This window comes from Segeticoccus rhizosphaerae (assembly GCF_005222685.1).
Taxonomy (GTDB): Bacteria; Actinomycetota; Actinomycetes; order Actinomycetales; family Dermatophilaceae; genus Segeticoccus; species Segeticoccus rhizosphaerae.
On sequence record NZ_SWMA01000037.1, the window covers coordinates 1 to 40,779 of the forward strand.

35 protein-coding genes and 2 pseudogenes are annotated in these 40,779 nt (G+C 68.8%); 7 read left to right on the top strand and 30 right to left on the bottom strand.

Features of this window, described 5'->3' with window-relative positions; translation table 11 throughout:
• Positions 1 to 169 precede the first annotated feature (169 nt).
• From FCN22_RS18015 to FCN22_RS18075, 13 genes are all read right to left on the bottom strand, one after another.
• Entirely contained in the window at positions 170 to 3,481 is a 3,312-nt protein-coding gene (locus tag FCN22_RS18015) for a type ISP restriction/modification enzyme (protein ID WP_137122953.1), read from the bottom strand.
• Positions 3,482 to 3,767: 286 nt separating this feature from the next.
• Positions 3,768 to 4,412: a hypothetical protein gene (locus tag FCN22_RS18020; RefSeq protein WP_202911665.1), complete on the bottom strand. Its 645-nt coding sequence runs from the start codon at positions 4,410 to 4,412 to the stop codon at positions 3,768 to 3,770.
• Complete coding sequence (locus tag FCN22_RS18025; protein WP_137122954.1) at positions 4,409 to 5,866, bottom strand: type IV secretory system conjugative DNA transfer family protein; 1,458 nt, start codon at positions 5,864 to 5,866, stop codon at positions 4,409 to 4,411. Before FCN22_RS18025 ends, FCN22_RS18020 begins: the two co-directional genes overlap by 4 nt.
• Positions 5,863 to 6,330 (bottom strand): hypothetical protein, encoded by a 468-nt coding sequence (locus FCN22_RS18030; RefSeq protein WP_137122955.1) that lies wholly within the window; start codon positions 6,328 to 6,330, stop codon positions 5,863 to 5,865. The genes FCN22_RS18025 and FCN22_RS18030 overlap by 4 nt, the downstream gene beginning before the upstream one ends.
• Before the next feature lie 171 nt (positions 6,331 to 6,501).
• Positions 6,502 to 8,082: a peptidoglycan DD-metalloendopeptidase family protein gene (locus FCN22_RS18035; protein ID WP_137122956.1), complete on the bottom strand. Its 1,581-nt coding sequence runs from the start codon at positions 8,080 to 8,082 to the stop codon at positions 6,502 to 6,504.
• A gap of 10 nt (positions 8,083 to 8,092) precedes the next feature.
• Entirely contained in the window at positions 8,093 to 9,601 is a 1,509-nt protein-coding gene (locus tag FCN22_RS18040; RefSeq protein WP_137122957.1) for a putative type IV secretion/conjugal transfer ATPase, read from the bottom strand.
• A gap of 44 nt (positions 9,602 to 9,645) precedes the next feature.
• Positions 9,646 to 11,151, bottom strand: a complete 1,506-nt coding sequence (locus FCN22_RS18045) for an SCO6880 family protein (protein ID WP_137122958.1) — start codon at positions 11,149 to 11,151, stop codon at positions 9,646 to 9,648.
• Between the two features lie 16 nt (positions 11,152 to 11,167).
• Positions 11,168 to 12,733, bottom strand: coding sequence for an ICP22 family protein (locus tag FCN22_RS18050; RefSeq protein WP_202911666.1), 1,566 nt, complete (start codon positions 12,731 to 12,733; stop codon positions 11,168 to 11,170).
• On the bottom strand, positions 12,730 to 13,545 hold the full coding sequence (locus tag FCN22_RS18055) for a hypothetical protein (protein ID WP_137122959.1): 816 nt from the start codon (positions 13,543 to 13,545) through the stop codon (positions 12,730 to 12,732). Before FCN22_RS18055 ends, FCN22_RS18050 begins: the two co-directional genes overlap by 4 nt.
• Positions 13,545 to 13,856: a hypothetical protein gene (locus FCN22_RS18060; protein ID WP_238384824.1), complete on the bottom strand. Its 312-nt coding sequence runs from the start codon at positions 13,854 to 13,856 to the stop codon at positions 13,545 to 13,547. The genes FCN22_RS18055 and FCN22_RS18060 overlap by 1 nt, the downstream gene beginning before the upstream one ends.
• Positions 13,853 to 14,689, bottom strand: coding sequence for a hypothetical protein (locus FCN22_RS18065; protein WP_137122960.1), 837 nt, complete (start codon positions 14,687 to 14,689; stop codon positions 13,853 to 13,855). Before FCN22_RS18065 ends, FCN22_RS18060 begins: the two co-directional genes overlap by 4 nt.
• Positions 14,686 to 14,973 (bottom strand): hypothetical protein, encoded by a 288-nt coding sequence (locus tag FCN22_RS18070; RefSeq protein WP_137122961.1) that lies wholly within the window; start codon positions 14,971 to 14,973, stop codon positions 14,686 to 14,688. Before FCN22_RS18070 ends, FCN22_RS18065 begins: the two co-directional genes overlap by 4 nt.
• Entirely contained in the window at positions 14,970 to 15,782 is an 813-nt protein-coding gene (locus tag FCN22_RS18075) for a hypothetical protein (protein ID WP_137122962.1), read from the bottom strand. The genes FCN22_RS18070 and FCN22_RS18075 overlap by 4 nt, the downstream gene beginning before the upstream one ends.
• 961 nt (positions 15,783 to 16,743) lie before the next feature.
• On the opposite strand from FCN22_RS18075, the gene FCN22_RS18080 reads away from it, so the two are divergent.
• Positions 16,744 to 18,222 carry a hypothetical protein gene (locus FCN22_RS18080; protein ID WP_137122963.1) on the top strand — a complete coding sequence of 493 codons (1,479 nt, stop codon included), beginning with the start codon at positions 16,744 to 16,746 and terminating at the stop codon, positions 18,220 to 18,222.
• A gap of 440 nt (positions 18,223 to 18,662) precedes the next feature.
• Here FCN22_RS18080 and FCN22_RS22585 read toward each other — a convergent pair whose 3' ends face one another.
• The 17 genes from FCN22_RS22585 to FCN22_RS18160 all read right to left on the bottom strand — a co-directional run bounded on the left by FCN22_RS22585 (position 18,663) and on the right by FCN22_RS18160 (position 35,597).
• Complete coding sequence (locus FCN22_RS22585) at positions 18,663 to 18,785, bottom strand: hypothetical protein (protein WP_274381630.1); 123 nt, start codon at positions 18,783 to 18,785, stop codon at positions 18,663 to 18,665.
• A gap of 200 nt (positions 18,786 to 18,985) precedes the next feature.
• Complete coding sequence (locus FCN22_RS18085) at positions 18,986 to 22,396, bottom strand: LysM peptidoglycan-binding domain-containing protein (RefSeq protein ID WP_137122964.1); 3,411 nt, start codon at positions 22,394 to 22,396, stop codon at positions 18,986 to 18,988.
• On the bottom strand, positions 22,393 to 22,824 hold the full coding sequence (locus tag FCN22_RS18090) for a pilus assembly protein TadG-related protein (protein WP_137122965.1): 432 nt from the start codon (positions 22,822 to 22,824) through the stop codon (positions 22,393 to 22,395). The genes FCN22_RS18085 and FCN22_RS18090 overlap by 4 nt, the downstream gene beginning before the upstream one ends.
• Positions 22,824 to 23,246: a TadE family protein gene (locus FCN22_RS18095; RefSeq protein ID WP_137122966.1), complete on the bottom strand. Its 423-nt coding sequence runs from the start codon at positions 23,244 to 23,246 to the stop codon at positions 22,824 to 22,826. The genes FCN22_RS18090 and FCN22_RS18095 overlap by 1 nt, the downstream gene beginning before the upstream one ends.
• Positions 23,243 to 23,656, bottom strand: a complete 414-nt coding sequence (locus FCN22_RS18100; protein ID WP_137122967.1) for a TadE/TadG family type IV pilus assembly protein — start codon at positions 23,654 to 23,656, stop codon at positions 23,243 to 23,245. Before FCN22_RS18100 ends, FCN22_RS18095 begins: the two co-directional genes overlap by 4 nt.
• Positions 23,657 to 23,678: 22 nt before the next feature.
• A complete protein-coding gene (locus FCN22_RS18105) occupies positions 23,679 to 23,906 on the bottom strand; it encodes a hypothetical protein (protein WP_137122968.1) in 228 nt (75 codons plus the stop codon).
• Between the two features lie 75 nt (positions 23,907 to 23,981).
• Positions 23,982 to 24,890, bottom strand: a complete 909-nt coding sequence (locus tag FCN22_RS18110; protein ID WP_137122969.1) for a type II secretion system F family protein — start codon at positions 24,888 to 24,890, stop codon at positions 23,982 to 23,984.
• Positions 24,887 to 25,753 (bottom strand): type II secretion system F family protein, encoded by an 867-nt coding sequence (locus tag FCN22_RS18115; protein ID WP_137122970.1) that lies wholly within the window; start codon positions 25,751 to 25,753, stop codon positions 24,887 to 24,889. The genes FCN22_RS18110 and FCN22_RS18115 overlap by 4 nt, the downstream gene beginning before the upstream one ends.
• 13 nt (positions 25,754 to 25,766) lie before the next feature.
• Positions 25,767 to 27,371: a TadA family conjugal transfer-associated ATPase gene (locus tag FCN22_RS18120; protein WP_238384825.1), complete on the bottom strand. Its 1,605-nt coding sequence runs from the start codon at positions 27,369 to 27,371 to the stop codon at positions 25,767 to 25,769.
• Positions 27,371 to 28,171: a hypothetical protein gene (locus tag FCN22_RS18125; protein ID WP_137122971.1), complete on the bottom strand. Its 801-nt coding sequence runs from the start codon at positions 28,169 to 28,171 to the stop codon at positions 27,371 to 27,373. Before FCN22_RS18125 ends, FCN22_RS18120 begins: the two co-directional genes overlap by 1 nt.
• 3 nt (positions 28,172 to 28,174) lie before the next feature.
• Entirely contained in the window at positions 28,175 to 28,891 is a 717-nt protein-coding gene (locus FCN22_RS18130) for an SAF domain-containing protein (protein ID WP_238384826.1), read from the bottom strand.
• A 31-nt stretch (positions 28,892 to 28,922) separates the two neighbouring features.
• Positions 28,923 to 29,897 carry a PKD domain-containing protein gene (locus tag FCN22_RS18135; protein ID WP_137122972.1) on the bottom strand — a complete coding sequence of 325 codons (975 nt, stop codon included), beginning with the start codon at positions 29,895 to 29,897 and terminating at the stop codon, positions 28,923 to 28,925.
• Positions 29,891 to 30,529, bottom strand: coding sequence for a hypothetical protein (locus tag FCN22_RS18140; protein ID WP_137122973.1), 639 nt, complete (start codon positions 30,527 to 30,529; stop codon positions 29,891 to 29,893). Before FCN22_RS18140 ends, FCN22_RS18135 begins: the two co-directional genes overlap by 7 nt.
• 508 nt (positions 30,530 to 31,037) lie before the next feature.
• Positions 31,038 to 31,487, bottom strand: coding sequence for a helix-turn-helix domain-containing protein (locus tag FCN22_RS22875; protein WP_137122974.1), 450 nt, complete (start codon positions 31,485 to 31,487; stop codon positions 31,038 to 31,040).
• 209 nt (positions 31,488 to 31,696) lie between these two features.
• Positions 31,697 to 33,457 carry an ADP-ribosylglycohydrolase family protein gene (locus tag FCN22_RS18150; protein WP_137122975.1) on the bottom strand — a complete coding sequence of 587 codons (1,761 nt, stop codon included), beginning with the start codon at positions 33,455 to 33,457 and terminating at the stop codon, positions 31,697 to 31,699.
• Positions 33,457 to 34,161 (bottom strand): DarT ssDNA thymidine ADP-ribosyltransferase family protein, encoded by a 705-nt coding sequence (locus tag FCN22_RS18155; RefSeq protein WP_137122976.1) that lies wholly within the window; start codon positions 34,159 to 34,161, stop codon positions 33,457 to 33,459. Before FCN22_RS18155 ends, FCN22_RS18150 begins: the two co-directional genes overlap by 1 nt.
• Positions 34,162 to 34,169: 8 nt before the next feature.
• Positions 34,170 to 35,597, bottom strand: coding sequence for a 3'-5' exonuclease (locus tag FCN22_RS18160; protein ID WP_137122977.1), 1,428 nt, complete (start codon positions 35,595 to 35,597; stop codon positions 34,170 to 34,172).
• 465 nt (positions 35,598 to 36,062) lie between these two features.
• Between FCN22_RS18160 and FCN22_RS18165 the strand changes: the two genes are divergently transcribed.
• The 6 genes and pseudogenes from FCN22_RS18165 to FCN22_RS22360 form a co-directional block, all read left to right on the top strand.
• Positions 36,063 to 36,974: a tyrosine-type recombinase/integrase gene (locus tag FCN22_RS18165; protein ID WP_162308255.1), complete on the top strand. Its 912-nt coding sequence runs from the start codon at positions 36,063 to 36,065 to the stop codon at positions 36,972 to 36,974.
• A gap of 191 nt (positions 36,975 to 37,165) precedes the next feature.
• Positions 37,166 to 37,834, top strand: coding sequence for a hypothetical protein (locus FCN22_RS18170; RefSeq protein ID WP_137122979.1), 669 nt, complete (start codon positions 37,166 to 37,168; stop codon positions 37,832 to 37,834).
• 43 nt (positions 37,835 to 37,877) lie between these two features.
• Positions 37,878 to 38,963, top strand: coding sequence for a helix-turn-helix domain-containing protein (locus FCN22_RS18175; RefSeq protein ID WP_137122980.1), 1,086 nt, complete (start codon positions 37,878 to 37,880; stop codon positions 38,961 to 38,963).
• An 85-nt stretch (positions 38,964 to 39,048) separates the two neighbouring features.
• A pseudogene (locus FCN22_RS22590) lies at positions 39,049 to 39,153 on the top strand (ATP-binding protein); the annotation flags it as partial.
• A 615-nt stretch (positions 39,154 to 39,768) separates the two neighbouring features.
• Entirely contained in the window at positions 39,769 to 39,960 is a 192-nt protein-coding gene (locus tag FCN22_RS18185; RefSeq protein WP_137122982.1) for an excisionase family DNA-binding protein, read from the top strand.
• A gap of 625 nt (positions 39,961 to 40,585) precedes the next feature.
• Positions 40,586 to 40,779 (top strand): annotated as a pseudogene (locus tag FCN22_RS22360) (IS30 family transposase); the annotation flags it as partial.

Below are 40,779 nucleotides of genomic sequence, written 5' to 3' on the forward strand. Positions count from 1 at the left end.
GCTACAAGGTGGAAGCCAGCACTGAACGCCTTCGCTGTCACCTTCGCCGACCGCATGCCGGTCGCGGAGAACCTATAAAGAAATGCCGGTTACACCGATTTCCGTACAGACCCGAACGTCCTAGCCAGTTCACCGGTGAGTTCGCGTGCTAGCAAATCTGCGGGGGCTGTCAATCGCCGGCGCCACTGAGGAGCCCGCCGCTAGCGGAATGGTGCGGCTTTCGGTCGTGGCTGTTGACGGGCCAGGAAACGCCTGTCGCGGCCAAGTCGTCTCGCGTTAGCACGGGTGCTGTAACCACGTCGGCGAGGAGGTCTGCGGCGTGTGCGTCCAGCTCGGACAGCTGGTTGAGGATCGATAGCAGCCTCAGCAACTCAGTGGACCACGCGGGGTCCCACCTTTGGGCGTTGATTCTGTCGAGCGCGGAGGTGGTCTTCTTCTTTGGCTGTGCGAGGCGGTACCCTAGCCACGAATCAAGGACTGCGGTCCCGCCGGCGACGTACCGGACCGCGCCGGGGGTTACGTTGCCCCATCGGCCAGCGCCGACATGCAGTTCATTGGCATCGGCGTCGTACGACCAACTGGTGGGCATCGTCTGTCCGACGGCGACGGCGTACGTCGGTTGGGTGGTGTTGATGTTGGGGTCGAGGACGTCCGTGAAGCCATCCGGGTGGTTGCCAGCTTCGCCATAAGTGTGTAGCCACTGAGTTAGGTTGCCAAGCGTCACGGCTCTATCCCAGAGATGCATGTCAGCGGTGATGGGGATGCGTATTCCTGGGGTGGCTAGGTCATCGCCGAACTGCTCCACGAACGCGGGGTGACCGGCGATGCCTGCAATGTAGGCGAATACATCGTCCTCGGTAATGGATGAAACGAGTCGCTGTTGAAGAGCTCTCACGAGCCCGGTCGCCAGGTTCGCGGTTCTGTCAGGGTGCAGCTTTGGCAGTGCTCGCCCGCCGCCGGATCCTCGGAAGTGGTGGACGTCGGGAATGAGGGCGGTGTAGACGAGACCAGGACCCGAGCGAGGGAACTCCGAGTGAAGCTCAATGGCGAAGACCTGCCCGGGGACTCGACCGTCCCAGAGCGTTGGCGAGGGCTGAGACATCAATCGCTTGTCGGCAATGACGAACTGACGGTCGAGGAAGCGGAACCCGCATGGAATGATCGCTGCCTTCGTGAACACTGGCACATCCCCGAAAGGGGTCGTCGTCCCTTGTTCTGTGTCGCGACCGGTGAGAGGACTCTTCGCCTTCGACAGTGACGCGTCGCGGCCTTCGCCGAACATTTTGGACTTACGCTTCGGATCGTCTTCGTTGATGAGGGTACGTAGTCGTTCTTCAAGGACGGCCTCATCCGGTGCGTAGATCCATCCTCTGCCGGCCATGATTCCGTTGGCCCGCCAAGGAATCAGGTCGTCGGCGGCCGGATAGGTGTCCCATTGACTCGACGAAGCTGGGGTGAAGGGAGCGGTCCAGTCCGAACGGGTCTCGCGCCAATCGGGGTCATCGAGGCGCAGGTCGTTTAGGCGCAAAAACTTCTGCTGCTTGGTGCCGCAAATATCGATATAGCGGATGTCTGCAGGCGTGTCAAGGCGAGTGCCCTCCGCCCTAGCGAAGATGCCGATAGCGACCGGTGTCTCGATGTTGAAGACGGCGTTCGGTGCCGGCGGCAGCTTCCCCTCGGGGGTGACGTTGATAATCCACCCATGCGAGCAGGTCTCGCGGAGGTACTTTCGCATGCCTTTGAATCCGGGCCCCGCGATGTAGCCGGTTGCGGTAATGAAGGTGACTACCCCGTTGCCGCCGTCCTTGATGTCCGGTGAGTTGGTGGACTCAAACACTTTCCACGTTGCCCAGCGCCAGAAGTACACGTACAGGTTGCTGAGGTGACGTTCGTGCTTGCCGTTGCCGGCGAGCCGAAATGCGTCGAGGGGTGCCTCACCGGTTGCCGGGTCCACACCGGACTCAATCCAGCCCCCGCGCCCGCCCGAGTGGTCCTTGTACGGAGGATTCGAGATGCACACTTGGATGTTGCGCTCACGCTTCATCTTGTTCGCCTGCTGACGTTGCCAAGCGATGAGGCTGGCGGTGTAGGAGAGCTGGCTGTCGCTGGCGCTTGCTGGATCCTCCAACGTGTCCGCGACGAAAAGATGTAGTCCCGGATCGGGGATGCCTGCGCCTGAGTCTTTGATTGCCGCGGTGATTCGTAGTTCAGCGACAGAGAAGGGGCCAGATTGGAGCTCGATTCCGTAGAGGCGTGCGACCGCGTTGCTGGTCGCCTCTGGACGTGCGCCGGAGCCGTACTGCGCAGCGGCGTCTCCACCAGCTCGTCGCAGAATGGATAGGGGGAAGGTTCCGGTCCCCATGGCAGGGTCAACGATGGACACGTGGGGGTTCCGGAAGCCTTCTGGCTTCCCAAGGTGGCATCTCAGCACCAAGTCAGTCAGGCGGACCATGCCATCTACGATCTCGACGGGTGTGTAGTACGACCCAGACAGGCGTCTCTTTTCGGGGTCATAGCTCGCTAGGAAGTCTTCGTACAAGTGCAAGTACAGGCTGTCGCCGCTGCGCCCCAGCCGTTCCCAGTCCGTTGCGGACAGGACTCGGACAATGATTTCGATGGCAGACCAGGTTGGCGTGCCACCTACGTGTTCTGTGAGGAGCCTGAGGGCGCGGCCCATCAACGTGTGGTGTGCTTCGAGTTGGTGAGCGACTTTGTCGATGGGTTCGGACTCGAGGTCGATGCCTTCGCTCAGTGCGAGCAGGAGCGCAAATACGACGGTCTGTGCGAATCCGTCTGAGAACTCAGCGTCGGTAGCCCGAGGGAAGAGCAGTCTCTTCCAGTCACGGGCGATCCCTGTGAAGGGCTGCAAGTGTGGGTCGGCCCCCGAGACGATCTTTCGACGTTCGTCGCGTACCGCATCAATGACTTCTTCCCGAAGTAGCCGCGACAGCGGGGCCAGCGTCTCGACGAGGCGGCCGACTGTCGTGATGGGGTTGGGACGCCACTCCAGAAACGCGTTAACCATGAGTTCGAGCCTGCCGGGCGCAAGAAGTGCCCCCGCATGAGTGGACAGGTCGGCAGAGTGGACATGGACTGGCTCCATGACCAGGTCTCCGTACCGCCATAGCCGAAACTCGGTTCCGTTCGTATGTAGGAGATTCGGTAGCTCTTTGAGACGTTGCCACTGCTTGTAGTTGTGCGTCGATATCCCGTATGTCGAGGGGTCGAGACTGGAGCCGGGAGCCTTGAGCTCGATGTGTCCAATGAGTACCCCGTTTACTCGCACACCGAAGTCCGGCCTGACTGCTCCGCCCTGCTCCGCTACTTCGTCGTGCGCCACCGCTGTGATCCCGAGGAGCTCACCAGCGTGCTCGATAAGTTGCGATACCGGGGTGACCAGCAGCGCCTCTCGCTCGCCCGGCCCAGAGAGTCGTTCCTTGGCGCTCTTCCCGTACGCTTTGACGACTTGGGCGAAGGTCACGCCGCGTCTCCTTACGGTAGGGCCACGATGTTGGTCTGGCATCGCACGCAATCTGTGGTGAACGGTAGTGCCTCACAGTAAGGCCCGCCATCGGCTGCACTCGGGCCAGCCCTAGGTCGCTGGCCGCTGCAGGTTGGCCATGCCGAGACACCGGAACGACGAGTCCCATAGCCGCAACGGTCGTGCACCCTGCCGTCCCGACCCACCCACGCCACCGCTGGCCTCGCGCTCCATTTACCTGACACGGCTTGACGCCGAGGGTACCGCCAACGCACTCGGTCTGGGCTCAGGGGGTCGAGACCTCTCCGGTATCCAGATTCACGGATGCCAACCGTGGCTGTACTGATCCATCACCTAGCGGAGCGGCGTGCAGAGTGACGGTCGTCTGCACATCCGCTCGGTAGGCGCGGCCACGGTCGGAGGCCGAGCGCTCGCTGGTGTGCCGGGTGTAGCGGCTCTTGCCCGGCCAGCCTTGGTGGCCTTCTTCGCAGTGGTCTTTGGTGCGGTTGCGCATCCGTTCGGTGAAGGCGGGCAGGGCGTAGCGGTGCCATTCCTCCATGAGGTCGCTGTTGAGAGCGAGGCCGGCTCGGCGGCGTTGGTCGGCGAGGACGGCGATCTCGTGGACCAGGTGTGGGTGTTGTGGCCAGCAGGCGGGGATGGTGCCGTTGATGTCCCAGGTGTATTCGTGGTTGAGCCATCTGACGACGTCTTCCAGCCATGCCCACAGCTGTTCTCGCAGCTCGGGCTGGGTGCAGGTGGGTGGGTCCCAGGGCCGTGGGAGCTGGGTGATGTCTCCGAGGGCGCGGACTTGGTTCTGGTCGCCGTTGGCGGCGATGGCCAGTTCGCGGTAGGCGAGCCTGATCAGGTTGCCGCCCACAGGGAACGGCAAAGTCATGGGCTCGGCTTGTCCGGCCTCGACGCTGGTGGTCACTGGTGGCTCCGGTCATGGACGAGGCCACGCCGTCTGGCTTCCACGAGCGCAGCGGTGGTGCGGGCTTCTGGGGTGACAGCCTGGCGTCGGGCTTCGGAAAGTCGTTCCCGGACCTCGTCCTGGTCGGCCTTGAGTCGCGCTCCGGGTTTGCCGTCGATGCAGCGGTTGAGGCGGGCGATGAGGGGTTTGCCGTTCTCGGCGACGATCAGGGCGTGGCGTTCCTTGAGCTGGCGGATCTCTTCGGGCCTGAGGACCGGGATGTCCTCGCCGGAGGTGGTCCGGCCGGCGGACTGGCCGGTCTGCCAGCTGGTGCGGAAGACCCGGGCGGTGCCGGCGAGGTCGGAGATCTCCTGGTTGAAGGCGACGTCTTTGGAGCCGCCGAACATGACCATCACGTTGGTGAGCCCGAACAGGGCGCGGGCTTCTTGTTCGCCGTAGAGCGCGGCGAGCTGTCGCCAGGTCTGGGTGGCGTAGATGAAGGAGATCCCGAGGGCGCGTTCGTTGGCCATCCTGGTTCGCAGGGTGGGCAGTGGCGCGGTGGAGGGCAGCTCGTCGAGGCAGGCGAGGAATGGCGGGCAGAGCCGGCCGTGGGTCGAGGACTGCCCGGCGGCAAGGGCGGTGTCCAGGACGAACTCGGCGGCCGCGGTCATCAGCGGGGAGGCGGAGGCGTAGGGGTCGTCGCGCCCGAGCATGTAGATGGTGCCGCCGCGACGGATGACGTCGGCGACGTCGGTGGCCGGACGTCCTCGGCCTGGGATGCAGCGGCGGCGGATGTCGGCTTGGAAGAACAGCGACAGGGCCTGCTGCACGGTGGTGATGGTGTTGCCGGCGGTGCGGTCGTCTCCGTGGAGGGCGCCGTGGAGCAGTCCGTGCCAGAACGGTGCGGCGTGGGGGTGTTCGCGCAGGATCTCGGTGGGGTCGGTGGTGGCCATCGGGCTGGCGACCCACCGCAGCACGTCCTCGAGGCTGCGGCCGGTGAGCGCGGCGGCGTGGAAGTAGCTCTGGATGACCTTGGCGGCTTCGGCGGCGTAGAACCGGGCGGCGTCGTCGCCGTGGCCGCCGTGGACGGCTCCCTTGACGGTGCCGGCGGTGAACGCCTTGGCGCGGCGTTCGGCGACCATCGGGTCCACGCATCCGGCGATCGGGTCGAAGATCAGCTCGTCCATCCCCTCGGCGAGCCCGAACGGGTCCAGCACGACGCAGGGCCGGTCGCCGTGTGACCGGGGGGTGAGGCTGAGCAGCAGGTCGTCGAGCTTGGTGAGGGTGACCAGCGCCGCGCCGGGTGCGCCGAGCAGGGCGGGGATCAGCAGGTCGAGGGTCTTGCCGGATCCTTGCGGGCCGATCACGCCGGCGGTGCGGTCCCAGGGCACCCACAGCTGCCCGCCGCGGGGTTCGTGCGCGGTGCCGAGGCACCACCCGACCTGGTGCGGGTCGATCCTGCCGAGGGCGCTCATGCTTTGCTCCTCGTGCTTTTGCTCCTGCTGCCGTACAGGTCCGGCCGGACCATGGGCGCGACCGTGCGCAGCCGGGTGCGGCCGAGCAGCGCTTCGGCTTCGGCCCGGCTGGCCATGCCCTGGGGACGGTAGGGCCCCCAGCGGCGCAGGCAGACCACGAGTGCCCACACCGTCACGGCGATTAGCACGGTCTCGGCGACCGCGACGCTCCACCACAACAGCTGCGCGCCGGCGGTCTCGGCGACGCCGTGGAGGCCAGCCCCGGCGTCGCCGCGCACCACTGCTGGGAGGCTGACGAACAGGTCGTCGCGAGCCGGCCAGGTCCACCCGGCTCCGGCCAGCAGGTTCGCGGCCGCACGGCCCAGCTGCACACCCAGCACCAGGACGAGCAGCACGGCCAGCAGAACCATGGCCGGGATCTCCCAGGTCCACGGCATGGCCTCTTTTTGGCGGGAGCGTGGCATCGTCGCCTCCTCGGGTCTCTTCCCCCAAGGCGGAACGGCTCATCCTGGTGATCACCCTCGAGGATTCTGATGCTCCGAGCACTCGTGCTTTTGGTCGACGGCCAGGCATTCACTCACCACGCCCTCCCTCCTCACGCCGTGTTGCCGCCGGCCGATCGGTGCGTGGGCTGGTCACGGCGGGCCAGCCTTGGTGGGGGTGTCGGAGATGTTGCCGACGCGCCAGATCTCGAACAGAGCCTTGGTGCCTTGGGCGTGCGTGTAGTCGGTGGTGGTCACGCCGACGCGAGGGTTCTGTGCGCCGATCGCCTGGTGGCGTGCGGGGTCGTCGACGATCTCGACGTGGCCGGCCACGTTGGGGCCGAGGTAGGAGTCGTAGAAGATCAGGTCCCCGGGGCGGGCCCGGTCGGGTCGGACTCGGTGTCCGTTGCCGGCGGCGAGCCAGTCGCGTTGGCTTTGGGCGGTGCGTGGCATGGTGACCCCGATCTGCCGGAAGGCTGCCTGCGTGTACGAGGAGCAGTCCCACCTGTCGGGTCCGTTCGCGCCGAGCCGGTAGGGCTTGCCGAGCTGCGAGTGCGCCCAGGACAGCACGGTTGTCACGCGGCCGCTGGCCAGGGGCGTCAGTGTGGGGTTGCCGGCCCCGGTGCCGGGTCCGCAGTCGGTGGGGTCGCCGGCGACGGTGCCGCCCCCGTACGCCTGGGCGTACCAGAGCACGTCGCCCACGTACCACTGGGCGTGGTTGTAGGCGAACAGCGCCCGCCTGACGCCTTCCGGGCCTTTGGTGGCTCCGGCTGCGGTCAGGTAGTTCGCGGCGCTCATGACCGAGTCGGCGTCGTTGTGGATGTCGGCGCGGCCGTCACCGTCGCCGTCCACGCCGTAACTGGCCCAGGTCGCGGGCATGAACTGCATCAGGCCCTGGGCCCCGGCGCTGGAGGTGTGGTTGTTGCGCCCGTGGCCGGTCTCCTCCATGCCGATGCCGGCCAGCAGCGTCCAGGGGATCTTGTACCGGCTCGCGGCCGCTGCGTAGTAGCCCTTGACCGGCGCGGGGATCGGCAGGGCCGGCGTGTGTCGGGAGTTCTGCCGCGGTCGGCCCGGCGCGGGTAGCGGGAATCCGATCCCTCCTTCTCCATCGGCCGGGAGCCACTGCTGGAAGGAGGTGTCCAGGCTGGGGGTCGGGGCGACGGCTCTGCCCGCCAGGGGCGCCCCGTGTCTGGCCATGAAAACCGCCGGGTCGATGTTCGTGCCGTGGTCATTGACACCGAAGTGCAGATGCGCCCCGGTCGACGTCCCGGTCGAGCCCTCCACCCCGAGCTGTTGCCCCATCGCGACGGGCGCGCCGGGCGTGATCGCCGCGTCGATGCGTACCAGGTGACCGTAGGTGGTCTCGATCCCGGAGCCGTGGTCGAGGACGACGGCGTTGCCGAGGCCGCTGCGCGGACCGGCCGTCTTGACGGTGCCTGCTGACGCGGCCAGCACCGGACCGGGGACCGGGAGCATGGCCAGGTCGACCCCTTCGTGGTAGGTCGAGCCGATGCCGCCTGGTGAGGCTCGGTGGCCGAAGCCGCTGGTGATCGTGTACTTCTGGTTCGTGGGAGGACGCCACGTGCCGGTGGCGACGGTGGGGCCCCCACAGGCGAGGGTTTTCAGCTCCTGGCTGATGGCCGGTGTGGCGATGGTGGCGAGCAGCAGCACGGCGGCCAGCGGCACCAACAGGACCGGCGCGACCAGCAGCCCGAGGATGGCGACCTTCTTCACGACCGAACTTCTAACCTGCGGCGTCGATGTTCTGGTTGGTGTAGGCCAGCTCGGCCTCGAGGGGGTGCAGCACGGTCGCGACCTTGTAGGGGTGTTCGCCGACGCACCAGAGGGCGCGACCCTTGCCCTGCATGCCCCAGCCGGTCACCAGGTCGCGGGCGATCGGTCCGAGCCCGAGCAGCCGCTCGAGCTCGTCGCCGACGGCGGCGTCCTGGCCGAGCAGGATCTTGATGTCCGCCAGGTGCAGCAGGTCCTTGGCGATGGCCACGGCCTGCGACCCGGCGTCCCCGACCCCGAGCAGGTCGGAGGGCTTGTGCGCGACGGCGAACTGGATGTCGCCGCCGAAGCGAGACAGGCGCAGGTCGGCGTCGAACGACTTGACGGCCTCGGTCCCCAGCCGAAGCTGCTTCCAGCTCTCGTCGCGCACCACGATCCGAAGGTCGCCCGGCTGCGCCAGCTCGCGCATCCCCCGGCTCCAGGAGCCCAGGCAGGTCAACGCGATCCCGACCGCGTCATCGCCCAGCGGGTCCAGCCGCGACAGACTCAACGACTGGATCGGCGCGTCCCAGTCCACCTCGATGGTGGTGCGGTCGTCGAACAGGCCGGCCAGCGCGCCGGAGACCAGCTGGCCCAGGGCGTCGCGCAGCGTCCGGGTCTCGTCGAAGAACTGCCGCGCCGATCCGTACCGGCACTGGGCCACCAGCTGGTTGGTGGGGTTGTCCAGCAGGTGCCACAGCGCCGGAATCGTGGTCTCGGCCAGCTGGGACTGCCCCTGGGCGTACCCGGTCAGCTGGCGCAGTGCGTTGGTGACCACCACCTCGTCGGTGGGGCCGAACGGGACCCGGGCCTGGCCGATCCGTTGCGACCCGACCAGGCCGCGGACCAGGGTCAGCCAGCGTCCGAACACCACGGCCGCCCGCCGCTGCGCCTCCGCGGCGTCCAGGCCGGTCCATCCCTGCCCGAGCGGCCCGAACGCCAAGGGGTTGATGCGGGCGGGCAGGCCGACGCCGATGGCGAACGGTTCGACTCCCAGCGCGCGGCACAGGGGCTCGTACTCGTCCTTGGGGTCGCCGCAGATCAGGGTGCGGTAGCCGAAGTCCATCATCCGCAGGCAGAACGCCTTGGTGGTGCCCGACTTGCCGCGGCCGGGCTTGCCGAAGGAGAAGATGTTCGGGTTGGTGACCGGGACCTGGTCAGCCAGGACCCAGCCGAGCGGGTCGGCGAAGAAGGATCCGCCGGACAGCTGGTCGATGCCCATCTGCGCACCGGTGGCCGGCAGGCCCGGGGTGGCCACGAACGGCCACAGAGCCGGCGCCTGGTCACTGGTCATCCGCCAGCTGGAGACGGGCGCGGACGCGGGCGCCCAGCCGCGCCCACGCCGACGGGTGCCCCGCCGGGGGGCGTGGCGAAACAGCCGTGGCTCCTTGGGGCGGGCGGGCGGCTGCGGTACGCGGGGCAGCTCGTGTCCGAAGTCGTGCAGCAGCCGCGTCATGTCCCGGCCGGCCCGGACCTTGCTCATCTCTCATACCCTTTCGTGGTCGTGGTCGTTGCGGGCTGGGTCGCTCAGCCCCAGTGTCGGGCCAGGCTGGTGCCCAGCGGGATCGTGGACGCGATGAACGCGACATCCTGGGCCAGGTCCAGGCGCAGCGGCGCGAACCCGGCCCGCCGCACGGAGGCGTCCAGCCGGGCGGCGTACTCGCTGACGCGTTCGGTCTTGGGCACGGTGACCGTGCACACCCCATACGGCCGGATCATCGCGTTCCCCCGGGCCAGCTTGGCGTCCATGCCGCGAGCCGTGGCGGCCTGGTCGCGCTGCTTGGCCCGTTGTCTCATCCCGACCTTGTCGCGCAGGTGGCCGCCGATGTCCGCGGCCCACTCGGAGTTGGCGCTTCGCCGGTCGGCCTTGCCCTGCGCCAGGATCGGGTAGCAGACCATGAAGCAGCGCCGCTCGCCCGGCTCGCCCGGCGTCAGCACGGGCGCCAGCGCCCCCATCACCGCGCCCTTGGACGGCAACTTGATGGTGGCCGAGACGGAGTTCCACGCGTCGTGGCTGTAGTGCCGCACCGCCGGATCCGCCCCCGACGGCCCGGCCATCGCCCACGGCACGTCGGCGTTGACGCCCGGGTCCTGCTCCCGGGCGGCCAGCGCCTCCACCACGCCCGCACGATCACCGGGCGCGAACCCGGTGCGGCAGGCCAGCGCGAGCTCGGGCGAGGACAGCCAGTCCACGTCCAGCATCCCCACGCCGCCGCGCAGCTGCGCCTCGACCTCGGCCATCACCGCGTACAGCACCCGGGCTCGGCCGTCCAGCCCGCCGCCGCTGCGCTTGGCGTGCCGGGCGATCCGCGCCTCGGGGACCACCACGGTGGCGAAGGCCTCCGTCCGGACCGCCGCCCCGTGCAAGGCTCGGGTCAGGTCGTCGTTGACCTGCCGCGAAAGCTGTGGGCCGGCGGCGCGCCGGTGCCGGCGCACGTACAGGGCCCGCTCTGCGCCGTCGTCGGGAACCGTGCGGACGATAAAGATGATCTCGGTGACCAGCTCCCCGCGGCAGGCCGCGTCCAGCAGCTGGCTCAGTCCGGCGCCCTCCAGTGCCCGCGCCGGGGAGTCCTTCATGCCCAGGCCCGGGTGGACCACCGCCGCGGTCACCGCCCAGGTCCGGTTGGCGTGGTCCTGAATGATCGCCACCCGGTCCTGCGTGTGCCCGTGCGGTGGGCCGTCGTGGATCTGGACCGCCTCCAGCACACCCGGCAGGTTGGCCCGGTCGAGATCCTCGACCGCGCCTCTGGTCGCCTTAGCCCGAAACCGGGTCCACCCCAGCAGGCTCCCGGCCGCGTAGTGGGCCGCCGCGCCGAGCCAGCCCAGGGCGGTGCGGCCCCACACCTCGGTGACGGTGACCACGCCCGCCGCCACCCAGCCCAGCAGCAGGATCCCCGCGGACGCCCAGTCGCCGCGCGACATGGCCCAGCACGGTGGCAGGAAGCCCACCGCCAGGATGGCCAGCTGCCACCCGGACAGCCCGAAGAACCAGCCGATCTTGTCCCGCGCGTAGTCGCCGTAGATCGTGGTCATTGCTTGCCTCCTTGCCTCAGACGGCCGCTGCGGCCGCGCCTTCGGTCCCGCCCGCTGCTCCGCCGGCACCGCCGGAGGGGCCCGGGCGCCCGCTGTTGGGGCCGGCCTTGCCGGTGCCGTGCTGGCCATCGGCGCCGGGTTCGCCGCCGTGGTTTTCGCCGGCGTGGTTCGATCCGTTCGCCGGCAGCCCGACCGGTGGCATCGCGGCTGCTGGGCTGGTGGGGCTGCCGGCGGGGTTGCTGGTCTGTGCCGGGTCCTGTTCGTCCCGTCCGCCGGGTGTCGTGCCGTCGGGACCGTCCGGGGTCGATCCGGGTGCGTCCTCGTCCTCGGCGCCCTCGCGGCTCTCGTGCCGATCGGGGTTGTCCTGGTGCCGCTTGGGTCGCTGCTGGCTGAAGTCCGGGTAGTAGCTGCCGTGCCCGACTCCCATCTGGCCGGCCAGGTCGGCGCCGATCGCGGCTCCCTTGGTGCCGAAGGTCTGCATCGCCCCGACCCCGGCGGCGCCGACCGGCCCGAAAGCCCCGGCCAGTGCCTTGGTGAACCGCCCGCCGCCCGCGTCCTGGCCGGAGGACTCGCCCTGCGACGTGCCGTTGCTGTCCGCCGTCGAGGCGGCCGAGGACCCTTCTGCGGATCCAGAGGGCCCCGAGGAACTCGATTTGCCGGTCAGCACTCCCTGGATCCCGCCGTGGGTGGCCAGGCCCTGTCGTAGCGCGGCACCGGAGGTGGTGCCCGGGTCCACGAACGCCAGCAGCCGGAACAGCGCCAGCGGCGCGAAGCAGCTGATGCAGATCAGCACCACCGACGGGATCGCCGTCCCCACTGTCGTCTCGATCGAGTCCGCCCTGCCGGCTGCCACTCCGGTGGCCAGCTGGATGCCCAGTCCCAGGACCAGGATCATGACGATGGGGGTCAGCGCGGCCGCGTGGAACCAGCGCAGGCTCTTCCAGAACCAGGCCCGGCCCACCTCGGACACCAAGCCTGCTGCGGTGATCGGGGTGGCCGCGGCGAGCACCAGCAGGGCTGCAGCTCGGGTCAGCAGCACCAGGATGTGCCCGATGGCCGCCAGCCACAAGAAGCAGCCCAGCCCGCCCAGGACGGTGGCGACCACGGCGTCGGAGACATCACTGGGGTCGAGCTGGCCGAACGGGTCGAACCCGGCCCAGGAGTCGATCTTCAGCATCGATTCCATGAGGGCGTGGGTCAGGCCGGCGCAGGCGGCCATCACCGCGACGCCCCAGCCGAGCCACGCGCACCACACCAGCCAGAACTGGCCGGCACCCAGCAAGGCGGTGGCCAGGGTCTTGCCCTCGCGTCGGATCGCGGCCGTGCCCAGCTGGACCATCAGCATGAGCAGCACCAGGGATCCGGCGATCCAGAAGGTGTACCGGTAGACCTCGGAGCCGGGCCCGTTCGCGCTCAGGTCCGGGGTGAGCCAGGTGTCTGCGAGGTTCAACACCCAGCGCAGCACCCACAGCCCGGAACTCCAGACCGTGAGCATGGCGGCGGTCCACGCGTCCGCGGCGACCTTGGTCGCTACTCCCGCCAGCCCGGCGAACGGGTTGGGGATGGGCAGGTCGGGCATCATGCGCCCTCACCTGGCGTGGTCCAGGTCCGCCAGCCGGCCTTCTTGCTGATGTCACTACCGGGCCAGGTGGACGGCGCCGGTGCCGCCGGCGCGCCGGGGGCGATCATCCACCGCCGGCCCCGCCACGCCATTGCCTCGCAGTACCCGTAGCCCATCCGCGATTCCCGGTCGACGGTGGCCCGCACCTGCACCAGCACGCAGGCGGTCACCCAGTCCGGGCCGTCGGTCCCCTTCACCAGGGCAGCCTTCGGGGTCACCACGACCGTGCTGGTCGGGTCCAGCCGATCGCCCATCCCGGCGGCGCCGAGGAACGCCTGCACGTTGCGGGTCAGCGGCCAGCCGGCCACCCCGGTGCCGCCGGGCAGGGCCCACCGGCGGTGGACCGCACCTGTCTGGCGGATGCTCATCCCCTGCAGCACCGCCTGCTCGATCGCGGCCAGCTGCCCCACGGCACCCTCCGGGGTGTGCGGGAAGCCGGTTGGCACCTCCGCGGGCCCCACCGTGGTGGCGGCCGGAATGGCGATCGCCGGTCCCGGGACGGCGGCCGGGCCGGTCGGCAGCGCGGCGTCGGCGGGCACCTGCATCATCGGTGCAGCGGCCACCTGCTCCCGGTGCTGTTGGCCTCGTTGCTGCGTGGCGAACGCGTCCGGATCGGGTTGCCGGGTGTCGCCGTTCGGGCCAGGCCGGAGCAGAAAGTAGACCGCGAAGCCGAGCCCGACCAGCACGGTCAGGACCGCAGCCAGCCCGCCGGCCAGCACCGCCAGCAGCCGGCCTCGGCCCCACGCCTGCTCGCCCTGGACGCCGATCGACATCAGATGCAGCCCTGGCCCATCATCGCGGTCAAGACGCCCGGCAGGACCAGGTAGCCGATGACCGCGACGAAGACGACCACGATGCCGATCATCGACACCTTGCTGGCGTGCGGCATCGCGAACACCCGTCCACCGACGACTCCGCCGATGCCGACGATGATCCCCAGCAGGAACAAGATCCCGACCCCCCACAGCACATACCCCTGGATGTCCTCGACCGGCTGTGCGGCTCCGGGCGGCGCCTTCGGGCAAACCTTCGCGGCCAGCGTGGTCACCCGCGCCGCGGCCTGGTCCATGACGTTGCTGTTCATCGTGCTCCCTTCGTCGTGATGCCTGGCACCAGCCGAAGCAGCTGCGCCGCCGCGTCCAGCAGCGGCCTGGGCAACGGGTCTCCGGTCAGCCCCTGGGCACCGAGGCGGGAATCGAGCGGGATGCACACCAGTCGTTCCTGGCGCTCGAGGTCGCGGGTCAACGGGCCGGCACTGTGTGGCACCGCTTTGGGCCAGCGCCTGCGCACCGGGCCACGAACCGCAGCCACGACCGGGACCTCGCCCAGCAGGTCGAGCGCCACCTCCAGGCGGGCAAGACCCGGGATGGTGGCCGTCGCCGTGAGCACCACCGGGTTCCCGGCTCGCACCACGGTTGCCATCCAGCCGCGCGTGGCCAGGACCTGGCCCAGCTCCCAGGCCACGTCCAGTACCGTCGCGGTCGCGCCGTCATCCGCCGGCAGGGGCTCGGGGACCTGCCCGAGGGTGGTCAGCACCTCGCCAACGCGCTCGAGGACCACCTGGTCGCGGGTGCCGCGGACCCATCTGCCGCTGACGCCCAGTTCGGCGGTGCTGGCCGCTGCCAGTCCCGTCGCGGTGCGGGAGGCGCACTCGACCACCCGGGCAGGCGCGCCGATCGCCGTCGCCAAAGCCACGGCCACCGTGGTCGCACCGGTGGATCCACCGCAGCCCAGCACCGGTAGGACGGGTTCGACTCCTCCCCACCCGACGGAGCTGGCCGGGTCGGTGGTCGCCGGTTCTGCCGCGGCGGGAGCGGGAACGGGGTGAGGGCGGAACTGCCCGGACCGCACCGCGGCCCAGGCGCGCTTCAACTCCTCGACCGAGACGGCACGCCGCTCGGTGATGGTCTGGCTCACGCCGTCTCACCCCCGAGTCCCGCGCGGCGGCGCTCGATGGCGGCACGCAGCTCGGCGGCCGTCAAGCTCGTCAACGCCGCCTTGGCCTGCTGCACCTGGTGCAGGTGCGCCAGGGACCCGTCGATCTGCCGGATCACCTCGGCCTCGCGGCCGACCACGTCAAACAGCCGCGCGATCTCGGCAAGGCTGCGCCGGTCGGGATCCCCCGCGGGTTGCTTCTCGGGCACTGTCATCACCTCTACCGACCCAAGGCGCATCGCGCCGGGCTGGTGATCACCCCTCATGCCGGAACCTGAAACTGACCACTCTTGGATGCCGCCGACAGCGCCGCGATGGCCCGGCCCGCACGCCGGCGGACCGTCGGCCGGGACAGACCCCGCTCCCGGGCGACCGGCCCGGTCACCTGGTGGGCCATCAAGCCGGCACCCGAACGCGTGACCCGGGCGGTCGAGGCCCGGGCGGCCTTGACCAGGCGCAATAGCAGGGCACGGTCATCACCGCTGATCACGTGGTGGTTGCAGGCCCACTCCAACAGGTCCAGCAGCTCGCGCTCCGAGTCCACCGACGCGGGCTCTTGCAGCGGCGGGTGGTAGGCCCAGAAGTGGTTGGTCGGATCCACCGACGTCGTCCTGCTCCAGGTCGGATCGGTCCGCTTCACCTGTGAGGTGGCGCCGCACTCGCGCAGCACCTCCGCCCTGGTGTCGTGCAGAATGTTCGCGGCCACCTTGCGCCGGCGCCGCCACGGGAAGGTCCGCACCTGGATCCACAGCTGGCCGGCGACGACCTGGTCGATGTCACGGGTCAGCGTGCGCAGCCGGTTCGCCAGGACCGTGGCGCCCGGGACCAACGCCCGGGCCAGCATCTCGGCCGCGGTCAGGTCGGCATCAGCCTCGGGGGACGCGAGCGTCGCCAACGCCAACAACACCTCATCCGCGTCGGCCTTGCCGGCGCGCCTCAACCACTCCTGCAGACCCGCCGCGTCGGCGGCCACGGCGAGCTCCGGAAACCGAGCACACCAGCCTTCCCATTGCAGGTCGGCGCGAACCAACACTTGGCTGTTCTCCCCCACCCCAAGGTGCTCGGCGATACTCATCTCGGATCCCTCCTGCCGTCCGGACACGGCAAGACCCTCGCCATCGCACATCACCGACTCCGTCCCCCCACGGCGGGGGTGCGCACCGGCCGCGGAGCCCACAGGCGAGGGAGAACGTACGTTGACCTGCGCAAACGCTGCGCACCCCCACTCATGAAAGGGATGGCGCGCCCACCCGCGACCAACCCTGAGAGCCGCTTGCGCGGCGGCTGCAAACAGGGACACAGGAAAGAGACGCCGGTATGGCCTGACCGCCCGAGCTCGCGACAGCACTCACCAGTACGTCGCGACCGCGACCCGACCAGCGGTCCGAGCCGATGCCCGGTACCTCCCGCCTGCTGATCGGTCGTTCGACGCCGTCGCCGCGGCGCGGGGGCTGTATCACCCCCCGGCCGGTCCAGGTGACGCGGGTGCTCAACCCGAGCGGCCTGTTCGTAGCCCGCCCCCCGTCGCGTGGAAACGACCCCGAGTTCAAGGACGTGCCACCCGGCCGGGCAGCACCCGGTCTTCGGGCGTCGGCGAGGACGCAGCCGACCTGGTTCGCTGGGGTCTTTGAGGTGGTCGACGCGAACCGGTGGGACGCGCCCCTGCTGGACCTGCCAGACACGCATGCGATTACGTGGTTCCTGCGCGGCCGCGGCGCGGGCACCCGAGAGGCACGTGCCGCAAGCCTGGGGACACCAACCGCGGAGTCGACCGTGACCAGGCGGGGCATCTTGGAACGGGCCCGCGTCCGGTGAAGGAACGGTGCGACGACCATCTGAGCGCGCCGAGCCCCGTTCGCGGAAGGCACGTCCACGCCGTTTCCGGCGTGGCTACGTCTCTCCCTTTGTGTGCTCAGGCATCCTGAGCATCCAGACGGGAGGACATCGTGCGGATTCCTTGGGGCCGCCGGGGCGGCCGACCAGAGCCAGACCGGCCAGTCGACCTGAGCAACGACTGGGACGTGGTCCTTCGACTGATGACGTCACCCGAAGGATGGCGGCTCCGTGTCGTGGAGCAGGTGTCCGTCGATACCGCGCGGTTCGCAACACGGAACCGGTCGCTTATGTCAGCCCCTCTGGCGGATGTCGTGGGCGACCGCGCGTTGGGTGCTTCGACAGCCCGGGTGGCGCTACCGCTGGAACAGATGCCGAAAGGGCCGCTGCTGGGCTACGACGTCTCCGTCGATGGTAAACCAGCCTACGTCGTGCCGAGGGGCGCGACGGCTGAGATCGAAGCCGCGCACGTGATGCTCCTCGCTGGCAAGGAGGGAGTGACTGCGCCTCCAATCGTGGCGCAGTTCGTGCGCGCGATCTGCGAATTTACTCCGTGGCCGTGGAAGCGAGTTCGCGTCCGGCACCGGCTGCGCTTCAGGCGTGCCCTGCTGGAGTACCTCGAAGAAGGGCTCGCGCCGTTCAACACAGACGAAAAGGCGTCCGCATTGTCGTTGAACGTCAAGCGGTGGGAGCGGCTACTGCTGCCGGTGGTGATCCCTCTCGGGCAGAGGCTGGCCGCTAAGTACCCCAGTGTGCGTGGCAGGTACCCGTGGATTCCGCGTCCGCCGCGGACGGCGTTCGCGCTGACGTTGCGTCAGGTCCAATCGTTGAGGGCTGACGCGTTGCAGGTAGGTGCGACCCTGCGTTCTGCCCTCGGTGAGGGGAGTAGCCCCACGTCTTCGGCTGACACACCCTTGCTTGCTGCTCCGCTGCTCGCCCAGGCCTCAGACGTTGGGAGCCTGAGCGAGCTATCCAATGCGGTCGCTGCCCTTCGGGACTTTGTGCAGGCGCTGGCCAAGCAGGTGAAACATCCGCGCGAGTCTGAGGCGCTGGTGGCCCTTGCTGACTATGGCCGGAGGTGGGAGACGATCGTGGCGTGTGAGGTCCCGCTGGATCGCCCGTTCATTGTCAGGACGCAGCGTCAGGTGCCCCTACGGGTGCGCAGACCTCGATCGTGGGTGCGGCAGCGAGTGGAACTTCGCGACGCGCGAAGCAACCACGTTGTCTTCCGGGTAGCCGACGAGAACGTCGAGATCGCGAAGGCACAACTGAAGGGCTTGGACGAAGAGCCGTTGGAGCACACCTACCTAAACGGCTTGGCCGCGTCATCGGAGCATTACGCCCTGTACGCGTCCGAGCCGGACCGGGACCGGCGTGCCTTCATCGACGTCCGGCTGAAGGTTGCTCGGAGCATCCGGATCTCTGCGACGGTGATTCATGCCATCATCTGGCTATCTGTCGCGCTCACCGCCTCGTTGGGATTCGAGGGATCGCTGGACTCGGCTGACCTGGCGGTACTCGCCGTTCCGACGACGTTCGGAGCGGCGCTGGTGCTCACCCGTGAACGGACGTCACTCGCCCGTCGGCTTCAGTGGGTCACGCGTGTGGGAACACCGGTGGCGGTGGCGGCGCTGTGGGTAGTAGTGGGGTGGCTCTACCTCGGCGACTACCTCACCACGTGACCGGGTCCACCAGACCGAGTAATGGACATTGTCGGTGTCAGGGGCCACACTCAGGAAAAGATCGGGTTCGAAGTGGAGGGCGGAGATGGCTAAGCACGCTGCTGCCGGACGGTCACGCGGTCAAATTGGGGATACGGAGCGCCGCTCCAAATCTGTCGGCCTGTGGACCACCCGGACCACATCGTCGGGCAGGTTCATCGCCGCCAAGCGGTCCGGTAACGTCATGCGTGGGGTTCGTCGCGACGACTAGCTGCGCTCTCGCCTGAATGATAGGTGACCGTCACTAGATGGCGAACCACCATCAGTGACGCCGCAGTTCAGTTGGTCGAGCGCGGTGCCTTGACGAATCGGGTCACCGTTTGATCCGTCCGGAGGCTGACCGGGCAGGGGGCGTGTCACGCCACGGCTCCTGGCTGAGGATTTCCTCGCCCAGGCCCAGTTCAGGCCGGTCGGAGCTGGGCAGCCGGGACCCACTCGGTGATGACCGCGGGATCGCCGGTGCGGCCGTCGTGGACATGGACCACCAGGCCCTCCCACCCGGTGGTGTCTCGGTGGCGCCACACGACGATCAGGCTCGCCGTTGGCGGTCCGCCGCCGGGCGACTGCAGCCAGCAGTGCCGTGCACGTGGGTGAGCAGGCGTCACGGGTGCCGGACCGCCGGAAGGACCCGCCAACGCGGGACGGTCCTTGAGGGGCACTCCGGGACGCCGGGGAACGGAAACCACCAAGCCAGTATCTCGAACATTCGTGCTAATGGCACACTTCAGCTTGCCTCGCGCTTCGGGTCGAGCCAGTTCCGGTTGCGGATGATCTTCTGGGTGCGTGCGGACAGCTCCATCGGCGCCCGGTCGTCGTCGGTCCGGTTGCACACGTCGTCGCGCAGGATGCGGTCGGCTTCCCCGTGGTGGCCTTCGGCTGCGGCGACGGCCACGAGGTCGAGCCTGGGGATGTCCTCGTGCGGCGCGGCCAGTGCGGCCAGCTCCGCGGCACTGCGTGCCTGGGGCAGGTCCCCGGCCTCGATGGCGGCTGTGGTGATGGTGTGAGCGACGTCGACGACGGCGCACAGCATGTGCTGGTCGAGCCGGTCGCCTTCGGACAGCCAGGACCACCCGCCCGGGCGCAGCTGGTCGAAGGGCGTCCCGCCGACCAGGGTCATCGCGCGCCGCAGGTCGACGAGTCCTTCGGCCCCGCGTGCTTCTCCGCGGGCCCGTAGCCGGCGGAACAGGTCGGCGTCGACGAGCAGGTCCTCGACCTGGTAGACGCCGATGCCGCGGGCCTTGGCTGCTGCGGACTCGCGGGCGTTGGGCAGGTGCTTGGTGCCGGTGCGGGGGTTGATGCCGAGCCAGTCGCGGACCATCTTGATGTCGGTGCGGGCGCGGCCGCCGGTGATGCCGAAGGCGTCGGCCAGTTGGGCCGGGGTGGCGCCGTGGGGACGGGTCGCCAGGTAGGCCAGCAGCTCGGTGGCATACGGCTTGCGTTTGGCGACGGCGACGGCGTCCCCGCGGGTGCGTGCGCCGACGGGCCCGAGCAGAATGAGCCGCGGCAGCGGGCAGTCGTCGCTGAACCAGGCGGCCACGTCGTCGTCGAGGGTTGGGTCGGCGGCCTCGAGGTCGTCCCGGACCTGGACCGGGACGTGGGGTGCCAGGGCCTGCAGGTCATCTGTGGTGGTGGCCGCGACGGCGAGGTAGTCCTGGTCGGACGCGTCCAGGAGGCTGCCTGCCTCCTGGTCGTCCTCGGTGTCGTCGGAGCGGGCGTGGTCGCGCGGTCGGGTGTGCTCGTCGCGCAACGCGCCGGCGGCGTTGGTGAACGACCGCCATCCGTCGGGTTCGTCTGGAACGGGGATCTCGGTGTCGTCCAGGTCCTCGCCTTGGGCCAGCAGGGCTGCGCAGCCTCGGGTTTCGTCGCTGGTCAGTCCGACGGCGATCAGGTCCAGCCCGGCAGCCGGTAGGGTGACCCGCCCGCCCGCGGTGACGCGGATGGTTGTGTCGGTTCCCTGCGCGTCGTCGCCGACCAGCACGATGGCGGTGCCGGTTTGGCCGGGATGGTCTTGCACCAGATCCAACAGCTGTCGCAGCTCATCGTGGCCGTCGTGATCGGCGTGATCGGCGTCGTCGATGAGCAGCAGCCGCGCCGGCCACACGTCGTCGCCTGCGCCGTGGCCTCGGGCGGTGGGCACATCCAGCCCGGCCGCGGTCGCCCGGTCGATGACCGCGACCGCGTCGGCCAGCGCTTCGGTGGCCACGGCGGCTGAGGCGTCGTGGCAGCGGACCCGGTGGGGGTTCAGCTCGACGACCTCGCCGGCCACCCCGATGCAGTCGACCCGCGCGCCGACCGACCAGGGGTTGAGTGCCAGCTCGGCGGCCAGGTACCGCGCGAAGTCGCGGCCGTAGGTGGTGTCGCCGGTGATGCCGATGGTGGCCGGCTGCTCGCAGTTAAGCAGCCACAGGTGGCCCTCGTCGCTGACGCCGAGCGTGACCAGCAGCGGGTAGGGGGCCGCGTCGCTGGGTTCGGGGTGGACATGGTCCGGGTCCAGGTCTGCGGGGCAGGCCCAGTGCAGCTGTTCGTGCCGGTCCTGCCACGGTGCGGGCAGCCCGGCGGGGGCGCTCAGGTGGAGCATTACGTCGGTGTCGGTCAGTTCCACGGCGGCCAGCCGCGGCAGCGGCTCGCCGTGGGTTGCTTGGCGGGCCGCCAGTCGCCGTAGCAGCGCGTCCATCCGCTCGACGGTGGGGGCGGCGGTGGAGCCGATCGCGGTCACGGTCTTCTCCACCGGCGCGAGCTGTGCCGGCGGGGCGGCGACGGTGTGGCCGGGGCGGCGGTGCCGGGACTGGGCGTGCCGGCGGCGGCGCAGCGCCAGCAGTGCGGATCCGGCCAGCAGCACTCCCCCACCGGTGAACCCGGTCAGGACCCAGGGGGCGGCTGGAACGTGTTGCCCGACCGTCCCGGCCAGGGTCTGCTGGGTGGTCGGGACGGGATCCTGCGCATCGCGGAGCGTGGCTGCGGCTGTCGCGCCTGTCGTCGCCTCGGTTTCGGCGGGTGCTGCCGCCAGACGCCGCGCGGCGCCGGCGTCGGTGGCGGACGTGGCCGGCGGCGCGGCGTTCTTGGTAACCGTGGGCTCAGGGTCTGGCCGGGTCGCGGCTCGAGGCGCCTCCGGCTCTGCCTGGTGGATGTCGGGTCCGCGGGCTCCGCCGGCGTGGCGGTGGCTCGCGGGTTCACTCCGTGGAGCGGTGCCGGGGATGGTCAGCCTCCAGCCGACGTCGATGACGTCGGGGTCGCTCAGGTGTGCTCCGCCGGGCTGGGTCGTGTCCCGGGATGCGGCGGCGATCTGCGGGTACCGGGTGGCGTCGCCGAGCTCGTCCTGGGCGATCTGCCAGAGGGTGTCCCCGCGTTGCACGGTGACGGTGCGGGTCGGGTGTTCCGGCGCGTGCTCGGGCTGGTGTGCCGTGTCCGGGTCCGGGGCGGGCAGCCGCAGGGTCGCGCCGGCGCGCAGGAATCCGGGATCGTCGCCCAGGACGGTGCGGTTCAGCTCGACGATCTCGGGGTAGCGCTGACCCGATCCGAGGTGGGCGTGCGCGATCGACCAGAGGGTCTCGCCGGGCTGCACGGTGTGGGTGGTCGTGGGGCGATCGCTGGCGTGGCCGTGGTCGGCTCGGTCCAGTTGGTCCGGCTGGTCAGCCGGCGTGGGGTGCGCGTTCGGCGCGCGGTCGGCCACGGTTCGGTCCGTGCTGGCGGTCGATGCGGTCACGCTCGTGCCGGTCGGTGCGGTCAGGGCAGCCGGCGGCGAGGTCGCGGCGGCCGTCCCGGGGGTCGCCACCGGGAGAGCGACGAACAGCAGCAGCGCCGCTCCCACGAGACCGCTGGCGGCGCTCTGCGGCATCCGCAGTCCAGGCAGCCGAGGCGCCCGGATGCCGCGAGCTCGAGCGATGACCTCGAGCAGGATGGAACCGGTCAGGAAGGCCCACGAGATCCACCCGATGAGGGTGATCGCGGTCAGCGCCAGGGTCCCGTCGTCGGGACTGGACAGGGCGGTCTTGACCGCGTCCAGGGTGGGAACTCTGTCGGGGATCGGGGTCGCGCCGATGGCCAGCAGGACCAGCGGGAGTCCGGCCACGACGCCCAGCAACGCCAGTGTGGCCGCAAGTCCCGCCATCCGGGCGCGGACGGTGCTGGTTCTCATCGCCCACTCCCGTTCTCGGCGCCGACCAGGCGCGCGGTCGCGTGACCGGTGACCGGCAGGTCACCGATGCCGATGATGGACAAGAACGTGGTCGGGTAGCTGCCGGTCGTGCTGACCACCACCTGGTCCCCGCTCGCCACCGACACGCTGCCTTCGACGCCGGCGGCCGACAGGTACTCCCGTGCGGCCTGGGCGGCCGCGTGGGTGTCGATCGTGATGGCGCTCCCACGCACGGCGGGGCCGGCGAGCACTTCCTGCCCGGCGGCTCTGGCGGCTTGGGCAGCCACGTCCCGCGATTGCTGTTGGGCATGCACCCGGCCGCCGAGGTCGACGGCCAGGCCGACCAGCACGATCATCACGAAGGAGCCCAGGGCCAGCGTGATGCTGATCGACCCCCGCTCCCGGTCCTGGCGAATCCCGTGCGGCATCAGCGCTCCCGGTAGGTGTCTAGCGGGCTGATCATCGACTCGGTGATCGTCATCGAGCCGGGGACGCCCGATGCGGACAGGTTGGACAGATCCACCCTGCAACTGACCGTGGCTCGGACGGAGGCGGGCGTGCCGACCGCGGCGGCGAACCCCGTGGTGTCCACGCTGACGTGCGTGCTGGTGCAGTCGACCGACTGGTTGGCCAGGCTGGTGCTCGCGGCACCAGTCGCGGCGCTGTTCGCGTCTGGCCCGGTGCGGGAGATCGAGGCCGAGCGGGCCGCGTCCGCGGCCGCGGACGCCACCGCCTGGCGGGCCATCATGACTCGCCCGCCGAACACGATCAGCAGCACGAACAACATGAAGGCAGGCACCCCGATCGCCGCCTCGATCGCCGCCGACCCCCGCTGCCGTTCCCGGGTCATCCGGTGATCCTCTCGGTCGGGACCGAGGCACTTTGCCGGACGGTGATGTTCCACCCGGGGATCACGCTCAGGGAGTGTCCGGACACGGTCGCGGTCGCGGTGGTCGGGCCACGCTGGATGCTGACGTGCGCATCGGCGAGCACGTCGTCGCCACCGGCATCCGCGATGAAGGAACTGGCCGCGCCCCGACCGGCCGCTGCCGTGCCCTGCTCGGCGCCGGTGCGCCTGGCTCCTTCCTGGGCGGCGGAGATGGCCACCGCCCGCGCGTGGTACCACAGCGCGGCCTGCATCCCGGCGAACATGACCAGGAACAGCGCCGGCAGCAGCAGGACCATTTGGATCGAGCTGGAGCCACGCTCGCGCCCACCCGCGGCAACGCGTCGGATGGCGGGTGCGGGTGGGCGTCTCATCGCGTCGGACCCTGGGCGAAGCTCACTGGATCTGGCCGGCCTTCTTCTTCACGTAGGCGGTCACCGCGGCGACCACGACGCCGGCGATGGCGATCACGGCCACAGCCCAGATCACCTGGTCCATGGAGACCGAGCCACGGTCGCGGTGACGCTCATCGAGGACCGCGCGCGCCCGGCCCTCGACCTTGTCCTGTAGCTGGTCCTGCAGTCGCGCCCCCAGGGTGTGCATGGTGGCGAGCAAGTAGTACATGGATGGTTCCCTCCTGCCGGCGCGTCCTCGGGCGCGCTCTGGTGTGTCGCGGTTGGCCCTTCCGGGTGGTCTGAATCAGTTGCCACCTCCCATGACGCGCAGCAGCGCCGGGGCGATCAGGATGACCATGAAGATCAACCCGAGCAGGCTGACCGGGATGCTCATCTTTTCCCCGACCTCGTTGGCGCGGGCGAGCTCGTCATTGAGCATGGCCACCCGCATCGAGGCGGCACGGGCGCGTAGCTGCGCGTAGATGCCGCTGCCCTCCTCGTCCGGAAGCCGCAGGATGTCGGCCAGGTCGTCCAGCTCGGGTAGCGCCAGCTCGTCGGCGAGGGCGTGCAGCGCCTGCCAGGGCGCCTGGCCGGACCACCGGGACCGGGCCAGCTCCTCACCGAGCCGCCGGAACACCCAGGAGTCGCCGACCTCGGCCGCCGCCTCCATCGCCTGCCGCCCGCCGGAGCCGGAGTTGCGTTCCAGCGCCACCATGTCGATGTAGGCGCCCAAGGCGCGGGCGAACTCGGCTCGGGCCTTCTTCGCGTCGTCTCGCGCGTTGTAGTCCGGGATGAAGAACATCACCGCCGCGAGCCCGACGGTGCCGGCCACCGGGATCACGATCGGCAGACGTAGCCCTACCAGCGCGAAGATGCCGGTCAGCAGGGAGGGGATGACCAGTCCGGCCAGGCCGAACACCAGCTTCTCGCCGTAGAACCGGGACGGCGGCATCCGCAGGATCGCCAGCTCGCGGCGTGGCACCTTCGACCACACCCCCACAGGGAGCGTCTTCATCGCCCACTGCCCGAGCCGCTCCCGCGTGTCGGTCACCCTCTGTTGCGGCTGTGCCCGGCGGCGGGCGGCCCGTGGCGACAGGCGGTCCAGCGCGTCGGCAAGGTCAGGCTGGGCCGGTACCAGCCGCCAGATCAACAGCGCGACGCCGAGGCCGATCAGGGCTCCGGCGGCCAGCGCGAGCTGCAGGCCGGTGATCACGCCTGCCCCCCGAGGTCGCTGCCGATGAAGCGTGGCAACGGTTTGCCGCGGGTCATGGTCTTCATCCACACCAGCACCCCGACGTAGGCCGCCAGCAGCACGAGCAGGATGACCTGCCCGACCGGCGTGCCGAACGGGGCGATGTACCGGCCGGTCAGGGCCAAGAAGCCCAGCACGGCCACCGTGATCAGCGTGATCCATCGCGCGGTGGCCCGTGGCTTGGCCCGGTCGGCCTCGACCTGGCGGCGGGCCCGGACATCCTCGGCCACCGACTGCGCCAGCGCCTCCAGGACCCCGGCCAGCCCGGCGCCGCGGCGCCGCGCGGACAGGATCAGGTGGGCGGCCACCAGGTCGCCGGTGGCGTCGTCCAGGTCGTCGGCGAACGCCCGCAAGGCCGCCTCGGTGGGCCAGCGGGCGTGCAGCCGGGCCACCAGGCGCGTCACCTCCGGACCGATCGTCTCGGGCGTGGAGCGCACGGTGGCGATCAGTGCCTGCTCGAGCCCCACCCCCGCGGTGAGCACTCCGGCCAGCGAGCGGGTCCACTCCTCCATCGCCTCCAGCCGCCCGATCTCGGTCGTCGCGGGGGCAGAGGACAGCAGGGCCGGGATACCCACCGCAGCGGCCGGCAGCAGGATCACCGCGATGACCCATCCGGTCAGTACCGCGGCCAGCGCGCCCGCCCCAAGGCCGGTCAGGAACAGTGTCCGGGTCCGCCCGGAGGTGGCCGCGGCTCTGGCGATGATGCTCGGGTGCGACCTGCCCGGGGCGGCAGGTTGCGGCGGGACTGGTCGTGCGCCGAGGACGACGCCGAGCAGGCCGGCCACGATCAAGGATCCTGCCAGCGCTGGCACCACCGCGGTCATGGCCGCACCCCGCTCATGTCCGGGCGCCGTTCATCTGGGCCTCGGCCTCGAAGGCGTGGACGTCGAAGCCGAACCGTTCCAGGTCCCTCAGCTGCTCCGGCAGCACGTTCGCCACGCCCGGGCCGCCGGGAACCGCCCGGAACACGTGCTGGGTCGCGTAGCCGGTCTCCCGTTCACCGGGCTCGATCGAGACGATCTCGCTGACCCACCGGTCGCGGCGCGCCTCGCCCTCCAGGCTCGTGGTCTGCAGGTGGACCTGGACCATCAGGTCGATGTGCTCGGTGATCGCCCGGGTGGCGTAGGCCTCGGTCACGTGCGCGCCAGCCTCCATCGCGCAGGTGATCAGCTTGCGGATCGCCCCTTGAGCGTTCGCGGAGTGCGTCGTGCTGATCGACCCGGACCCGGACTGCATCGCCTTGATCATCGCCAGCACCTCCCGGCCGCGGACCTCACCGACGATCTGGCGGGACAGGTTGAACCGGAACGAGTCGGTCAACAGGTCATCCAGCGTGATCTCCCCGGCCTGCCGCCCGTTCAGGCCGACCTCCCCCGAGCCGGGGCGCGCCTCCCACGCCACCGCGCGTCGGTGTCGCCGCCCGCCGGTGTGCGGGTCGCGCAGCTCGTGCAGCCCCAGCTCGTACTCCGTCTCGAAGGTGCCGACCCGCTCCCACGGGTCCAGCTCGGAGCACAAGGCCCGCACCGTCGTCGTCTTCCCGGCGCCCTGGGCCCCGGCCACCACAATCGACTTCTTCGCCCGTACCGCTGCCCGCAGGAACGAGGCCTGCAGCCCGGTGATCGTGCCGCCGGCCACCAGGTCGTCCAGGGTCACCGCGGCCAGCCGGTGCCGGCGGATGACCACCGCCGGGCGAGGGGTGACCCAGGCGGTGGCGGCCAGCCGCGCCCCACCGTCCAGCCGCAGATGCAGGCGGGGCTGGGCCGGGGAGAACGGGCGGGCGTTCACCTGCGACCTGGAGGCGACGAACACCAGGAAGTCGGTCAGCTCACCGTCGCTCTCGGCGACCGCCGGGCCGGGCTTGAGCAACCCGTCGGCGTACTCCAGCAGCACGTTGTCGCAGCCGTCGATCTCGATGTTCTCCACGGCCTCGTCGTCGACCAGTGGCTGCAGCCGGCCCAGCCCGAACAGCGCGTCGAACACCGCCCGCGCCATCCGGTCCTGCAGCCCCAGCGGCAACGGGTCGCGGCCGGCGGAGACCGCCTCCTGCGCCTCCGTCTCGAGCAGCCCCACGATGATGCTGCGCCCCAGCTGCTGTTGCGCCTCCCGGTCCAGGGCCCGGCGATCTCCACCCAGGGCCGCGCTCAGCCGGTCCGAGGCCTGGGCGCGCAGCCGTGCCACCAGGGCCCAGTCGATCCCGGCGTGGGCGTGCGCGCCGCGCCCACTGACGCCGGCCAGGCCGGCAGCAACAGAACCCGCGCCGCCTGACGCGGCTTGCTCGGTGGGCGCGGGCGGGGCACCGGGTCGCCCCGTGCTCAGCGGCATCGAGAACTGCGACCGCACCCGGCCCGGACGCGGCTGCGGTGCGGTGTCCGGGGTGAACAGCGGCAGCGCGGCCGGGTCGCGCGGGGTCGTCTCCGGCTGCTCGTTCTGGTTCTGGTTCATCAACGGCTCCCCACGATCGGCGCGCCCGCCCCGGCGTCCAGGTTGGTCCGGTACTCGGCGATCACCGCCTGGCTGGCCGCGGCGGTGGCCCGCAGTCCTCGCACCAGGCTGGTGTGCTCGAACCGGCGTGGACGCCACGCCCCGATCGAGAACACCGCCGCGGCTTCCGGCGCCCAGGGCAGGGCAGAGGTCACCGGCAGCCCCAACACCCTGCCGACCTCACGGGAGGAATAAGGCTGCCCCTGCCCCACCAGCAGCACCCCCAGTCGCGGTAGCGCCCCAGCGGCCGCGAACGTCTCGCGCAGCTGCGCGGCCCAGGACCGGGCGGCCGCCAAGGCTGGCAGGCTGCTGCGCATGGTCAGCAACGTCAGGTCGCCGCCGCGGACCAATGGCTCGGGCGCGCCGACCAGCCCAAGCCGGCCGGCATCCACGATCACGTCCTGCCCGCCCCGTTCCAGGCCACGCAGCGCCACACACAACGGCTCCCACACGCCGGCCAGGCTGCGAGCCTGTCCGTGGCCCCGCACGCCCGGCAGCAGCCGCGCGCTCGAACCGGGAATCTCCAGCATCGAGGCGGGCAGCGCCTGCGCCAGCGCGCCCTGGCGGTGCGCCAGGGGAAGGTCGATCAGGCCACCGGTGTGGGCCACGTCGCCGTGGAAGTAGCCGGCCAGCACCCCCGACCCGCCGGTGGGGTCGGCCTCGACCAGCACCACGGGCCGGGGCCACGTCAGCGCCAGACCCAACGCGCTCGAGGTCACCCCCGGTGAGCCGGAGGCGGATGTCAGCGTGACCACGGCCATGACTCAGCGCGCCCTGGAGTCCAGCACCAGCGCGACCTTGCCGGTCGCGGCCCGCGCCACCAGGTCGGCGGCCTGATCCTGTGGCACGGACACGTCCACCACGCTCTGGCCGGCGTCCGGCAGCTGGCGGACACTCACCACCGTGGCCGTCACCTGCACCGGTGACCCGGAGCCGCGATAGGTGCCGTCCATCCCGGGGGTGGACACGATCCGTACCTGGTCGCCGGCCTGCAGCGCTGTGCCCGGCAGGCCGCCCGGAGGCAGGCTCACCCCCACGACGGACATCCCCTCGGCCGGCAGCACCGAGGAGGTCACGTCCTGCTTGGTGACCAGTCCGCCGGCGGCCAGATCCATCGCGGCACGCTGCCCCACCAAGCCCTTCAGGTCGGCCGCGGGGATCGGTTTCAGCGCGGGGTCGACACCCACCTGCACGGCCATCAGGTCGCTCGCCTCGATGACCTCGCCGCGGTGCACCGTCGAGCGGACCGCGACCACACTGGTCGCCGAGCTCATCGAGGTGAAGGCCAGCACCCCCAACAGCCCGCCCAGACAGATCGCTGCCACAGACGCGGCGATCAGCAGCGGCCGTCGTCGCATCTTCGGCGGCGGGGCGACCTCGGCTCCCCCTACCGCGGCAGAGCCCCGCCCTGCAGACTCCGGCTCCCCGGGCTCCGGCGCGCCAGGCAACCGGTCCCGTGCCTGCTTCGGCGCCAACGACATCGTGAATCCCCTTGCCTTCGCTGCTGCTGCCCTACTGGACCAGCACCTGTGCCTCGCCGATGTGCACGGTGGCGGTGCGGGTCAACGGCATGGTGATCGTCCCGGACCGCCCGATCCCGGACCAGTCGATCACCCAGTTTGAGGTGGCGCGCACCGTGTAGTCGCCCTGCCGGGTGTAGGTGTGCCCGCACGTCGGGCTGTCCCTCTTTCCGTACACGTCCCGATACGGCGTGCCCTGGCCGCAGGTCACGCTCTGGCCGTCGCCCAGGTCCCACACCACGTTCTTCACCTTCGCCGTGGCCGTCACCGAGAACGGGCCCGCCGACGCCGTGCGAGTGATCGGGCCCCAGGTGTTCGGCGAGGCGTTCTGCACCCACATCCAGTTCGGCATCCCCACCAGCCCCATGGAGCCGGTCTTGGGCTCGGGCACGATCCCGATACCGATGGCCTGCAACTGCATTGATTCCACTGCCCGGTCGGCCAGCTTGCGCGGATCCGGTGGCGCCGGCGCCTTCGGCGGGTCCGCCGCCCAGAAGTCGACCGTGCCCGGCTGCATCAGACCGTCGGCGTTCGCCCCGGCGCCCTCACGGTCGCTCAAGGCGTAGTAGCAGGTGTAGATCATGCCCTTCTCGTGTCCGCCCCATACCGGTTCGCTCTTCGGAGGCTGCGGCTTCGTCTGCCACACCGAGATGCACGCATGTCCCTGCACGACTGGACCGCCGCTGTCGTGCTTCTTGCCGGACCCCTTCTCGCCGGACGACGCGCCGGGCTCGTAGCTGGCGGGCACAGTGCCGGAGTCACCAGAGCCGCCGCCGGTCGATGGCGGATCCACCCACCCGAGGCACGTCCCGTAGAGGTCCTTCTTGCCCTTCTCGCAATGCCCGCCGACATGCCCTGGAGGCGGGCGGTCGCCAGCCGGGACGGCGAGGGCAGGAGCAGCGGAACCTGCCAGGATCCCGGCCCACGCCACCGCAGCCACGACAGGCCAGCGAAGGGGCTTCAGCATGACGAGTCCTTCACCGGATCAGCGGAATAGCCGACCCTCCACTGTGATTGGTCCGGGTAGTCGTAGTCGTAGACCGAGAACTTGGTCCGGCCGTGGTTGATCCTGTCCGCGGTGACGAGCGACTTGCCGTTGCCGTCGACGATGTTCACCTTGGACACGTCGTAACAGACCTCAAACACCACGGTGGGAATCACCGGGGGCTGCTGTTTCGGTTCATTGGTCAAGTCGACCTTGACCGGCTTCACCGAGATGACCTTCAACTTTCCGATCTGCTTGATGTCGTACGCCTTGGCGTTGGACAACCCGTTGCGGTTGTTGCGCCGCTGAGTCCCGATCGTGACCTCGTCGAAGCAGGACATCTTGGCCTGCTCCGGACGGTTCATGCAGGCGTCGTGAACCTGGAAGTACCGCTCGAGCACCTTCCGGGCGTTGGCTTTCGCCACCGCCTTGGGGCCGCTGGCGGTCCGCGAGCTGGTGGGCGAGGGCGCGGCTGGGGTGTTGGACGGGCTTGGAGGGTCGGCGATGGTCGTCGGCGCCGGGGTCGTTGTCGATGGCGTCGTCGAGGACCCACCGATGGCGTCCCCGCCACTGCAGGCAGACGAGACCGACACGCCGACGAGCAGCAGCGCCACACCGGTACCCCGGAGCGTGTTCGTCATCGTCGGCCTCCTCACGCCTCTCATTGCCATAAGGGGTAGCCACCCCTCGGGGTGATCACGAGATCCAATATTGCGACAATAGAACTAGTGCTATTGTACCGCGGCAGAAGCACACTCGGGGTTGCGCGCGACAGAACCACAAGGACGGTCTCTGGAGATGTCTGCCCACCGACGCATCCCTGGAGGACTGGCGGATCGCGAGTCGCGCACCAAGAACTGGCGCCCGGGAATCTGCGAGGACGCCGACTCGCAAAGGACGCACGAAGAACCGGGATCCACGCTCTATCGACGCGTGAAACCTTCCAGTCCTGGACGATGTTCACCTGGGGTGATGCCGACCCATCCTGGTGACCCCCTGCCGCTCGGCATTTTCAGAGGACGTGCAGTTTACCCACGATTCGCCGCCGCTCAAGGGCTTGGCGCTCGGCCTGTGGAAAACTTCAAGGGTGGCCGGAAGATCTGTCGGACCGGTGATTGAAACCTAAACCGATCGCTCCTCGGCTGCGTGACGAGAGTTGTCGACGGCCGTTCGGACGAGGGCCACTTCGGCGCCTAAGGCCAGCGCCAAGGGAGCCAGCGAAGTATCGCTGGGCGTGTGTCGGATTGATCCTGACTCCCAGCGCATGTACGTGGCAAAGGGCATGTGCGCGCGACGCGCCAGATCGCGCCCACCAAAGCCGTAGCGCAGACGGAGCACCCGAAGGGTCGGGAGAATCGGTGGCGGCTGCAGTAAGTCGTCCACCTGTATACCGAGCACATGGGCCAACTCGGCCAGCGACTCCGCCCGAGGAGTAGACAAGCCCAGCTCCCACCGAGAGACTCGCTCGCCTCCGGCCACGCCGAGGCGGTGCGCCAACTGGTGCTGGGTCAAGCCCGCTCGCTCACGAGCGGCTCGTAAGGCGACGGGGTGGAACTTCGGCTCGGTCACCACACTCAGACCCTATGGCGTGACCGGGCGTCAGATCGAGCGGGTGATCATCGGCCTTCCGGGACGACTTCGCTGAAGGGGCATCCCGCCCAGAAGGCAGCAACCGCCTTCCCCGCGCTTCTGTGAGGTTCGTTACCGACCTGCAGGTCACTCCGTGTCAACTCCAGCCAGATCGGAGCAGCCGTTGCGTACAGGGGCTGGGCACTGGGACGTCATCGCTTATGACTTGACCTGATGTCCAGATCGTGCCCCGCAGGATCGGTCGAACGGAATGTGTCACCCGGCTCTTGCGAGCCATGCCCAAGCCGTCGGGCCGCTGCAGCGACGTCCGGCACCTCGAACGCGAGAAGAACGACCGACATCCCGAACGTGGCGTTAGGGTCCTCAAGAAACCTCACACTCCCGCCCACCAGAAGTTCACGGGGGCCCACACGTTCGACAACAGCACCGAGCTCCTCGGAGTAGAACCTGGCGATCGAATTCAGGTCGTTCACACGCAGTGTGAGCCCGAGGAACCTCCCCTTTTCCGAGGTCTGCTCCTTAGCCTTCGGCTGGGCGTCTCGTGTCGTAGCGTTGGTCTTTGACGGCCTTGTCCGATCCGCGATTTTGGCGTCCGAGAACTTTGCAGACTGATCGATGAACAGCGTCTGGCCATCAATCTCCATGACCCACCTGTGCGCGCGGGTATTGCCACGCGGCTCAAGCTCGAAGTCACGGAGCAAGCGACCCTGACGCATGTCTGGCAACAGCACCCAGCCCTCGCTCTGACCGACTTGGAGCTGGTCTCCAAACCGTCGAAGCGAGTGGTCGTGGACGATGTCCTTCACGTCGAGGACGGGCCGCTCCTCGCCTAAAGCGCGCGCAGTTAGGTCGTCAGCCATCCGCTCGATGTATTCACGGTCCTGGACCCGGGCCCGCAGATCAGCCAACCAGTCAGGTCCGTGCAACGCACCCAGCAGTGCGCCCGTCATCGAGGCAAGCGTGTCGGTGTCAGCGTTCTTCAGGAACGCGGCCCGAAGCACTCCGCTCATCGGCCGCGGTGCGTTCCGCGATGCAAGGGAGATGGCAGCAGCGGCGGTGACGGTGCCGGACCCGTTCATCCTCTTGTCGAAAGCACCGAGCCGCTCTAGCGTCCCAAGGTCATCGCCCCTCGTGCCGGTCCGCGCAACATCTTCAACCACCGATAGCATCCCGAGCATCTCGGTGACGGTCTTAGCCCAACTGCCCATGAGGTCGCGAGTCTGTCCAGCGGCAACGTCCATCCACTCCGAAGGAACACTCGTTAGGAGCATCTCCGGCAACTGCCAAGACTTGTCCGCCTGAACCCGAGCCGGGAGCTCACCGAACTCCAAGGTGCTCTCAGTGTTGACCATTGCATGCAGAGCGACCGCGTACGCCGCTGCCCCAACGAGTGCCCGCGGATGGCCGTGGGTCGCGATGCCGTCCTGGACCACGCGAGCAACCAGCTCCTCAGTGGGACGGGTGGCTTGCATTAGAACGTGCGGTGCGATCCGCATGGCAACACCGTTCCCACCGGCTCTGAAGTACGACTCAGTCGCCTTCTGCGATTTCTGCGTCGTCCCGCTCACCCAGGGCTCTGGCCCGGTCGCCCACATCCGGCACGCACGCAACGTCGCACCGCCAGCACCTCGCGCGTACAGCAGGAATAGCGGAAGCTCCCGCCGAGTCAGTGCTGCGAACCAGTCCTCAGACTGAAGCGCGCGACCGGTCGCCAAGATAAGCTGCGTGTCATCGCTGTAGCTGCCGGCCGACACTAGGTCGATGTACTTCTGATAGAGGCCACCGCCATACCGCTCCCAGTCGCGGAAGTCCGGAGTCGCGTCGACGTACCGGTTTCGATTTCCGCCGACGATGTTGGAGTTCTGCTCCTGAGGCCAGCCGAGCGCATCACCGGCCGCCGCACCGAGGAAAGCTCCGCGGGATCGGGCGGCAAGAGAGTGAAGGTTCGGCATCAGTCCTCCTCTTCGCCTGGGATCCACGGCGTCTCGAGCACCGACTGTCCCGACTGGATTGCGTTCGTTAAGGGCCACTTGGTGAACATCTTCGCCGATACCAGCCACGTGAATTGGTCAGGGTCCAGATCGCCAGCCCGGAGCCGGGCCTGGCCGTTGCCAGCGGCCTCGCCGGTGGGCGTGACGATAGCGGCGACGTCCGACAGAGGAATCGGTCCAGGTACAAGGGCCTCGGCCTGCAGGTCGGTCGCAGCGAGCCGATGATGTGTCGGTCCCCGCTCGTACCCGAGAGTCGTGTCCGCGAAGCACGCCGCAAGTCCCTCTACCCCAGCCCTTAGGTACGCTCCTCCACCCTTGGCCGCGTTGCACTCGCAGAACAGAACGCCGTCGCGCGTCAGGACGTCAGCCTTGATCAGCAGGCACACCCAGTCCGGGAACCGGCGAAACTGCGGCAGCGTTCGAGCCGTGTCGAAGTAGAACGGGTTGGGATAGGTGAACGTCACGCACGTCATGTCGGGGTGGTCGTCGAGCCGATGGGGGTCGGTCGGGTCGAAGTACTCCGGGGCGTACTCGGCCAAAACCTTGTTCGAGGTGATCTGGCCGTCGGCGATGATGTGGTGCAGGTTCTTCGCCGGGGTGAAGTGCACGACCCTAGTGAGTCCGAGCTCGGCGATCTTCTGGGCGACCGTCATCGGCGGCGTCACGCCAGTCACTAGAGCTCCTCGTGCTGCCACAGTCCGTCGTCCATCGGCAGGAGTGGCGTGATGGTGCCGGAGTAGGTGACGGTCAACTCGGCCTTGGCACGCGTAACCGCGACGTAAAGCAGCTTCCCGTCGCGCGTGCTCGCGTCGTCCTTGCCGTACGCGTCTACGACCTCCTTGTTGGGCATGTCGACCACGGTGCAGAAAGGCATCAGCACGACATCGAACTCGAGACCCTTCGCCGAGTGATAGGTGCCGTAGTAGATGCCAGGGGTCGGGTCCCATGTGGAGTTCCCATCGTCACGGAGCTTGCGGACCTTCTTCATCCCTCGCACGGCGGCGTGGGCATCGGGCCAGGTCCGGGTCAAGATGCCGACAACACTCGCGTCGCCCTGGTCGATGGCGATGCGCTGGATCTCGGCGACCTCGGCGGTGTAGTCCTTACACTTGACCAGGGCGGGCATGGTGCCACCGGCGGACGGCTCCTTCGGCTCGACGAGGTCTTCGGGATCCGTCCCCAGGTGCAGCATGTCGCTCATGGCGATCGCCACCCGGGCGATCTGGGCCGTGTTGCGGTAGTTGTCTTGGAACGGTGCGACCGCGGTGATCTCGAGGCCGCAGCTGCGAAACGAGAGGCCTTGGCCGTAGATCTGTTGGTGGTAGTCGCCGAAGAAGCTTACGGTGCCGCCGGGCTGGACTGCTGCCTTGAGTGACCGGATGGCCTCCGGCGAGAGGTCCTGACCTTCGTCGATGATGACGTGCCGGTACTTGCGTGGGCGCGTGTCGCTCTTGAGGCCGTTGAGGACACCCGTCGCGATGTCGTTCCAGTCGTAGGGGATGCCCTCAGTTTCGCGGGCCCTGAGGTACTCGGTGCGAACTTTCCAGACGGCCTTGCGGCGCGCCTCGTTTAGGCCGCGCTTGCGGCCGATGCGTTCGATGTCGAGGTACTGCTGGAGGTCGGCGATACCCATGTTGGCTATCCAGGCGAGCTCGTCAACGAAGAATCTGGTGTCGAGGTCGAAGAATGGACTGGGCTTGTACGTCGTTCGGACCTTACTGACGGCGCTGGCGACCTTGCGGCGCAACTGGTCGGTCTGGAGGATGCCGTTCCAGGGCGGCATCTTGCCAATGCTGTTCAGGTAGCCACGGGCGAACTTGCCGTATGTCTCCACGCGGATGTTCGTGTTCGCGCCAGGCACGAGATGCCGCAGGTACCGGACGAGTGCGTTGTTGTAGGTGACGAGCAGGACCGGGCCATGGTTCGAGCAGTCTGAGTCAGCGAGGAACCGGGCCCTAAGGACTGCCATCGTGGTCTTCCCGGTGCCGGCGGTGCCTAGCGCCACCATGTCGCGGTCCGGCGGAAAGTAGATCGCATCCGGTTGTCGGCCCTTCGGCACGATCTTGCCGAGCCCAGGCGTAGGGCCGCTTGCAATGGTCATACGACTGCCTCCTGGTCCGACTCACCGGACGGAGACCCGCTCGTAGTGGAGCAGAACCGGCAAGCATCAGCAGCATAGGCCCACGTACAGCCCGCAACTGCGGCTGAGGCTGAGGCCCAGGGCACCTGGCCTTCAACCTGCTCGCTTGCCAGTGCTCGTACTGCGGCTTGTGCGGCTCGACGCCCTGTGCTGCGTACTCCTCGATCTGGGCGCTCCTGTCGCTCGCCCAGCCCAGCTCCCTGCCGCTGATGCTCATCGGTGGCGTCACGCATCACTCGGTGGCCAAAGTTGTCGCCTCACGCTGATCTCAACTCCGAAGGCAGTCTTTCCGCCGCGTGGCGGTCTCAAAAGTGGCGGCGAGCAGTCCAACTGGGTCGTCTGGCGGAGCTAGCGTCATGCCACGTGACCTCGCCGTGTGCGGCGGTCCGCGATCGAGGCATGGCCGCCAGATCGCCGGAGGCAGCCATGACCAGCACGACGCTTCTTCCGTTCCGGCCCGACGCGATGACACCGGCGCAACTCGCGGCCGTGTCCTACTTGGCGCGGTACACCGGGCACACCCACTCTCTTTACGCCTACCAGCTGCGTCGCTGGTTCACCTGGTGTGAGACCAGCGCCTTGGATCCGCTGGTCGGGATCCAGCGGGCGCACATCGAGCTGTACATCCGACACCTGGGCGAGGACGGACTGCAGGTGTCCTCGGTCAACACGATGATGCACGCGGTACGGGGCTTCTTCCGGTTCGCCCACATCGATGGCCGCATCCCCGCCGACCCGGCCGTGTACGCCCGGCTGTCCGAGATCCACTCCGACGAGTCGCGTACCCAAGGACTGGACCGCCTCGTGCTGATCCGGTTCCTCCAGGTCGCCCAGACCCTGTCCGTGCACCACGGCGCGCTGGCCTACCTGCTGGGCATCAACGCGTTGCGCGCCTCCGAAGCCGCGGCCGTGCGGATCGAGGACTGCCAAGAGGCGCTGCGCGGCTACCGGGTGCTGCACCTGGTGGGCAAGGGCGCCAAGCCCGCCACCATGCCGCTGACTGTGCCCGTCCTGCGGGTGCTGGAGGCCTGCCACGGCCAACGCACCGACGGCCGGCTGATCCTGCGCCCGATCTCAGGGAGGCCGGTCGACCGCCGGGACGTCTACCGGATGGTGCTGCGGATCGCCAAGGTCGCCGGATTCCCACGCCACGTCAGCCCGCACTCGCTACGGCACGCCGCGATCACCAACGCCCTGGACGGCGGCGTCCCGTTGCGTGACGCGCAGATCCTGGCTCGGCATGCCGACCCCCGCACGACCGAGCACTACGACCGGGCCCGCGGCAACCTGGATCGGCACGCCGTCCACTTCCTCACCGCCTACGTCGCAGGAGTCTGATCTAGTACGCCCCAACCGCCCACTATGGGGCACGCCCCACGTCGACCTTCTCGTCCGCCATAGGTTGCGCGAGGGGCACTGCAGGCGATCCGCCGTACCTCACGACACGCAAGCACCAGCCTTGACGCTTTCCGACCTCAGATGAGGTAGTGTTTCGTCAAGTCCCCTCGGCTTGGCAGGAGAGATATCCCATGACGATCGTCGCAGTCGACGGTACCGCCGAACACCGACTCCACGCACTCGGGCTCACGACCGACCAGATCACCCGCACCCTCCTGCGCGCCGACGCCGAGGCCAAGCACACGACCGGCCTGGAGCCGCCGACGGCCGAGGGCACCACCCGATACTTCAAGACCGTGGGGTTCCTCCGCGAGGAGCTGGTTCCGCTCGGCTGGGGCATCAACGACTACAAGAATTTCTGCCGCACCGTGGACCCCAACCACGAGTTCTCGATCGTGACGAGTTCTGGTGACGAGGTCACCGGCGTGGACATCCCGGGCCGGGCGCCGCGCACCAAGTACCCCAAGGGCGAGCTCACCGCGCTCGCCGTGCGGCAGAACGCCGAACAGGGCACCTTCGACCTCGGCAAGCAGTTCGCCGAGCGGACCGCTGGGGCAACCGTTGAGCCGGCTGAGCTCGAGAACGTGTGGGTCCTGCTCCAGCGAGTCACTCCCGACTTCATCCACGCCGAGCTCTCGCTGCCGGTCTGCATCGAGGACGGGATCATCACCGACTGGGAGGAGCGCATTCTCCTCCCCCGCACCTCCCGCCACGACCCCGAGCCGACGGGCACCCCCATGATCGAAGAGCCCCCGGCCAGCGACGGCGACGCCTACTCGGTCGACGTCGCCATGCGCTGACACCGGTCTCCCCGGCCAACCAGAGATCAAGGCGGCAACCGCCATGCTGAATCCAACCCGTCTGGCCGCGGCGCGCAAGCGGCGCGGCTGGACGCTGACCAAGCTCGCCCAGGAAACGGGGCTGAGCCGCGCTAGCCTGTCCACCTACGAGAACCAGCACCAAGACCCGACCCCGCAGACCCTCGCCACTCTCGCTGCCGCGCTCGGCGTCGCAGACGACTTTCTCACCGGCGACGACCTCGAGGAGATCCCGGTCGAGGCTGTCAGTTTCCGGGCCTTGAGCAAGATGAGCGCACGCACCCGCGACCGCGGGCTCAACTCGGGACGCATCGCGATCCTGATCAACGACTGGCTCGAGGACCGATTCGAGCTCCCCGCACCGGACCTACCGACGCTAACGGGACGTGCCCCGGAGTTAGCAGCCCAGGAGGTGCGAGCGCGGTGGGGGGTGGGCGAACAGCCCATCGGGAACCTGGTTCACCTGCTCGAGGCCCACGGCATACGAGTATTCTCCCTGACCGACGACACCAAAGACCTCGACGCTTACTGCCTGAACTGGCATGGCCAACCGTTCATCTTCCTCAGTCGCGAGAAGTCCGGGGAGCGCCACCGGTTCAACGCCGCACATGAGCTGGGCCACCTCGTCCTTCACGGCGAAGACAAGACCCCCAACGGTCCCGAGGCGGAATCCGAAGCTAACCAGTTCGCAGCAGCGTTCCTCATGCCCAGGGCGGGAGTGCTGGCTCAAGGGCTCCACAACGCCCACGTCCAGCGCATCCTCCATGCCAAGAAGCGCTGGAACGTCGCGGCGATGGCCATGGCGCACCGAGCCAACGAACTCGGGCTAATGACCGAATGGGCCTATCGAACCGTCTGCGTCGACCTCTCGAAAATGGGCTACCGGCGCGGCGAACCAGGAGGCATCGCACATGAGTCCTCTCAGCTCCTTACCAAAGTGATGCAGCAACTGCGCGCGCACGGCGTGGGCGCCCACTCCATCGCCGCCGATCTCGGACTCAGTACCAACGAAGTCCAGGCCTACATGCTCGGTCTCACACCGACCGCAATTCCCGGTTCGCTGAGTGGCACGGTTCGCAGTCGAGGGGACCACCTACGGCTGGTCGACTGACCAATCCGCACAAAGTCCCCCACGTGAAGCCGAATCGGCCGAATGGAGCCATCACGATCTGCAAAGTAGGCATCAGGGATATCGCATGTTCCGCCGGTTCTCTATCGCGCCTGATCCTGTGACAAACATCATCGTCGGCGACAACGAGACCGGCAAGTCGACCTTGCTCGAGGCAATCACCTTGGCTCTCAGCGGACGGGTCGACGGCCGGTGGGCAAACGAAGAACTAGATCCGTACTGGTTCAACGCCGAGGATATGCGCGACTACCTCACCGCCTACGCGACGGCCCCGGTAGCGCCGGCCCCGTCGATCCATATCGAGCTGTATTTCGACTCCGATGATCCCGATGTTCAGCGGATGCGCGGGGTGCACAACTCCCTGCGACTTGACTGTCCGGGCACCAAGCTCGAGGTCGCCCGCAACCTTGACTACGACGACAAGTTCGCGGCGTATATGGCGGATATGGCGGCCCCTGACCGACCGGATGTCCTGCCCACTGAGTACTTCGAGGCGGCATGGAGGGACCTGATCACCCGCATAGCCTTCGGCTTCGCCTCACCCGAGGCCCTGATCGGGCTCGCCATGCTCAGCCTCGGCGGCCACCCACCCGTCCTCCCCGGCCGGAAGTGACCCACGGATCAGTCAGGAGAGCCGCATTTGAGTAGCCTGCCGTGTTGACCGCGATGAAGTCTCAGCCATCCAGACCACAGTCTTTCCGCCGCGTATGCATGTCAAGTCGCGGCAGACCTCGTGATCATGAGGGGATCAACGCTCCCTTGGGGATGGTGCACAGGAGGTCGCGCCATGCCACAGAGAGCAGCACGCCGGTTCGAGTCGTTGTCCGAAGCCGCCGACCGGACGGGTTTGAGTGTTCGGACACTCCGTCGTCGCATCGCGTCGGGCGAACTCGCGGCCTACCGGAGCGGCCGGCGAATCATCCGGCTGCAGCCTGAAGACGTTGACAAGCTGCTGGTACGGATCCCGAGCGCCTCGTGAGGAAGCGAAGTCGTCGGCCGTTCGCTCCCCGCTGGGTCAATCAGCACGTTCATCGGATTCGTCTGGCGGCCTGACGACTATCTCGATAGGTAGCTCGTCCGCCGAGCGCTGACCCCCGGTCTTCTGCCATAGCCGACAGCGCCGAAGCGATCTTCCAACGCGCCCGTGGGCACCGTGCTGGTATCGGAGTGCGGCCGCAACGGTCGAGTGACCGAGAGGCTCCCGAAGCTCCGCCAAGATTGCACCGGCCCTGGCCGCGAGCATGGCGCCGGTGTGGCGGGAGGTCGTGGATCCTCAGATCATCGCGTCCGGCAGCTGCCCTGACCTTGGCCCCGCACCATGGAGTAGCGACGGCTGGAGGTGGCTGGCGCCATCGCTCGCCGGGAAGTGGAGCGAGTCGATCCGGCGCGACTTGCGCGTCCAGATGCCACTGCAGTGCCGGGGTCACACGGGACGAGATGGCGACCTCGCGACGGCCGGCCGCGGACAGCACCTGCGAGGGCATCATCGGTATGACCTGGACCCCGGAAGAACACACGGCCACCAACAGCGTGAGTTGCACCGTTTCGTTCGGCTCCTTGGCCTCAAGGGGTGACTGCAACACCTGGCGTTGAGAGGTGTGCAGATGAGTGCTCGTCGGGGTAGTCCGCGGTTGCCGGTTGAGGTGGAGTATCGGTTCTGGGCTCAGGTCCGCGATTGCCTGACGGTTGAGCAGGCCGCGGTGGTGGTGGGCGTGTCGGCGACCAAGGGGCGGGCCTGGTTTCGAGATCGTGGCGGGGTGATGCCATCGGCGGATGCGGGACGACGCAAGCGATGTTT

Excerpts from the sequence above, each read along its gene's own strand:
- FCN22_RS18115 (WP_137122970.1), bottom strand. The coding sequence starts at position 25,753 with ATGACCGCGGTGGTGCCAGCGCTGGCAGGATCCTTGATCGTGGCCGGC.
- FCN22_RS18130 (WP_238384826.1), bottom strand. The coding sequence starts at position 28,891 with ATGTCGTTGGCGCCGAAGCAGGCACGGGACCGGTTGCCTGGCGCGCCG.
- FCN22_RS18050 (WP_202911666.1), bottom strand. The coding sequence starts at position 12,733 with ATGATGCCCGACCTGCCCATCCCCAACCCGTTCGCCGGGCTGGCGGGA.
- FCN22_RS18025 (WP_137122954.1), bottom strand. The coding sequence starts at position 5,866 with ATGAGCGCCCTCGGCAGGATCGACCCGCACCAGGTCGGGTGGTGCCTC.
- FCN22_RS18095 (WP_137122966.1), bottom strand. The coding sequence starts at position 23,246 with ATGACCCGGGAACGGCAGCGGGGGTCGGCGGCGATCGAGGCGGCGATC.
- FCN22_RS18075 (WP_137122962.1), bottom strand. The coding sequence starts at position 15,782 with ATGAGTATCGCCGAGCACCTTGGGGTGGGGGAGAACAGCCAAGTGTTG.
- FCN22_RS18060 (WP_238384824.1), bottom strand. The coding sequence starts at position 13,856 with ATGAACAGCAACGTCATGGACCAGGCCGCGGCGCGGGTGACCACGCTG.
- FCN22_RS18175 (WP_137122980.1), top strand. The coding sequence starts at position 37,878 with ATGCTGAATCCAACCCGTCTGGCCGCGGCGCGCAAGCGGCGCGGCTGG.
- FCN22_RS18160 (WP_137122977.1), bottom strand. The coding sequence starts at position 35,597 with ATGACCATTGCAAGCGGCCCTACGCCTGGGCTCGGCAAGATCGTGCCG.
- FCN22_RS18070 (WP_137122961.1), bottom strand. The coding sequence starts at position 14,973 with ATGAGGGGTGATCACCAGCCCGGCGCGATGCGCCTTGGGTCGGTAGAG.
- FCN22_RS18125 (WP_137122971.1), bottom strand. The coding sequence starts at position 28,171 with ATGGCCGTGGTCACGCTGACATCCGCCTCCGGCTCACCGGGGGTGACC.
- FCN22_RS18030 (WP_137122955.1), bottom strand. The coding sequence starts at position 6,330 with ATGCCACGCTCCCGCCAAAAAGAGGCCATGCCGTGGACCTGGGAGATC.
- FCN22_RS18055 (WP_137122959.1), bottom strand. The coding sequence starts at position 13,545 with ATGTCGATCGGCGTCCAGGGCGAGCAGGCGTGGGGCCGAGGCCGGCTG.
- FCN22_RS18085 (WP_137122964.1), bottom strand. The coding sequence starts at position 22,396 with ATGAGAACCAGCACCGTCCGCGCCCGGATGGCGGGACTTGCGGCCACA.
- FCN22_RS18135 (WP_137122972.1), bottom strand. The coding sequence starts at position 29,897 with ATGCTGAAGCCCCTTCGCTGGCCTGTCGTGGCTGCGGTGGCGTGGGCC.
- FCN22_RS18080 (WP_137122963.1), top strand. The coding sequence starts at position 16,744 with ATGACGTCACCCGAAGGATGGCGGCTCCGTGTCGTGGAGCAGGTGTCC.
- FCN22_RS18100 (WP_137122967.1), bottom strand. The coding sequence starts at position 23,656 with ATGAGACGCCCACCCGCACCCGCCATCCGACGCGTTGCCGCGGGTGGG.
- FCN22_RS18045 (WP_137122958.1), bottom strand. The coding sequence starts at position 11,151 with ATGACCACGATCTACGGCGACTACGCGCGGGACAAGATCGGCTGGTTC.
- FCN22_RS18040 (WP_137122957.1), bottom strand. The coding sequence starts at position 9,601 with ATGAGCAAGGTCCGGGCCGGCCGGGACATGACGCGGCTGCTGCACGAC.
- FCN22_RS18120 (WP_238384825.1), bottom strand. The coding sequence starts at position 27,371 with ATGAACCAGAACCAGAACGAGCAGCCGGAGACGACCCCGCGCGACCCG.
- FCN22_RS18185 (WP_137122982.1), top strand. The coding sequence starts at position 39,769 with ATGCCACAGAGAGCAGCACGCCGGTTCGAGTCGTTGTCCGAAGCCGCC.
- FCN22_RS18170 (WP_137122979.1), top strand. The coding sequence starts at position 37,166 with ATGACGATCGTCGCAGTCGACGGTACCGCCGAACACCGACTCCACGCA.
- FCN22_RS18165 (WP_162308255.1), top strand. The coding sequence starts at position 36,063 with ATGACCAGCACGACGCTTCTTCCGTTCCGGCCCGACGCGATGACACCG.
- FCN22_RS18150 (WP_137122975.1), bottom strand. The coding sequence starts at position 33,457 with ATGCCGAACCTTCACTCTCTTGCCGCCCGATCCCGCGGAGCTTTCCTC.
- FCN22_RS18105 (WP_137122968.1), bottom strand. The coding sequence starts at position 23,906 with ATGTACTACTTGCTCGCCACCATGCACACCCTGGGGGCGCGACTGCAG.
- FCN22_RS18090 (WP_137122965.1), bottom strand. The coding sequence starts at position 22,824 with ATGCCGCACGGGATTCGCCAGGACCGGGAGCGGGGGTCGATCAGCATC.